This is a genomic window from Marinospirillum perlucidum (assembly GCF_003336805.1).
Classification (GTDB): domain Bacteria; phylum Pseudomonadota; class Gammaproteobacteria; order Pseudomonadales; family Halomonadaceae; genus Marinospirillum; species Marinospirillum perlucidum.
The window spans coordinates 57218-102913 of record NZ_QFWJ01000012.1 but is presented as its reverse complement, the minus strand read 5'-3'; the positions used below and the strand labels follow the sequence as shown (position 1 = coordinate 102913).

Sequence of the window (45696 nt, the reverse complement as noted above, 5' to 3'; positions counted from 1 at the left end):
TCCTGGGTGTAGTGGTGGCCTGTTTATGCAGTTTGATGTTCATGAATACGCTCCTGAATGATCTGCTGAAGGAGACCCTTTGCAGCAAGCAAAGGATAACTCCTCAATGAGATTTGATCATCCGGAACCTGACAGCTAGGTAGATTCGATGAGAATGGCAAATCACTTAGTTATAAATTGAGTTTGCCTTTGAAAAAAATATTGATAAGTGATCAAAAAGGTTGGTGAGATAATGAGTGATTTGGAACAAGAGATTTTAAGCGGTAGAAATAGTTTGTCAGCTGATCGACTTGACATGTCGTTTGGTGAACTAATGAATATGTATTCAAATGATGAATTGGTAATTGATCCTGAATTTCAAAGGTTATTTCGCTGGGATTTTGAACAAAGATCTAGATTTATTGAATCTATACTTCTAGGTATTCCGATACCGTCAATTTTTGTTGCTGAAGATACGGATGGTAGATGGGAAATAGTAGATGGCCTTCAACGACTATCCACAATCTTTTCATACTTCGGAATGCTGAAGCACACTCCTGAAAAAAATGGATGGGCACTTGTTGCCGGTGATGTGGTTGACTCTCTCGATGGGCTTGAAGTAACGGACCTTCCAATTAAATACCAGTTGAATATAAAGCGATCTGTATGTCGAATTGAGGTTGTTAAATGGGACAGCCATTACGATATGCGTTATGAGCTTTTTAATAGACTGAATACTGGCGGTTCTCCCTTGACTGACCAAGAGATAAGAAATTGTATATTTCGTGGTATTTCAGTTGACTTTACCAACCTTATAAAAGAGCTTTCATCAAGTGAGGATTTTGTCGATTTAATTCAGCCAACACAAAAACAAAAGGATGAGCTGTATCTGGATGAATTGGTTCTTCGGTTTTTTTCTCTTTTTCAGAATCATGAGAAAGTTAACAAAAATCTATCTGACCATATGACTGAATATATGAGAATGGCTACAAAAAAAGAAATTGACTATGAAAGTAAGGTGGATTCGTTTAATCGAGTTGTTAAAATAGTAAGGCCTATTGGTAGAAGTGCTCTGAGTGGTAGAAATGGTCAGATTTCAACAAGCCTCTATGATGGGGTTTTTAATGGGGTGGCAGGTAATATTGATTATTATGAAGAGGCGGGTGATCAAAAGATCAGAGAGAAAATAGAAGACCTTAAACAGGATGATGAATTCAAGAAGGTTTCCGGGGTGGCATCTAACTATAAGGAAAGAGTTAAAAAGAGGATTGAAAGAGCCTTAGAGGTTTTTGCGCCACATGAGTAACTTGCAATCACTTCTTTGTTTGGAGTTGGATGCTTTGCATAGTAAGATGTATAAGTGTAAAACGATACATCTTAGATATTCAATGCTCCCCGAGCATAAAGATTTCTTGATTCGCCAGTCAGTGTTAGGAGTATATGCGGAATGGGAGGGGTTTGTTAAGAAGTCGGTTTCTCTTTATCTGCAAGAAATAAATAGGGAGCGTGTCTCATTCTCTAATCTGCATGATTATTATATTTCTTATCAAACTGACAATGTGGCCAAGTTTAAATCACCAAAAACAAAACTTGAAACTATTGCGAAATTATCTAGAGAGTTATTTGAAATGTATAAGGGGCCTGTTGTTTTCAGTACTGCGGTTAATACAGAGTCAAATGCGAACTTGAAGGTAGTGAATTCAATACTAAAGAAATTGTGTCTGGAATGTCTTGCTACTAACTATGAATCTCAGCTTAATAAACTATTGAGGTTTAGGCATTCTATAGCTCATGGTGATGAGGGTATTCCGGTGAAGCAGAAGGACGTAGATAGCTTTACCTTGCTTGTTCAGGATTTGGCGACTGATCTTGCTTTATCAATTAATTATGGATTTCAAGATAAAGTGTATTTAGCTTGAACGCCAGGCGAGTTACTAAAGGAAGAGTTTCTTGAGCCTATGGGGATTTCCCAATACCGTTTGGCAAAAGAAATTGGAGTACCTGCCCAGAGAATGGGCCAAATTGTTGCAGGTAAGCGTTCAATTACTGCAGATACTGATCTGCGCTTGTGCCGTTTCTTTGGTTTATCCAAGGGTTATTGGCTGCGTGCTCAGGTTGCCTATGACCTAGAGGTTGCAGAAGCTGCACTTGCCGAGCAATTGAAAGCGATTCGTCCCTGCCCTGCTGCTACAGAAATTAGCACCTGAATCAGTTGCTGTTTACTCCGAATTAAACCACCAACCCTTCCGCCAGATGTTGCCATTGCACCGGCCATTCCTGGGTCGGGGGGCGTTTAAAGCCACTACGTACATACTGGACGATGCGTCCTTCCACGATGGCCAGCAGCATGCTGGCTGCGGCGGTGGTGGATAAGGCCACCTTTTTGCCTTCACGGATTTCCGTTTCTCTGAGCACCTGCTTGATCTGGCTTTCGATGCGGTCGAACAGGCGGGTAATGCGGTTACGCAGTTCTTCATCTTCACCCACCAGGGCATCGCCGGTCAGCAGGCGGCAGAGACCGGGGTTGTGCTCGGCAAAACCCAGCAACAGGGTCAGGAGTTGATCGCAGCGCATCAGTGTGGACTGATGCTGCTGCAGGATCATGTTGATGCGGGTAAAGAGGCTATCCTCAATAAACTCGATCAGGCCTTCATACATCTTGGCCTTGCCGGGAAAATGCCGGTAGAGGGCGGCTTCGGAGACGCCCACATTTTTGGCCAGGGAAGCCGTGGTAATTTTGACTTCCTGGTTTTCCAGCATCCTGGCCAGTGCCTGCAGAATTTCGTCCCGGCGCTGCGACTTCTTTTTGCGAGTTGTAGTTGAAGACTGGTTTGCCACTTTTAACCTACCTGTTAACTGGAAGCTTGATTGGTGATCAGTGTTCCCACCCCGGCATTGGTGAAGATTTCCAGCAGGGTAGCATGGGGAACGCGGCCATCAATGATATGGGCTGCCTGCACGCCATCCTTGACGGCATCCAGCGCACAGCGGATTTTCGGCAGCATGCCACCATAGATGGTGCCATCGGCAATGAGCTCATCCACCTGTTGCGTGGAAAGCCCAGTGAGGACCTGACCGTCCTTGTTTTGCAGACCGGCCACATTGGTGAGCAGAATCAGTTTTTCCGCTTGCAGGGCATCGGCCACCTTGCCCGCAACCAGATCGGCATTGATGTTGTAGGAAGCGCCTTTAGCATCCACACCGATGGGAGCGATTACCGGAATAAAATCTCGGCTGGCCAGCATTTCAATCAGCGAGGTATCGACGGATTCAACTTCGCCGACATGGCCGATATCGATGATTTCCGGGGCGGTCATCTCCGGTGTCTTGTGTTCAACCTTGAGTTTTTTGGCACGGATCAACTGGCCATCCTTGCCGGTGATGCCAATGGCCTTGCCGCCCGCCAGATTGATCTGGTTGACGATCTCCTTGTTGACCAGTCCGCCCAGAACCATCTGCACGACATCCATGGTTTCGCTGTCGGTGACCCGCATGCCATTGACGAAACGCGATTCAATTTTCAGGCGATCCAGGAGTTCACCGATCTGGGGGCCGCCGCCATGAACCACAACCGGGTTGATGCCGACTTCCTTGAGCAGGACGACATCACGACAGAAGGAGTCGATCAGGTCATCTTCGGTCATGGCATTGCCGCCGTACTTGATCACCAGCGTCTTGCCGGAGAACTTCTGGATGTAGGGCAGGGCTTCGGATAAAACTTTAACCGTGGTCTGGGGACTGTTTAATGATGCTGTCTGGGTCATGTTTGGCGCTCTAAATTAAAATTCCAGGTTCAGGGAAGAATCAATTTTCTGCAGGGACTCGCGGAAGCGCCCAGCAATGCGATCCAGGGCTTCCTGTGTCTGGCCTTCAAAGCGGAGCACCAGCATCGGCGTGGTGTTGGAGGCCCGGCAAAGTCCCCAGCCGTCTTCATAATCAACCCGGATACCATCCAGCGTGGTTTTCTGACCGTCACCAAATTCTCCTTCATTGGCCAGGCGTTCGACCAGAGCAAATTTGTTTTCATCGGTAACGGTAATGTTGATTTCCGGGGTGGAGATATTCTGTGGGTAGCGATCAAAAAACTGATCGGCATCCTGGTCCTGACGAGCCAGGATTTCCAGCAGGCGGGCGGCGGCATAAAGACCGTCATCAAAGCCCAGCCAGCGTTCCTGGAAGAAAATATGACCGCTCATTTCCCCGGCCAGCAGGGCACCGGATTCTTTCATACGTGCCTTGATCAGGGAATGACCGGTGCGGTACATCTCTGCTTTTCCGCCCGCCTGGGTGATGACATCGCCCAGCTTGCCGGTGCATTTGACGTCGTAGATGATGCGTGCTCCCGGGTGGCGCTCCAGCAGGTCTTCGGCAAAGGCCATCATCAGGTGGTCGGGGTAGATCAGGCGTCCTGAAGGGGTGATCACACCCACCCGGTCACCATCGCCATCAAAGCCCAGGCCCAGGTCGGCTTTTTGCTCCTTAACCTCGGCAATCAGATCCTGCAGGTTTTCCGGCTTGCCGGGGTCGGGGTGATGGTTGGGAAAGGTGCCGTCGATTTCAGTGAACAGAGGAATGACTTCACAGCCCAGCTCCTGCATCAGGCGCGGAGCCAGTTCGCCCGCTACGCCGTTGCCGGTATCCACGACCACTTTCAGTGGCCGCTGCAGTTGGACGCTTTCCAGAATGGCGGAGAGGTAGTCCTGGCGCATGTCCTTGGATTTTTCGAAGCCTTCACCACGTTTAAAGTCCTGCTCGGTGATGCGGCGGTAGAGATCGCTGATGGCTTCGCCGGACAGGGTTTCTCCGGCCAGAACACATTTAAAGCCGTTGTAGTCGGGTGGGTTGTGGCTGCCGGTGACCATGATCCCGGACTGGGTGCCAGCCAGGGTTTTAGCGGCGTAATAAAGCGTTGGTGTGGGCACCTGACCGATGTCGATGACATCACAGCCGGTTTCGATCAGGCCTTCTTTCAGGGCTGCGAGCATGTCCGGGCCGGAGATGCGACCATCGCGGGCCACTACCAGGGTGTGTTCGCCACGGGCGGCAGCTTCCGAGCCCAGGGCCAGACCAATTTGTTTAACGATTTCAGCGTTCAGCGTTTTTCCAACCTGGCCGCGGATATCATAGGCGCGGAAAATGGAAGCAGGCACAGCGGTCATTCAGATGTCCTCAGTCAATTTTGTTTTTGGATTCAACTTTTAGTGGCGGCCCGAGCTACCAAAGCCGCCTTCGCCCCGGGCGCTGGTATCAAAGTCATCCACAACGTTCAGTTCGGCCTGGATTACGGGAACAATCACGTACTGGGCCAGGCGTTCTCCCGGCTCCAGGGTGAAGCTCTTTTGTCCACGGTTCCAGACGGAGATCATCAGTTCGCCCTGGTAGTCGGAATCAATCAGACCCACCAGATTGCCCAGGACGATACCGTGTTTATGGCCCAGACCGGAGCGGGGCAGAATCATTCCCGCCAGTCCGGGATCGGCCAGATGGATGGCCAGGCCGGTTCTTACCAGTTGGGTGTCACCGGGTTCCAGAACCAGAGGTTCATCCAGCAGGGCACGCAGATCCATGCCTGCCGAGCCTTCGGTGGCGTAGCTGGGCAGGGGCAGATCTTTGCCGATTCGGGGGTCGAGAATTTTTACATCAAGTTGAGGTTGCTTCATTTTTACTTGGCATCCTGAGCGGAATAATAGAGGTTGCAGATTTCCTTTAACAGCTGTTGGCTGATAATTTTTTTGCTCGCCCTGTCCAGGGGCAGGCGCTCGATGGGGGCGTCTGTCAGGGGCTTTTCAATCGGGCGGTAAAGCAGGGTGACCTGGTTGTCATCGCTGCCAAAGCCGATGGCGCTATCACTGACATCATTGGCCACAATGGCATCCAGCTTTTTCCTGATCAGTTTCTGGCGTGCATATTCTTCGACCTCGCGGGTCTCGGCAGCAAAACCCACGCAAAAGGGGCGGGGTTCGCTGGCTGCTACCGTAGCGAGAATATCCGGGTTTTTGACCAGCTTGAGGGTCAGCTCATCATTGGCTGAGGTCTTCTTGATTTTGTGTTCGGACTGATCGGCTGCACGATAGTCGGCCACAGCGGCACAGGCGATAAAAATATCGGTTTCCTGCAGGCGCTTTTGGCACTCGTCCAGCAGTTCCTGGGCGCTGCTGATGTTGATTCTTTCCACACCCTCGGGAGTGGGCAGATCCACCGGCCCCGAGATCAGGATGACCCGGGCACCCAGTTGTGCCGCTGCCTCGGCCAGAGCAAAGCCCATTTTGCCGGAGCTGTGGTTGGACAGGTAGCGCACCGGGTCCAGGGGTTCGCGGGTCGGGCCTGCGGTCAACAGCAGGGTCAAGCCTCGGGCGGGTTGATCCTTGGCCGGTGTGGCCTTAGTGGTTAAAGCCTCTAGGTAAGCAAACAGGTCTTCAGGTTCGGGCAGACGGCCCTGACCTAGATCGCCACAGGCCTGCTCACCTTCACCCGGAGGAATCACCTGGTAGCCAAAACCCTGCAGGCGCAAGAGATTGCTTTGTGTGGCGGGGTGGCTCCACATACGTTGATTCATGGCCGGGGCTAGATGGATCGGGGCTTCTGTGGCCAGACAGAGGGTGGTTAACAGATCATCAGCCATGCCCGCAGCCAGGCGGGCGAGAAGATCAGCCGTTGCCGGGGCAATGATGACTTCATCCGCCCAACGGGCCAGTTCTATGTGGCCCATGCCGGCTTCGGCTTCTTCATCCAGCAGGGTGTCATGAACCGGATGGCCGGTGAGCGCCTGGAAGGTCAAAGGCTGAATAAAAGCCTTGGCTCCCTGGGTCATGACGACCCGGACCTCGGCACCCGCCTTGACCAGAAGACGTGCCAGATAAGCTGATTTATAGGCAGCGATGCCACCGCTGATACCCAGAAGTATCCGTTTGTTGGCCAGACCTGTCATGGATCAATTAACTCAGCAGAAAAAGGAGGCTAACCTTACCATGTTTCCGCATTTACTGAGAAATGGACAAGGAGGCCAGGATGGCGATCAGGCATTGGCCAGCAGAGGAACGCCCCAGGGAAAAACTCTTGTATCAGGGCGCGGAAGTCCTCTCTGATGCAGAACTTCTGGCCATCTTTCTGCGTACCGGGGTCAGCGGCAAGAGTGCGGTGGAGCTGGCCCGCCAGCTGCTGAATGAATTTGGTGGGCTGCGCCCCTTATTAAGAGCGGGGCAGAAGGAGTTCTGTCGCCATCTGGGGCTGGGGTCGGCCAAGTATGCTCAACTGCAAGCGGTTCTGGAGATGTCGCGCCGTCATCTGGAAGCCGAGTTAAAACGAGGTGAAGGTCTGACCAGCCCGCAAGCGGCCGGTCGCTACCTGAAAGCCCAGCTGCGTGATCTACCCCATGAAGTCTTTGCCCTGCTGTTGCTGGATAACCAGCATCGGGTGCTGCATTTTGAAGTTCTTTTTCGCGGCACCCTGGATGGTGCTTCAGTCTATCCGCGTGAAGTGGTGAAGCTGGTTCTGGCGCATAATGCGGCAGCAGTCATCCTGGCGCATAACCATCCCTCCGGGATTGCCGAGCCCAGCGGCGCTGATGAGCAGATTACCCGCCGCCTGAAAGAGGCGCTGGCGCTGGTTGAGGTCAGGGTTCTGGATCATTTGATTATCGGGGATGGAGAACCAGTGTCTTTTGCTGGCCGAGGTCTGCTATAATAGCGCGGCTTTTTCCTGAAACTCGTTTTTCTTGTTTAAAACCCAAGGTATTGCTTGTCTGCAAGCGGCCTTTTTGGTATAAAGCGCCCTTTCATTTTTTCATCACCTTGCGCCCTAAGATCGACTGGAGGCACACAATGTCCATGGTTTGCCAAGTTACCGGCAAGAAGCCGCTAACTGGGAACAATGTTTCCCACTCACAGCGTAAGACGCGTCGTCGTTTTATGCCTAACCTTCACGTTCACCGTTTTTGGGTTGAATCCCAGAAGCGCTTTGTCAAACTGCGCGTTTCCACCAAGGGTCTGCGTTTGATTGATAAACTGGGCATCGAGCAAGTACTGGCCGATATCCAAAAACGTGGCGAAAAAGTCTAATCCCCTGAGGAAGTGGAATTATGCGTGAGAAGATCAAGATGGTATCTAGTGCTGGCACTGGCCACTTTTATACCACTATGAAAAGCAAGCGTAACACCCCTGAAAAACTGGAGCGTAACAAGTATGATCCAGTGGTACGTAAGGTTGTTCCTTACAAAGAAGCAAAGATCAAGTAATTTGCTTGGGTGTGTTGCCTGAAAAACCCGGACTGGAGACAGCCCGGGTTTTTTTATGCCTGAAATTAGATACAGATGGAATAAACCCGGCCACTGCAAAAACAGGCCTCTAGGGTATACTGTGATGTTTTAGCGGATCGATCTGAGGTCTGGTTGATGCCGGAACTACCGGAAGTTGAAACAACGCGCCGGGGAATCGCACCCTGGCTGGAAGGGCGTCAAATCGCCTCCTTGGAGGTGCGTGAGCCACGTTTGCGCTGGCCGATCCCCGAGACTTTGCCCGAGCACTTGCGAGGGCTTTGGATCGGTCCTTTGCAACGCAGGGCCAAGTACCTGCTGATGCCGCTACAAGCGGGGCCGCAAGAGGAAAGCAGGGAGGGCCTGATCTGGCATCTGGGCATGTCCGGTAGCCTCAGGCTGGTCGAGGCAGACTCTGACTGGAAAAAGCACGATCATCTGGAGTTGACCCTGCAGCCGCAAGCGGATGCAAGTACACCACCGCTGCGATTGCGCTACCATGATCCCCGACGTTTTGGTTTTTTGCTCCAATATCAGGATGATCCTTTGCAGCATCCGCGTTTGCTGAAACTGGGTCCGGAACCCCTGAGCGAGGATTTTTCCGGCGAGCTTTTGTATCAGCGATCACGCGGGCGTAAGCAGGCGGTGAAAAGTTTTATTATGGATGCTGCCCAGGTAGTGGGTGTCGGCAATATCTATGCAACCGAGGCGCTCTTTCAGGCGGGAATTGATCCGCGCCGGGCAGCGGGACGAATTTCCCGTCAACGCTACCAGCGCTTGGCTGATAGAATTAAGGAGCTGCTGGCAGCGGCCATTGCTCAGGGAGGCACAACCCTTCGGGATTTCGTCAATGGACAGGGCGAGCCGGGATATTTTGCCCAACAGCTACTGGCTTATGGTCGTGCCGGGCAGGCTTGTCCGACTTGTTCGCAAACCCTGCAGGAAGTCAAAATCGGCCAAAGAGCCAGTGTTTACTGTCCTCAGTGCCAGAACTGAGGTGAAGAGATTGATAACCGGATTAAAGAGGTAAGCCCGATGGGATACATGGCCTTTAAACATGTGCATCTACTTTTTGTGGGGCTGACATTTTTGCTTTTTGTCGTCCGTAGTGGCGGACTGCTGCTGGGTTTTCACGGGGTTAACAAAGCCTGGGTGAAACGCAGTCATCATCTGATCGATCTTTTGGTGCTGCTGTCGGCCCTGATGCTTTGCTATACATTGAATCTCTGGCCTTTTTACAACAGCGACTGGGTGACCGCCAAGTTTGTCGGCCTGCTGGTTTATATGGGCCTGGCCGGGTTTGCATTGCGGCGGCGTAGCTATGCCGGTCTGCTCCTGGCCCTGTTGCTTCTGTTTTATATCGTCTGGGTTGCGATTAACAAGCAACCCTTCCCGCTGCCGATGCCAACACCGGCTACCAGCGGGGCGTGACGATGCAATTCGATTACTGCTGGAACGAACGCCAGTATTTGCGGGCCGGTTTTTATGATTACCTGCTGGGTGCCCAGCAGGGAAGGCGTCGCCTGCTTCTGGGTGTCGTTCTGATTTCCCTGGTTGCCCTGCTGGCATGGAAGTGGCTGGATCGGGGCTTCCAGCTGGTGGATTCTGTTTTGATTATCCTGGGGGGCGTCTGGTTGCTGGCTCGCACCCGGCTGCTCCTGTGGATGTTTCGGCGCTCTTTTCACCGCTCCGGACAAAAGGATCTGCAACTGCACCTGGAACTTACCGAAGCAGCACTCCGGGTTCAGGTTGATGATCATGAACCCCAGGATTATCCCTGGTCGGAGATGGAAAGAATCGTGCAAACCGAAAGGGGGTTTTTGATTTATCCTGGCCCCTTCTGGCTACCGCTTGATGGTTTGCAGGGTGAGGTTAAAGCTAGCGAAGTGGCTGCTTTTTTAAAGCGTCAGGTCGCTAATTATCAGGATAAAAGTCACTATCAACTCAAGACCTCTATTTAGGGGTGATCAGTCAGGAAAGGGCATGTCTCAAGAAAAGCGTTTTTGTTCGACTCATCAATGGGTAGAGTTTTCCGAAACAGGCCGGGTAAAGATCGGGATCAGTGATCATGCCCAGGATGCACTGGGCGATATCGTCTATGTGGAATTACCCGCTGCCGGTGCTGAATTCAAGGCAGGCGAGGCTATTGCCACGATCGAATCAGTCAAGACGGCTTCGGAGATTCAGTCACCGGTGAGTGGACGTCTGATTGCTGCTAATGAGCAGTTGGAAGATGATCCCGAACTTCTGAATGAAGCGCCCCTGGCTACCTGGGTCTTTGAGCTGGAGGTGGATTCCGGGGTTTTTGCCCGCGAATGGGCCGAGCTTCTGGATGAAGATGCCTATAACCAGTATCTGGCTGACCAGTAAAGCACCATGAGTTGGGATTTGCCGCAGCCTTTTATTCTGCCCCTGGTGATCGGTCCTGAGGCGATTGATCACTACGGGCATGTGAATAATGCCGAGTATCTGCGTTTTATTGAAAGAGTCAGTTGGGAGCATTCCCGTCATCTGGGCCTGACCCTGGAGGACTACCGGCGTCTGGACCGGGCCATGGTGGTGGTACGCCACGAGCTGGATTATCTGGCCCCGGCCTATGAAGGCGATGAGCTGGAAATTGCCACCTGGATCGTGGACAGTGACCAGCGCATGACCCTGACCCGCCGTTTTCAATTAGTGCGCCTGTCGGACCGCAAAACCCTGCTCAGAGGCAGAACCCGTTTTGCCTGTGTGTCCCTGACTCGTCATCGACCCAGACGCCTGCCGGAGGAATTCCTTCAAGTCTACCTGCCAGCCATGACGGATGAATCCCAGACCCGCTTATGAAAGTTTACCTGTACCTGACCCCGCGCCAACTGGATGTTCTGCGTCATGCCCGCCTGCATTTTATGGCGGTCACTGAACAGGCTGATCCCTGGCAGCAGAATGCCCGCATGATTTCCCGCAAGGGTATACGCATTACCGAAGCTGAATTCCAGAAGGAACTGGAACGCCAGTTCAAGGCCTTGCCCGATCAGCTCAAGGGGTTGATGACCTGGGAGGCTTTTCAGAAGGAAGCCGGTAAAAAACGCGCCAAGATCGAAGCCCAGATGAAGCAGAAGCGCCAGGGCAAGCCGCCGGTGATGCCCAATCCCCAGGCTTATGAAGATCTGGGGGTTTGTCGTTTTTTCACCCGGCCGGATAATCCCCTCTTGTGGGAGCGTTATGCGGATCAGCACCGGGGGATCGTTCTGGAGTTCAACACTGACTACCCCAAGTTCAACACCCAGAAACAGGTGCTGCGTCCGGTCATCTATGATCAACCCCGGCCGACAGCCGATCATCCCATGAAGCCTTTTCCGGCACTCTTTCATCGCCCCAAGGAGTATGCGGCAGAAGAGGAGGTGCGCTTGATTAGGCCCTTGAGCGAAGCTAAGGACAGCAAGCCTTTAAGCAATGGCCAGCAGGTGTATTTCTATCCCTTCCCGCCGCGTTCACTGGTCTCGGTCACCCTGGGAGTGAATCTGAGTGCCGACACCCGTGAGCAGGTTGAGCGAATTCTCAATTATGACCTCAAATACAAGCCGGGCCGTACGCTACGCGAAGCCCTGCTGGACCCGGATCAATTCAAACTCCATCTGAGAGGCACTCTGTAATTCTTTCAGGTGGCCGAGGCCTTGTCGGGATTCTGGTTGTTGCCTGGTAAGGGGAAACGCCAGGCCAGAGGCAGGGCAGTCAGTCCCACCACGAAAAGCAACCAGAGGGCATGAGCGGGATCGCCGGTTAAATCAGCGAGCAGACCACCCAGTAGCGGCAGGAAGAAAGACAGGCTATAGGCCAGGGTGAAGGCACCGGCAGCCAGGCGTCCGGCAGCCTTGCCCGGAGCCAACTGGGGTGGCAGGGCCACCAGTAGGATCAGCAGAACTCCGGCCCAGAAGCTGAGAATAAAGGCGAAAGCAATGCTCAGCCAGGCGGAGGTCAGCAGCAGCCCCAGCATCCCTACCAGACAGCCCAGCGAGCTGAGTAGCAGCGGACCCCGCCGACCGATCCAGGAGGTGGCCTTGACCAACATCAGCAGGGAGGCAAACACCTGGGCCAGGTTAAAACCGAAAAAAGCCGGTTTCAGTAGCGGCTCTTCCTCGCGGGCTTCGAGAAGGCTGCCCAAGTAGGCATTGGTGCCAAAAAACAGGGAGGCAGTTACTGCCAGCAGTAACCCGATTTGCCAGATATAGGGGTTCTTCCAGTCCGGCATCCATTGACTGCTGGCCTCCAGCGATTCCTCTTCGCTGCTGCCCGGTTTCTCTTTCAACAGATAAAGCGCTGCTGCGACCAAAAGCGCTGGTAATGACCAGATGGCCAGGGTGAGCTGCCAGGAGTTGTCCACCAGGGGCATGATGACTGGCAGAGTGACCCCTGCACCCAGAAATTCCCCCATCAGCAGGCCATTCATGTACACCGCGGTTCCCAGAGCCAGTTTTTTGGCCGGTAACCAGCGGGACAGGAGGGCAGGTAGGGCTGGTTGCATGATGGCGGCACCCAGGCCAACACCCAGGGAAAAAACCAGCAGCCAGACCAGCTCGTCGGTCAGACCCCGGGCAGTTGACGCCAGAGCCAGCAATACCAGGGCTGCAGCCAGGGTGTTGCGCGGCCCCAGGCGGGCAATGCTCAAGGAGCCGGCGACAGCACCCAGAGCCAACATAAAAATGGGCAGGGTCGTGAGGCTGCCCAGTAAGCTCTGCGAAAGCTGGAACTGGTCATTGATATAGGGAGCCAGCGGCGGGATGACCAGTATAGGTAGCCGCAGGTAGATCCCCATCAACCAGAGAAGCAGCAGGGCCGGCAGGAGCTTCTTGTCGGTCAGCCCTGCAAACATCAGAGGCGCATTTCGATACCCTGGTCAGCCATAAATTTCTTGGCTTCAGGGATAGAATAGGTTCCAAAGTGGAAAATACTGGCAGCCAGGACAGCATCGGCATGACCCTGCTGAATGCCATCAACCAGGTGTTGAAGCTCACCGACACCGCCTGAGGCGATGACCGGGACAGCAACAGCATCGGAAATGGCCCGGGTAACGCCCAGATCAAAACCGTTTTTGGTGCCATCGCGATCCATGCTGGTCAGCAGGAGTTCTCCGGCCCCCAGTTCAACCATCTTGATCGCCCATTCCACGGCATCCAGCCCGGTGGGCTTACGACCGCCATGGGTGAAGATTTCCCAGCGATCCGGTTCGCCTTCGCCGGAAACCTTCTTGGCATCGATAGCGACGACAATGCACTGGCTGCCAAAACGTTCGGCAGCTTCACGCACGAACTCGGGATTGGTGACAGCGGCCGTGTTGATGGAGACCTTGTCGGCACCGGCATTCAGCATGGTGCGGATGTTGTCGCAGTTGCGAATGCCGCCACCCACTGTCAGCGGAATAAAGACCTGGCCTGCAATCTCTTCGACCATTTCAACCGTGGTGCCGCGATCTTCATGGCTGGCCGTAATATCCAGAAAGGTAATCTCATCGGCACCCTGGTCGTTGTAGCGCTTGGCGACTTCCACCGGGTTACCGGCATCACGAATACCAACAAAATTGACGCCTTTGACAACACGGCCTTTATCGACATCAAGACAAGGAATAATACGTTTGGCCAGTCCCATTTTTTCTCCTGAAAATTCAATTTTATGGCAGCCTAAGGCGGACAAAAGGGGCAGAGGTTCGGTATGTCAGGCTGGCTGCAATTTCCTGTTTCAGACAGCCTGGCAAGCTCTACCCGTTCCTCCAGAGCGTTCGGCTCCAGCAGGACAAATTACTGATCCGCCAGTTTTTGCGCTTCGGCCAGATCCAGGCTGCCTTCATAGATGGCGCGACCGGTAATAGCGCCCAGGATGCCTTGATCAGCCACTTTCAACAGGCGCTCGACATCACCCAGATCGGTGACACCACCCGAGGCGATAACTGGCAGGCCGCCTTGCTGGGCCAGATCAACGGTGGCTTCCAGATTAACGCCCTGCATCATGCCGTCGCGGCTGATGTCGGTGTAAACGATGCTGGAGACGCCGTCATCGGCAAAACGCTTGGCCAGGTCGGTGGCCTTCTGGGTAGAAACCTCAGCCCAACCGTCAGTAGCTACCAGACCGTTTTTGGCATCCAGGCCGACAATAATATGACCGGGGAAGAGCTTGCACATTTCGGTGACAAATTCGGGTTCCTTGACCGCCTTGGTGCCCAGGATGACCCACTGAACACCCGCTTCCAGATACTGTTCGATGGTCTCGGGGGTGCGGATACCGCCACCGATCTGAATAGGCAGATCCGGGTACTGGCGGGCAATGGCTTTAACCGCTTCGCCATTGACCGGCTTGCCATCAAAGGCACCATTAAGATCGACCAGGTGTAGGCGACGACAACCCTGGCCAACCCAGCGGGCAGCCATTTCCACCGGGTCTTTGCCGTAGCTGGTGGAGTCTTCCATACGGCCTTGCTTAAGGCGTACACACTGGCCGTCTTTCAAATCAATTGCAGGAATAATCAGCATGGTCTGCTTCCAAAAGTAGTTTTTTGAATAAAGTATAAAAAGGGTGTGGGTAATCCGGGCCTAGGGCTTCCAGTTCAAGAAGTTCTCGAGCAGCTTGAGTCCGGCCTGGGCACTTTTTTCCGGGTGAAACTGCACGGCGGCAACATTGTCTTCTGCCAGAGCCGCATGCATGCGCACCGGACCATAGTCACAGGAGGCCAGCAGCTGGTCTTCTTTTTGACCTTCCACGTAATAGCTGTGAACAAAGTAAAAGCGCTCTCCGGCGGGCAGGTCTTTCCATACCGGGTGGTCGGTCATGACCGGGCTGACTTGGCTCCAACCCATGTGAGGGACCTTGAGTCTTTGGCCCTCTTGATCCTGAAGATTGTCACCGAAGAATTTGACCTGTCCGGGGAAGTGACCGAGGCAGTCAATCCCGCCGTTTTCTTCACTGCTTTGCATCAGTGCCTGGAAGCCTACGCAAATACCCAGAAAGGGTTTGTTGGCCAGGGATTCGCGAATAATGGGCACCAGGCCGGTGGCGTGCATTTCTGCCATGCAATCACGAATAGCGCCCACGCCGGGGAGGATGACTCTTTCGGCCTGGCGGATGACTTCTGGATCAGAGGAGATGCCGACGGTTTTCTGGCCAGCTGCAACCTTTTCTAGCGCTTTGTGGGCTGAATGCAGGTTGCCCATGCCATAATCGATAATGACCACATCCGGTCTGGCTGGACCCTTGTCCATTACAAAACTCCTTTGGTGGAAGGCATTTGTCCGGCCATGCGCTCATCGGGAGACAAGGCCATGCGCAGGGCGCGCCCGAAGGCTTTGAAGATGGTTTCTGCCTGGTGGTGGGCATTGAACCCCTTGAGGTTGTCGATATGCAGGGTTACCTGGGCATGGTTAACGAAGCCCTGGAAAAACTCCCAGAAAAGCTGGGTGTCGAGCCCACCCAGGCTGGCGCGGGTGAATTCCACGTCCATAAACAGTCCGGGGCGACCGGAGAAATCAATGACGACACGAGAGAGGGCTTCATCCAAAGGTACGTAGGCATGACCATAGCGCACCATGCCTTTTTTATCGCCCACGGCCTGGGCAAAAGCCTGGCCCAGGGTGATGCCCAGATCCTCAACACTATGGTGATCGTCGATATGGCGATCGCCGGTCATTTGGATATCCATGTCGATCAGGCCGTGGCGGGCGACCTGGTCCAGCATGTGATCCAGAAAACCGATGCCGGAATCACTATGGAAACGGCCGGTGCCGTCCAGATTGATCTCGACCTGAATTTTAGTTTCCAGGGTATTGCGGGTTACACTTGCTGTACGTGCCGTCATTGCTAACTTAGCCTTTCTAAACTTGCGGTTTCGGGATTATAACAGTTGCGCAATGGAAAGGCAGTCCGTAGCTTTTATACTCTAACCTGCAAGCCTACCTGTTGCAGGCTGACTGCTTCTTCTCAAAATTCACTATTGGGGTGCCACCATGCCTGTGCAAATGATTCGTGCTGATGCAGCAACCCTGGTCCAGGAGCCGGTCTGGCGAACGGATCTGGAAAAAATCTATTCCGAAGCCGAGCCTTCTCGAAGGTGTTTGCAGGGCCGTGAGCTGGATGCCGAGATTTTTATCAACACGGCCCTGGCTTCCGCGGACAACTGGTTTGCCGGGGCGCTCTTTAATGATCACCTGGTGGGTGCGGTGCTGATAACCGTCAAGGATCAGCAATGGCAGCTGCGTCACCTTTGTGTTCGCGAAGTGACCCGGCGTCGTGGTGTCGGGAGTCGATTGATGACGCTGGTGGCCGCCAAGGCTAAAGAAGAAGGAGTGCTGGCTTGTGTACCTGATGAAGGCTTGACCCTGGCTGACCAGGTGCTGGTTCGGCGTCTGGGATACACCCCGGCACCGGAAAAAGGCATGTTTGTTTTTGCACCCTCCTGCTAGTGGATAGGGTTAACGGGGTAAAAAAGCTGCCAAGAGCGGTTGGCTGTGTAAAAATAGCCTGGTTTTTTTCAAGGGTAATGGCATGAGTTCTTCACTAACGGATCCGGTTTCAGAAACCACTTCAGCTCGGGCGCTCCAGGATGTTCTCGCCGCGATTCCGGCCGGATTGGTGATGCTGGATCAACAGGGGCGGGTGGATCAGGCCAATCAGGCTGCTCACCAGCTGCTGGGTGCTCCCCTTCAGGGCGAAACCTGGTTGTCGGTGGTGCAGCGAGCCTTTGCTCCACGTAGTGATGATGGCCACGAGGTATCCCTGAAAACAGGCCGCCGGGTCAGCCTGTCGATCAGCTCTCTGTCCGATGGGCAGGGACAGTTGATTCTGCTTCAGGATTTGACTGAAACCCGCCAGCTACAGGAAGAATTGGCCCGTCACGAACGCTTGTCGTCGATGGGGCATATGGTGGCCTCCCTGGCGCATCAGCTGCGCACCCCCCTCTCCACGGCGCTTCTTTATGCCGGTCATTTACAAAAAGAGGGGCTGGAAGAACATCAGCAACAGAAATTTGCTGCCAAGTTGAAGGCGCGCCTTCAGCACATGGATCAACAGATTCGTGACATGCTGATTTTTGCCAAGGGAGAAACCCGCATGGCCCGGCGTTTGCCGGTGGAAGATTTTGCTGCTGCGCTGCGTGAGGCGGTGCAGCCGGTCGTGGATAAACACCAATTGAGCTTTACCTGGCAGGTGAATCTGGAAGCCAGTGATCTGGTAGTGAGCCTGGATTCTCTGGTCGGCGCGGTTTTGAATCTGGTGAACAATGCCGCCGAGGCCTGTGATCCGCCGCCACCTATTGCCTTGCATCTGGAAACTGTCGCGGATCTGCCCGGACATCAAGGCTTGCACTTATTACTGTGTGTGGCAGATGAGGGGCCGGGGATAGAAGAAGAAAAGGTACCCAAGGCACAGGAGCCTTTTTATACGACCAAATCCCAGGGTACGGGACTGGGGCTGGCGATTGTCCAGGCCGTTGTAGAGGCGCACAAGGGACGTTTTTGGCTGCAGTCCCGGCCGGGTGAAGGTACCCGTGCCTGGATGGCCTTGCCAATGGAAACAGAAGAAGCGGCTGATCCGACTGCATAAGAGGATGGGAGAGAGGTAGATGCAGCAAATACTGCTGGTTGAAGATGATGCTGATTTGAGAGAGGCGCTGGAAGATACACTGGAGCTGGAAGGTTGGCGCTATGTGTCTGCCAGCAATGGTGCTGAAGCCTTGAAGCTTCTTGAAAAGCACTCCATCGGTTTGGTGGTTTCTGATGTCAGTATGCCGGTTATGGATGGCTATCAGCTGCTCCAGGAGGTGACCCAGAAGCATCCGGGGTTACCGGTTGTGCTGATGACGGCCTATGGTTCGGTGAGCCAGGCGGTGGAAGCCATGCGCAAGGGTGCCGTAGATTACCTGGTGAAGCCTTTTGAACCGGATCTGCTGGTGACTCTGGTTCGCCCCCTGCTGGAATCCAGCCCTTTGGCGGGCCAGCAGGCTGAAGGGCCAGTGGTTGAAGATCCGGCCAGTCAGGAGTTGCTTAAACTGGCCAGTCGGGTGGCCAAAAGTGATGCCTCGGTAATGATCGGCGGTGAATCAGGCACGGGCAAGGAAGTCTTGGCACGCTATATCCACCAGGAGTCACCAAGATCCGGCAAGGCTTTTGTCGCCATCAATTGTGCAGCCATCCCCGAAAGCCTGTTGGAGGCCACTCTCTTCGGTTATGAAAAGGGAGCCTTCACCGGTGCCAATGCCAGTACGCCGGGTAAATTTGAGCAGGCCGATGGTGGCACGCTGCTGCTGGATGAAGTCTCGGAAATGCCCATGGAGCTTCAGGCCAAGCTGCTGAGGGTTTTACAGGAGCAGGAAGTGGAGCGTCTGGGGTCGCGTAAAACCCTGAAATTGAATGTGCGAGTGCTGGCTACCAGTAACCGGGATCTCAAGCAAACCATCATTGAAGGTGGTTTTCGCGAAGACCTCTATTATCGATTGAATGTATTTCCCCTGCGTTGGCCACCCTTGCGAGAGCGTAAAGCGGACATTATCCCGCTGGCTAAAAGTCTCATGGCCAAGCATGCGCAGCGTATGGGGGTGAGTCAGTTGCCCCGACTCAATGACAAGGCCAGCCAACTGCTTCATGCGCACGACTGGCCGGGCAATGTCCGCGAACTGGAGAATGTGGTGCAAAGGGCGCTGATTCTGGCGACGGGTCAGGAAGTGACTGCAGACTGTATTATTCTGGAAAATATCTCTACGTCACCGGTTGAGCCAGCGCCGGTTCGTGAGGCTGTATCCAGTGAAGCACTTAAAGACGATCTTAAGGAGCAGGAGTTTCGCATGATTCTGGAAACCCTGCAGCAGGAAGGTGGGCGCAAAAAAGAAACGGCAGAGCGTTTGGGAATCAGCCCTCGGACGCTAAGATACAAATTGGCTAAAATGCGCGAGGCAGGTTTTATTACGGAAAGCTGATGAGAATTTTCTGCATAAAAACAACTGCAAGAAACATTTGGTAGCAGCATTTTGAGCTAAATTATAGGATGATAGAGTAGTCATCCGGTCGCTGATTAGGTAGAGTAACCGAGCGACCTTGAAAAACTGGCTAACTTGTTGTTTTTTTGCGCTTAGCTGGTTCGTTTATGTAATAAATATTGGCTTTCTAATTGTTGCATATTGTTTGCATCAAACAAAGCAAAAAATTTAGGGTGTCCTGAAATGGTTGAACGCGCTGAAATTTCCAGTGTTCTGTCCCAAATAAGGGCCAGCCACCAAGGTGTGAACTCCAGCTTTGCTTCTACAGCTATGGCTCAGCAAAACCCCTTGGTTAGAGGGTTGCAGGAAGGTAACCCCGTGGCTGGAGTAGAGCCAACACAAGAGGTAAAAGAAGTGCCTTCTTTTACCACCCTGCTCAAGCAGGCCATTGATAATGTCAACGGTCATCAGCAGACAGCCAATGATCTGCGCACCCGCTATGAAATGGGTGATCCCAATGTGGATATTACCAATGTGATGATTGCTGCACAGAAGTCGAGTGTTTCCTTTGAGGCCATGACACAGGTCAGAAACCGGCTTGTCAGTGCTTACCAAGAAATTATGCGGATGCCTATCTGATCCCCTTGGGGGCAGAATGGATTAATTGGGGTTATTGAATGGAAAACGCGCCTGCCAATGTGGCTGCTGAGGACGGAGCTGATCAGAAGCTTCCTGATTCAGGCAAGTCAGAAGCAAGCAGTGCTACCACTGATCAAGCTAGCGAACAAGCTGATAAGAAGGGCAAACAGGGTAAGGGTTCCTTGCTGAAAAACGACAGCAAGGCCAGTGCGCTGCTGTCCAATTTTAATCAGCTTGATATTTTGCGTCAGATGGCGCTGTTGGTAGGTTTTGCTGCCAGTATTGCCCTAGGCTTTGCTGTGGTGCTCTGGTCCCAGTCAGATAGTTATCGTCCCCTGATGTCCAGTCTTAATGAATTGGACTCGGCAGCTATAGTCGACATCCTCGAGCAAAATAATATCGGCTACCGCATAGATGCTTCATCCGGTGCCCTTTTGGTACGTGAAGAGGATATCCACCAGGCCCGTATGCAAGTGGCTGGTGCAGATATCAGTCAACCCAATACCGTTGGTTACGAGCTTCTGGAACAGGATCAGGGGCTGGGTACCAGTCAATTCATGGAGAATGCCCGCTATCTTCGCAGTATTGAGGGTGAGCTGGCACGCACCATTTCCAGTCTCGATGCAGTGCGCCAGGCACGCGTGCACTTGGCTGTGCCGCGCCAGTCCGTTTTTATTCGTGATCAACGCAAGCCTTCGGCCTCCGTTTTTCTCAGCCTGACCCCGGGTCGGAGTCTGGATGCCGCCCAGGCCAAAGCCATGATGAACCTGGTGGCTTCCAGTGTGCCCCAGATGGAGACCGAAGATGTCACCATTGTTGATCAGCGTGGCAACCTTCTTTCGCGCCAGGACGAAACCGAAACCGATCGGGCCATGGCGCGCCAGTTGGAGCATACCCGTCTGGTTGAACAGCGTATCAATGATCGTATTCGTTCCATTCTGGAGCCGCTGGCTGGTCCAGGCCGCTTCCAGACAGCTGTCTCCGTGGATATGGATTTTACTCAGGTCGAGCAGAGCACCGAGCAGTTCAATCCGGATATGCCTGCGATTCGCAGCGAGCAGACAGTTGAAGAAGAAAGGGTTGGAGACTTTGGCCCGGCGGGAATTCCCGGTGCCCTGTCCAATCAGCCTCCTCAGGATGGTTTTGCTCCTGAAGAAGCTACCGGCAATGCTGAAGAAGAAACGACACCGGTTAACCGCCGCTCCCAGGCAACGCGTAATTTTGAATTGGATCGGAGCATGACCTACTCGCGCAACGAAGCGGGGCGCATAGATCGCATGACTGTTGCGGTGGTAATTGATGATTTGATCCAGCGAAATCCGGAGACCGGGGAAGCCGAGCGTCAACCCTGGAGTGAAAATGAAATTGAACGCATTACGACACTGGTTCGTGATGCAGTGGGCTATAGTGCGGCCCGGGGCGATAGTGTCAGTGTGATTAATTCGCCCTTCGTGGAAAGCGAAATGGATGAGCTGCCGGAGCTACCCATCTGGGAACAGCCCTGGTTCTGGGATCTGGCCAAACAGGTGCTGGCTGGCCTCTTTATCCTGATCATGATTTTTGGTGTACTCAGACCCATATTGCGCAATCTGGCTACCAAATCCGAGAAGGAAGACGAGGATGCCGATATGGACGATCTGGCTCCACTGGATGGTGGCTTGCCCGATGATCAGGTAACTCTCAGTGCCTCGGATGATCCCTTGCTGGCTCCGCCCAGTGATCTTTACGAACGTCAGCTCAATGCCATACGTGCACTTATTGCTGAGAATCCCGGCCGTGTGGCCCAGGTTGTACGCCATTGGGTGGTAAACGATGAGTGATGAAGATCTATATGCTGAAAGCCTGACTTCTCTGGAGCGCGCAGCTATTCTGCTGATGTCTCTGGGGGAGACAGATGCTGCCCAGGTGCTCAAGCACATGGGGCCCAAGGAAGTACAGAAAATCGGCCTGGCCATGTCACAAATGCAGAATGTCAGCCGCGCCCAGGTTGAAGAAGTTCTGGGTGACTTCCTGGAAGATGTCGGTGAGCAGACGGGTCTGGGTGTCGGTGCGGACAGCTATATCCGCCGCATGCTCAGTGAAGCTCTGGGCGAAGACAAGGCCAATGGTCTGATCGACCGTATTCTGCTGGGGGGTAATACCACAGGTCTGGATACCCTTAAGTGGATGGAGCCGCGGGCAGTTGCCGATATTATTCGATTTGAGCACCCTCAGATACAGGCCATAGTTCTTTCCTATCTGGATCCGGATCAGGGTGCAGAAATACTGCGTTTCTTTGATCCCAAGGTGCGCCTGGATGTGACTCTGCGTGTGGCGGCACTGGAATCCGTACAACCTCAGGCTTTGCAAGAATTGAACGATATTCTCGAGAAGCAGTTCTCTGGTTCTGGCGGCACACAAACCACCAGTATGGGTGGTGTTAAGGTGGTTGCCAACATTATGAACAACCTCGACAGCTCGGTTGAGGGTGATCTGATGGATGCCATCAAGGAAATTGATGAAGCCCTGGGTGAAGAAATTGAAGACCTCATGTTCGTCTTTGATAACCTGGCTGATCTGGATGACCGTGATCTGCAGACACTGCTGCGCGAAGTCAAACCGGAGACTCTGACACTGGCCCTGAAGGGTGCAGAAACCAGGGTTCAGGAAAAAATCTTCAAGAATATGTCCAAGCGTGCAGCCGAGTTGCTGCGTGATGATCTGGAAGCACAAGGGCCGGTTCGTGTCAGTGAAGTGGAAACGTCCCAGAAGGAAATCCTTGGCGTGGCGCGTCGCCTTGCCGAAGATGGCACCATCAACCTGGCATCCAGCAACGACGAAATGTTATAAGACAGGCTGAGCTTTTATCCCCGTGTGGAAAACGGCCTGTCATTTGATTTTGAGGATGTCCTGTGCCACACAGAAAACGTATTCCTGCCAATGAAAAGGTCCCCTACGAACGCTGGGAGATGCCGGACTTAACTGGTGTCCGTAAGCGCATTGCCCAGCGTTTGGATGAACTGGAAGAAGAGCAGAAATCAGCCGAAGAGGCCGAGCCCCCGGAACCTCAACCCCCGACACCGGAAGAACTGGAAGCCTTGCGGGAAGAAGCCCGTCAGGAAGGTTATCAAGCCGGTTTCGATGAAGGTCGTCAACAGGGTTATGAGGAAGGTCGTGCACTAGGCTATCAGGAAGGTGAGGGCCAGGGGCAGGAAGCTGGTTTTCAGGCCGGATACCAGCAGGGGCTGGATCAAAGCCAGCAGGAAGTGGACCAGCAACTGGGTCGCTTGCAGGGACTGATCGAACAATTCCAGGGGCCTCTTGAACACCTGGACCAGGAAGTCGAAGCGGGTCTGCTGTCCTTGGTGGACCTGATTTCGCGCGCACTGTTAAGACGTGAGGTTAGCCTCGACCGGAGTTTCCTCAGCGAGGTCATCCAAGAGGCGGTGGCAGCTCTTCCTCAAGGCCATCAGCGCCTGCGTATCTATATTAATCCTGAAGACCAACAGCTAGCTGAAGCAGCCACCCAAAACCTGCTTGAAGACTATCGCTTGTTGACGGATCCGGCGATTACACCCGGTGGCGTCAAGGTAGAGACCCTGCAAAGCCTGGTCGATTCCACTCTGGAAAATCGCTACAAAAAGGTGATCGATTCACTCCTTGATGCCGGTTATAAAGAGGTGGATGAAGATTTGGCTCCTCTATCCCGAGATGTGCTGGCCGAACCACCTGCGGCACCGCCTAAGGCGGAAGCTGAGGAGCCGGTCGCTTCCCGTCATCCAGAAGAGCCATCCCAGGAAAACAGTCCTGAGACCGCGCCGGAGGAAGAGGCTTCCACGGCTATCAATCCTGATGATTATCGTCATCAGGGGCAGGGTAATTTTGCTTCTGCAGCTAACCCGGACAGTCTTCAAGAATCACAGCCAGCTCAGGAAGAGGCACCGGCTTCAGAAGGGGTTGCTCGCGTTAGTTTGCAGCGCAATGCAGCGCCTGAACACTTGCCACCTCTTAATGAGCAGCAAGCAGCACCTGCACCTGATTCAACAGAGGTGCCTGAAGCTTCGCTCCAGAATTCCGAGCAGCCGGAGGACATCTATAGCGAGCAAGCCTTGCCAGAGCAATCTGAAGCAGAGGAGGAGCCTTTATCTGACCAGGAAGACGAGCAGGCAGCCTTTGCATCCGATCCCCTGGCTGAGTTGACGGATACTACGAGCTCCTCGGAGCCGCAGCCCCAGATGCAGGAACCTCAGGCTGCTACCCAACCTGAAGAAACTGTATCTGCATCGACGCCTTCGCAGGTGCCTGATCCCGACGAGTCTGCTGAGACAGCAGCCGCGCCACAAACAGAGGCAGAAACGTCGCCTCCTCTAACTGATGAGGAGGAAGATGATTTCTTTGACCAGGCATTGGGTGGTCTGGAAGCTGAAGTGCCTGAGTCTGCATCAACCGAGCCTGCCCAGGATGATTTGGAAGATGAAACGACTTCTGTTGCCGAGCCTGGCGAAGCAAGTGAGGTTGAAAAGGAAAAAGTTTGGGCTCCTGAATCCGTGCATGAAGTTCGCTATCTAGAAGACCCGGAAGCTGTTATGGAGTCCACCTGGATGGATGATCTGAATGAAGATGTGAGCGATGATCAGGAAAGCGGTACGCTTGCAGATTCATCTGATTCCACGACTGACGATGATCTGCTTGATGAATTGCTGAATCTGGATGAAGACGCAGCAGATAACAGCGAGCAGCCGGATTCACCGGCACCGGACGCAAATGCCGCCGAGGATGACCAACATGGCTAGCATTAGCCTTGCCGATAAACTCAAATCCTATCAGCAACAGCTGCGGCCTGATGAGCCGCTGGTCGAAGGGCGTCTGGTCAGAATGGTCGGCCTGACGCTGGAAGCGGTGGGCTGTAATCTGCCCGTGGGTTCTTATTGTTATATTGAAAGTGCTGCCGGCGATCCTGTTGAAGCCGAGGTGGTGGGTTTTGCCGGTGAGCGCATCTATTTAATGCCCATGAAAACCGCTGAAGGCTTACGCCCGGGCGCACGAGTGACGCCGAACAAAAAAGCGCTTCAGGTCCCCGTAGGTTTCGGGCTCCTGGGCCGGGTGCTGGATGGTTATGGCCGCCCTTTGGATGGCCAGGGTCCCCTGGCTAGTGAGGGTGAAGCCAACCTCAATGGGCGAGCGATCAATCCCTTGGAAAGACATCCAATCGATACGCCGCTGGATGTCGGTGTGGGTGCTATCAATGCCATGTTGACGGTAGGGCAGGGGCAGCGTCTGGGTCTTTTTGCCGGTAGTGGTGTGGGTAAGTCCGTACTGCTGGGCATGATGACGCGGTTTACCAAGGCGGATATCACTGTTGTGGGTCTGGTCGGTGAGCGGGGTCGTGAGGTCAAGGAGTTTATCGAAGAGATTCTGGGGCCTGAAGGCATGTCACGTTCCGTGGTGGTGGCTTCTCCTGCTGATGATGCGCCGCTGATGCGCTTGCGGGCGGCCCAGATTACCCACAGTATTGCCGAGTATTATCGTGACAAGGGCAAAAAAGTCCTTCTGCTGATGGATTCACTCACCCGTTATGCCCAGGCACAGCGGGAAATCTCCCTGGCTGTGGGAGAGCCGCCTGCAACCAAAGGTTATCCTCCTTCTGTTTTTGCTCGGATCCCCCAATTGGTGGAGCGTACCGGTAATGCTTCTAAAGGCGGTGGCTCGATTACGGCTTTTTATACTGTCCTGACCGAGGGCGATGATCAGCAGGACCCGATTGCCGATGCTGCCAGAGCTATTCTGGATGGTCATATTGTGCTTTCCCGGCGGCTTGCCGAAGAAGGCCACTACCCGGCGATTGATATCGAGGCCTCTATCAGTCGTGCCATGCCGCAGATAGTCACACCGGAGCACCTGGCCCGCGTTTATCGTTTCAAGCAGCTGATGTCCCGCTACGAGCAGAACAAGGACCTGATCAACGTAGGTGCCTATACTAAAGGCAGTGATCCGGAAATTGATCTGGCGATTGCCCTGCGGCCTGCGATGATGGATTTTCTCCAGCAGCCACTGAATGAGCAACAGGATTTCCTGACCAGTAGTCAGCGCCTGGAACTGCTCGCCAAATCGATGAATAGCAATCGGCAGTAGCCTGAACAGGTGGAATCATGAGCCGAGAAAAGCGTTTGCAACCCGTTCTTAAATTGGCCGAAGGCAAGGTTGATGAAGCCAGTCGGGCTCTGGGCTATTTGAACCAGAAGATCGAACAGGAAGAAGCCACCAAGCAACAGCTGAAGGTTTATGAAAAGGAATACCTGCAAATGATGCGTTGCGGAGATGAGCCCGGACGACGCATGGATATTCAGGCCGTTCTGCGTTATCAGTCCTTTGTGCAGCGTTTGGAATTAGCCCAAGTGCAGCAGGACGAGCAGCTGGAGTTGCTGCAAAGGCAAAAGCAGCAGGTAACCGAACACTGGATAAAGACCCGGGCCCGTGCCAAGGGCCTGGAAAGCCTTATAGAAGCGGCACGAGAAGAAGAAGAACGCTTGGCCGGTCGACGCGAACAGAAACTCGCAGACGAGTACACCAATCTACGCTTTGCGCATAAATCCCAGTAGTGGCATGTATCCTGCATGACAGTTGGCTAACCAGCAACCGTTGTTGTTTTTGCCAAGTGCAAAGACAGGAACTGATGAGAGTCTAGCCCATGAATTCATCCGCTAATTTGCAAGTATTTTTAAATACTCCCTCGCCTACCCAGAGATCTGGTTTGCGAGCACCTCAGGCTGCTTCTGCCGAAAATAAACAAGCTTTTCACCAGCAATTGCAAAGCCGGGTTCAGCAGTCCGCCGCTGATGAAACTTCCGCTAGTCGCGTGACCAGTCGACAGGAAGGACAGGCAGCAGGCCCGCAGGGCGATGAAGTCGTTTTAGAGCGCTCTACAAGCCGCTCCCTGGAACGCAAAACGACAGATCAGAATCCAGATTCAGCAGCGGAAACGACTAGAGCGGTAGCTGCCGGTGGTAAGGATGTGCCGGTGGGTGGCGAGAAATTGCCGCTTCCTGAAGAAACTGCACGCGTGCTCGATTCGCTGGATCCAGAAAAAGCCAACGAGTTACTCGCAGAAGTCAGGCAATGGCTGCAGGGAATGAGCGATGAAGAAATGCAAGAATTGCAAACGGCTCTGGCCGAAGGGGATCTGGACAGCCTGAAAAATCTGCTGCCGGAAAACCTGCAGCAGATGCTGGGTGAATTGGCTGCCAGCCTGGATATGGATTTACAGGAAATGCAGCAGGGAGTCCAGCAGCTACTGGCTCGATTGCAGGCTGCGGATCTGGATTTACGTCAGTTGGCTGGACTTCGATATGACAGTCAGGTGGGTGAACTGCGAGTCAGAACCCAGCCACCCGGACAGGAGGTGGCTGCTCAGAGGACAGAGCTGGCTGGCGTTGCTGAAAAGCCTGGGCAGCAGTTATCCCGCGATGCTACCGAAACTTCCAAAAACTTTCAGGATGGTCAGCAGGAAAATAAGGGCAACGACAAGCTGGAGCACCTGGTGGCGAGACTGGGCCGGGGCGATACCAGTGTAATTAACAACAAGGCTACCGGCGAATCCATGCAACAGCTGATTCAGGCGGCGGGTATGGGACTGGGCAATACGCCATCAGCCCAGCCTGCAGTAGCTCGAATGGCTGCCAGTATGCCGGGTATGCCGATGACGCCGGGCATGGCCCAGGCGGCTGCTCAAGCCAATGCTGAAGCCTTGGCTAACCGGATTCAAATGATGCAAACCCGTGGGATGCAGATAGCTGAAATGCGACTGGACCCACCGGATTTGGGCAAGATGAAAATCCAGTTACGTGTCCAGGGAGATCAGGCTTCGGTGGTCTTTCAGTCACCTAATGCCCAGGCTCGGGATCTCATGGAAAACGCCTTGCCACGTTTACGGGAAATGATGGAAGAACAGGGGTTGTCACTGACAGACGCTTCGGTTTCTGAAGAATCCTATTCCGGTGACGGTGAGCAGCAGGAAGGAGAGGCTGGCAGCGGTTCATCCCAGGGACTGGCTGGCGATACCGGGGCCGGTGAGTCTTCGGAACAGGCAGGGGTAGTCAGTTACTTTGATGAGCCGTTGGGTCTGGTAGACTATTACGCTTAAGCTTTTGGAGAAGACATTGTATGGCTGATGAAAATGGTGGCAAGAAAAAACTGCTGATTATTGGCGGGCTGGTCGTAGGTATAGCCATCATCCTAGCTCTGGCCGTCGGGGGGACCCTTTTCTTTCTGGATAAGGATTCGGGAGAGCCTGAGTCTGAAGCCGTTACTCAGGAAGAGGAGGGTGGTATCGAGTTGAATACAGCTGCCTATTATTCCTTTGAACAGGCTTTTGTAACCCCACTGATTTCTTCGGATCGCAAGCAGCGCTTTATGCAGCTGTCCCTTTCGATCAAGGGAGCAGACCATGAAGTGGTTGCTGCAGTGGAAATGCACATGCCGCGAATCAAGAATGATCTCAATCGCTTGTTTACCGAGCAGGATTACCAGACCCTGCAGACGCCAGAAGGAAAACGCCAACTTCAGGCCAGTGCGGCTGAAGTGGTCCAGGCAGTCGTTGGGCGTGAAGGCGCTCAGATCGATGAAGTCCTGATTACTGACTTTGTTTTACAATAAGCGGCTTTCAGGCTTAACTCCAAGATAATAACTGACAGTTTAAGGTGGCAATTTATGGCAGTTCAGGATCTGCTATCTCAGGACGAAATTGATCTTCTCCTTCATGGCGTGGACGACGATGAGCTGCCGGATCCCGGTGAGGATGATGAGAACTCCGGTGATGTCCAGAATTATGATATTACCAGCCAGGATCGTATCGTTCGTGGTCGCATGCCGACCTTGGAGATGATCAACGAGCGTTTTGCCCGCTATACCCGTATCAGCCTCTTCAATCTTTTACGTCGTAGTGCCCACGTGGCTTCCGGCGGTGTACAGATTATGAAGTTTGGTGAATATGTTCATACGCTGTACGTTCCCACGAGTTTGAACCTGGTTAAGATTCGCCCGCTGCGCGGCACCTCCTTGTTCGTCATGGATGCCAAGTTGGTTTTCAAGCTGGTGGACAACTTTTTTGGCGGGGATGGACGGCATGCCAAGATTGAAGGCCGTGAATTTACTCCGACAGAAATTCGTATTGTCCAGAAGGTTCTGGAACAGGTTTTTATTGACTTGAAAGAAGCCTGGGCCACGGTTTTGCCTTTGAACTTTGAATACATCGGGTTTGAAGTCAACCCAGCCATGGCTAACATCGTTAGTCCCAGTGAAGTAGTGGTAGTCAGTACCTTCCATATCGAACTGGACGGCGGTGGTGGCGATCTCCACATCACCATTCCCTACTCCATGATCGAACCGGTTCGGGAAGAGCTGGATTCCGGTGTGCAATCGGATGTGGATGATATTGATGAACGCTGGGTGCGTGCGCTCCGAGCCGACATTATGGAGGCCAAGATACCTCTGAACGTTAAAGTGGTGGATAAGGATTTGACCCTGGGTGATATCGTTAATCTGGAAGCGGGTGATATTATACCGGTTGACTTGCCGGACCATGTCACTCTCCAGGCCAATGGAGTCCCTGTTTATAAATGTAAAATGGGTCGTTCTGGTGATAATCTGGCACTGAAAATCCAGGAGCAGGTGCGCTTGGTTCGCTAACTGCTATGCCTGCTAATGAAAGGCCTGATATTGAACATTGATGGGAAATTATTATGAGTGACGAAGAAAACAACGAAAACACCAATGATACGGAAGACTGGGCCGCAGCACTGGATGAATCTGCAGACGGTGGCGGTGCTGAAGATGATTGGGCGGCAGCCATGGAAGAGCAGGGTGTCAGTGAAGATGGTGGCGACGATGATGACTGGGGGGCGGCTTTACAGGAACAGGCTGCCGCTGCGGAAAACGTCAGTGACGAGGATATTAGTGAAGACGATATCGAGTCGGCTCCACTGGAATATCTGGAAGACGACTCCACCAGCTTTGAAGGTGATAACCCCAATCTTGAAGTGATCATGGATATTCCGGTGACCATCGCCATGGAAGTCGGTAATACCGAGATCGCCATCCGTAACCTGCTCCAGCTAAACCAGGGTTCGGTAATCGAACTGGATCGCCTGGCCGGTGAACCACTGGATGTGAAGGTCAACGGGACCTTGATTGCTCACGGCGAGGTGGTCATGGTCAATGAGAAATTCGGGATTCGCCTGACCGATGTTGTCAGTCCATCCGAACGTATCAAACGCCTGCGTTGATAGCGGTTTATTACTTCAGCCGGGGGGAGAGCAGTAATGCGGCAACTGCTTTTGGCGCTGACTAGCCTGGGTGTCGCTGATGCTCTTCGGGCCGAAACCCAGGAAATGGGTAGTACAGCCTCAACGGCTTCGGCCATGATGCAGGTGACCCTGGGTCTGGTCGCCGTCATTGCCTTGATGTTGGTATTGGCCTGGGTGGCTAAAAGAATGCGCCTGGTTCCCGGCTATAATCCTCATCGGGCGCTCAAGGTCATTGCTGTGCTGCCTCTCAGTAATCGCGAGCGCTTGACACTGGTCCAGGTGGGCGATCAGCAATTGCTGCTGGGTGTGACGGCCAACCAGATTAACTGTCTGCATGAATTGGAAAAGCCCATTGATCTTGCCGGCAGTAGCAGTGGCAAGGCGGGTTTTTCCCAATTGCTGCAACAGTGGAAACAGAAAAACAGCGCGTCGACCAGCGACGCATCTCATGAAAAGGATTCCAAGCATGAAGGCTAAGCCTTTGCTCCTTGTCTTGCTTGGCCTGCTGATCTTCTCGCTCGATGCCGGGGCCGGTCAGTTGCCGGGCATTGAAGCTCTCAGGGTTCAGCCTGATGGTGAGGGTGGTGAAAGCTACTCGGTGACCATTCAGGTTTTGGCCATCATGACAGCGCTGACGTTCCTGCCAGCGATGCTGATCATGATGACCAGTTTTACTCGGACCATTGTGGTTTTGGCTATTTTGCGCCAGGCGCTAGGTCTGCAGCAAACACCTTCCAACCAGATAATCCTGGGCATCGCCCTGTTTCTGACTTTTTTCATCATGACGCCCGTTTGGGAGAGGGTGAATGCTGAAGCCCTGCAGCCCTATCTGGCTGAAGAGGTTGCCCCCCTGGAGGCGGTAGAGTTGGCCAAGGCACCCTTGATGGAATTCATGCTGGCGCAAACCCGTGAAACTGACCTGGACATGTTTGCCCGCATCGGTGGTTATGAGGTCTTCGAATCGGAAGCTGATGTGCCCTTTGTGGTGCTGGTGCCTGCCTTTATGACCAGTGAGCTGAAAACGGCCTTTCAGATCGGCTTCATGTTATTTATCCCCTTTTTGATCATTGATATGGTGGTGGCCAGTATCCTGATGGCCATGGGCATGATGATGCTCTCGCCCATTATTATCTCTCTACCGTTCAAGATCATGCTTTTTGTGCTGGTTGATGGCTGGACACTGATCATGGGGACACTGGCGGCCAGTTATGGCTATTAGCGACCTGCTGCTTGCTGAGGGGAGAGAGGTATGACACCTGAGACTGCTGTCGATCTTATGCGTCAGGCGCTGTTTTTGGTTATTACGATCGTATCCATTGCCGTTGTACCCAGCTTGCTGGCTGGTTTGGTTATTGCGGTATTTCAGGCCGCGACCCAGATCAATGAACAAACCCTGAGCTTTCTGCCACGTCTGATGGCGACCCTAATCGCTCTGATTGTGGCTGGCCCCATGATCCTGCGGATGCTGATCGAATTTTTTGAGCGTCTGGCGAATAATATTCCCTACATGATAGGTTAGCGCCATGCCTTTGACTGGTGCTGAGCTAACCGCCTGGATAGGGACGTTTCTCTGGCCTTTTTTCAGGATCAGTGCGTTTTTTTTGGCGGCTCCGATCTTCAGTGCCAATTTCGTGCCTGGGCCCATTCGTATCTATCTGGCCATCCTGGTCACTTTGCTGCTCATGCCTCTGCTGCCACCCGTTCCCGTGATGGATGGCCTTTCCCCGCAAACCTGGTTGCTGGTGGCCCAGCAGATTCTTATTGGTGCCTCCCTGGGGTTTCTGGTGCAGTTGCTTTTCCAGGTTTTTGTTATTTTCGGTCAGATCGTTGCCATGCAGATCGGTATGGGGATGGCACAGATGGCCGATCCTTCCAGTGGTATCAACGTAACGGTTCTGAGTTCCTATGCCCTGATTATGACCAACCTGGTCTTTTTGGCTGTTGGTGGTCACCTGGTGATTATTGATACTCTGGCAGAAAGTTTTACTATCCTGCCAATCAGCACTGAAGGTTTTGTGCGTGAGCATGCCTGGCAGATAGCGGTTCAGGGGGGCTGGCTGTTTGCCGGTGCGCTTTTGATGGCTATGCCGATTATTATTGCCAAGCTGGTGGTCAACGTGGCGCTGGGTGTGGTGACCCGGGCCGCTCCCCAGCTAAACATCTTTGTTATCGGTTTTCCGACGATGATGATTCTGGGGCTTTTGGAGCTCTGGTTCTGGTCGACCGAGTATCTTTTCCATTTTGATCGCATGTCCCGCGATGTCTTTCAACTGATGCAAACTTGGCTGGAGCTGGGTTAATGGCACAGGAAAATCAGGACGGACAGGAAAAAACAGAAGAACCCACGTCGAAACGCAAAGAAGAGGCGAAAAAAGACGGGGAGGTGGCCCGCTCAAAAGAATTGAGTACGGCCCTCTTGCTGCTGGCGGCAGGTGGCGCTCTTTTGGTGTTTGGTGCCTGGATGGGTAACAAGGCGATGGAGTTGTTTGCTTATAACTTCAAGCTGTCACGTGAAGATGTCATGACCCAGGAGGCCATGTTCAAGCACATTAATGAATCCGTCTGGCAGGCTATTCAATCAATCCTGCCTTTTCTTATCGTGCTCTTCCTGATTGGTGCTATCTCCCAGATTATGGTGGGGGGGTGGAATATGACGGCCAAGGCGCTGGCCCCTAAGTTCAGTAAACTGGAACCCATCGCCGGTATTAAACGGATCTTTTCCAAGAACTCTCTGATGGAGTTTGTGAAGTCGGTAGCCAAGGTGGCACTGGTGGCGGCAACTTCCTATGTCATCATCTACGGGCTGAGTGAAGAGTTTGCTGTTCTGGGTGCCATGGCCTTAAAGCCAGCGATCGCCAAGGGCAGTTATCTGGTGATCTGGGCTTTTCTGGCGATTAGTTTGTCGTTGATAGTTGTGGTGTTGATTGATGTGCCCTGGCAGATCTACCAGCACAACGAAAAACTGAAGATGACACTTCAGGAGGTCAAGGACGAGCAGAAAAACACTGAGGGTAAGCCGGAAGTTAAAAGTCGTATTCGCCGCATGCAAATGGAGATGGCGCAGAGGCGTATGATGTCCGATGTACCTGATGCCGACGTGGTAATCACCAACCCCACCCATTATGCCGTTGCTCTGAAATATGACGATGATGGCAATTCCGCGCCCCTGCTCCTGGCCAAAGGGCAGGAACAGGTAGCGGCTAAAATTCGGGAAATTGCCGATTATTATGAAATTCCCGTGGTGCAGTTGCCTCCTCTGGCCCGGGCGGTCTATTTCTCCACGGAAATTGGTGATGAAATTCCCCAGCAATTGTATATGGCTGTTGCTCAAGTGCTGGCCTGGGTCTATCAAATGAAACAGTACAAGGCGGGCAAGGCCAAGAAACCGGGTGATATAGGTCAGGTGGATGTGCCTGCAGAACTGGATCCGGGTGAGGACTGATTACAATTATCCACAGGAAGTCAAACGCCTGGAGTTTATTTCACAGGGATAACTTGGCATACTTCTGCGTCGGTGCCTTTGCAGGCAGCCCCGCGTTTATTTCAACCAGGTGACCAATGGATCGAAGCCAGTTTCAAGGTGCTTTTCAAAGCATCATGCAAAGCCAGATAGCGATACCGCTATTTCTGCTCTCACTGCTGGGCATGATGACACTGCCCATGCCAGTGTTTTTGCTGGACGTATTTTTTACCTTCAACATCGCTTTTGCCATTGTCATCCTGCTGGTTGCTGTCTACTCCCTGCGTCCCCTGGACTTTGCTGTTTTTCCTACCATTCTGCTGGTGGCCACGCTGTTAAGACTGGCCTTGAATGTGGCTTCAACACGTATCGTTCTGCTTGAAGGCCATGAAGGTGGTGATGCGGCGGGGAAGGTTATTGAATCCTTTGGTGCGGTCTTGATCGGCGGTAACTATGTGGTGGGTTTAATCGTCTTCCTGATCCTGATGATCATCAACTTTGTCGTAATCACCAAGGGTGCCGGGCGAATTTCCGAGGTAAGTGCACGCTTTACTCTGGATGCCATGCCGGGCAAACAGATGGCGATTGATGCCGATTTGAATGCGGGCCTGATCGACCAGGAAGAAGCCAAGAATCGCCGTGAAGAAATTGCTTCGGAAGCTGATTTCTACGGTTCCATGGATGGTGCCAGTAAGTTCGTACGTGGTGATGCCGTGGCAGGCATCATGATCCTGGTCATCAATATGGTGGGTGGTCTGCTGATTGGTATGCTGCAGCATGATCTGGAGTTTTCCGTCGCCACCGAGCGCTACGTACTCTTGACCATTGGTGATGGTCTGGTGGCCCAGATTCCTTCGCTGATGCTTTCTGTCGCAGCGGCGATCATGGTAACCCGGGTCAACTCCTCGCAGAATATTTCCACCCAGGTCTCCCGGCAGATGTTTGGTACCCCCAAGGCCCTGGCTGTTGCCGCCACCTTGATGGTGATCATGGGGCTGGTACCCGGCATGCCGCACCTGGCCTTTTTGAGTCTGGCTGCCATTGCCGGTGGTGGTGCCTACTTGATTTATCGCTTGCAACAAAAGCAGCTGGCAGAAGAGTTGGCCACTCAACAGGCGGCCAGTCAACTGCCCATGACACCTGATCCTGATGAAGTGGATCAGAAGGAGCTCAATTGGCAGGATGTGGCGCCGGTTGATCTTTTGGGGCTGGAAGTGGGCTACCGTTTGATTCCCCTGGTGGACAAGACCCAGGGTGGTCAGCTGTTGGGCCGTATCAAGGGGATACGTAAAAAGCTATCGCAGGATCTGGGCTTTTTGATGCCTTCGGTACACATTCGCGACAACCTGGATCTTAGCCCCAACAGCTACCGGATTATCCTCAAGGGGGTGACTATTGGTGAGGCCGATGTTCATCCTGAGCGCGAAATGGCAATCAACCCCGGCCAGGTTTACGGGCCGATTAATGGTATCAAGGGGCGGGATCCGGCCTTTGGTCTGGAAGCCGTTTGGATCAATCCTTCCCAACGCGAAGAAGCTCAGACCCTAGGCTATACTGTTGTTGATGCCAGTACCGTGATCGCGACGCAGCTTAACCAGATCATGCATGATTATGCTCATGAGTTGATTGGCCATGATGATGTTCAGAAGATGCTGGATATGCTGGCCCAATCCGCTCCCAAGCTGTCCGAACAGCTGGTACCGGATAGCGTGACCCTGTCAGTGCTGCTGAAGGTGCTTCAGAATCTGTTAACCGAGCAGGTTCCCGTTAAAGATTTTCGCTCCATCGCCCAGGCACTGGTGGAAGCGGCACATACAACCCGTGACCCTATCCAGTTAACTACGGCGGTCAGGGTTGCACTCTCCCGCTCGATTGTTCAGGCTATTACCGGACCCAGTGAGCACCTGGCCGTTATTACTTTGGAGCCTGAATTGGAGCAACTGCTACTGAAGAGTGTGCAGCAGGCTGCCCAGCAGGGGGGTGAAAGTGATCAGCTGATTCTGGAGCCAGCCATGGCCGAGAAGCTGCAGCAATCGCTGAGTGAAGTAGCTCAACAGCAGGAAATGCAGGGTAATCCAGCAGTGCTGGTAACGGCCGCGCCTGTACGGCCGGTTATGGCCAGATTTGTGCGCTATGGTATTCAGAATGTGCACGTGCTTTCTTATCAGGAAATTCCAGACAATAAACAAATCACCATAGTGGCAACCATAGGGCAATAGCGGCATGCAGATTAAGGGGTTCTATTCATGCGGGTGAAGCGGTTTTTCGGGGCAGATTCCCGTCAGGCCATGCGTCAGGTTCGTGAGGAGCTGGGTGCTGATGCTGTCATCATGTCCAATAAGAAGGTGGATAACGGTGTCGAGATTGTCTGTGCGCTGGATTATGAAGGCGGAGAAACGCCTCAGGAATTCTCGTCAGCTCTCAAGCAGGCGGACCAGGGGGTTGCTCTGCAGCAGGAGCTGGACGAAGCCAGACAAAGAATCCTGTCCGGAGCCCGTTTTGACAGCGGCATGACTGAAAATGCTTTTCAAAAGAAGGCACGCCTTCGCCAATGGGGACTGAATGAATTTGGCGAAAGTGAAGATGATCATGCCACTTCCTATGAACCTGGCGATAACTGGAGCAGCCAACCAGCTCCAAGCCGTAGCGGTTCTACTGAAGAGCTGGCCATCAAGGCCATGCAGTCGGAAATTCAGGGCTTGCGCGATCTCCTCAAGGAGCAGCTTCGGGAAAATGAAGGAGCCAAGAATCCTACTGAAGCCTTGATGCGTAACCGCCTGGTGAATGCCGGTTTTAGTCACAACTACATCACCAAGCTGCTCAAGCTGGTTCCGCTGGATAGCGATCTGGATAGCCAGTCGGCCTGGAAACTGCTGCTCAAGCGCCTGGAAAATGAATTACAAACCCTCGATGAAGAATTGATCGACAAGGGAGGGGTGGCTGCTTTGGTGGGGCCGACCGGCGTGGGTAAAACCACAACTCTGGGTAAGCTGGCCGCGCGCTATGTCTTGAAACACGGAGCTGAAGGCCTGGCTCTGGTGACCACCGATTGCTATCGAATTGCGGCCTACGAACAGTTGCGCACCTTTGGGCGCATCCTGGGGGTGACCGTCCGGGTCGTGGACGAAAACAACTCGCTGGATTTGACGCTCAAATCCCTGCGTAACAAAAGTCTGGTTTTGATCGATACAGCTGGCCTTAATGTTCGTGATCCCAATCTTCAGAGTCAGCTGACACTCCTGACGTCTGCGCAGGCCCGAATCCGCCGTTTTATTGTGCTGCCAGCCATCAGTCAGTCCCGGGTACTTTTGGATACCTACGAAGCCTACCGGGATGCAGGCCTCAATGGCTGCGTACTGACCAAGCTGGACGAAGCCGTCAATATCGGCGAAGTTCTGGGTCTGGTGTTGGAAAAACGTCTTCCCATTAGCTATGTAACTAATGGGCAAAAAATTCCGGATGACGTCAAGCTAGCCAGTCCCTCAGCATTGGTGGCGCGTTTTGCCAAGGATGTTGAGCGGAGTGAAGAAAATAATGGATAGACAGGCTGAATGAATGAGTGCTGCCAAGGGTCTTGATCTTTATTCGCGTAATCAACAGCTTGCAGATGCCAAGCTGCTAGAGCGCTACTCATCTCTGGTGCGTCGGATTGCTTATCATCTCTTGGGTCGTCTGCCAGCGACCGTCCAGGTTGATGACCTTCTGCAATCGGGCAGCATGGGCTTGATCGAGGCATCACGCAATTTTGATGCGGACAAGGGCGCCAGTTTTGAAACCTTTGCTTCGATCAGGATTCGCGGTGCCATGCTAGATGAGGTTCGCCGTCACGACTGGGCGCCTCGCTCGGTACACCGCAATAGTCGCCGGGTCAGTGAAGCTATTAAAGCGGTGGAGGCACGCACTGGCCGAGATGCCAAAGATCAGGAGATCGCCGAGGAAATGGGGGTTTCCCTGCAGGAATACCAGAGTTTCCTTGCAGATACTGCAGGTTCCAGGCTGTTCAGTTTTGATGAGTTGACCAGTCAGGAGGATTCGGCATTTGAATTGCCGGATACCAAGGGTTCGAGCCCGCTCAGTGAAGTTCAGGAAGAGCAGTTCCAAGATTCCTTGGCAAATGCAATTTCAGCTTTGCCTGAGCGTGAACAAATGGTACTTTCACTGTACTATAACGAAGAGCTGAATCTAAAAGAGATAGGTGCCGTGCTCTCTGTCAGTGAATCCCGGGTGAGTCAGATTTTGAGTCAAGCGGCTGCCAGACTCAGGGGAAAGCTGACTGATTGGAAAAATGTATAGTGTACCCCTCTTCTTTCAGGGTTGTATTATAATCATTACTGCTTTTGGCAAGGTTTAACGGAGGTTGCCTTGAATAAAGATATGAAAATTCTCATTGTGGACGATTTTGCCACTATGAGAAGGATAGTGAAAAACTTGCTTCGTGATCTGGGGTTTAACAACACCCATGAGGCAGATGATGGTTTGACAGCAATTCCGATGTTGAATACTGGCAACTTCGATTTTGTTGTAACCGACTGGAATATGCCCGGCATGACAGGTTTTGACCTGCTCAAGCATATTCGTGCCGACCCAGAATTAAAGGATCTGCCTGTTTTGATGGTTACCGCCGAGTCCAAACGTGAACAAATTGTGGCGGCTGCCCAGGCAGGTGTGAACGGCTATATCGTCAAACCCTTTACGGCAGCAGTGCTGAAAGAAAAAATCGAAAAGATTTTTGAACGCTTGGAAAAATAGTGGCGTAGAGCAGCTGCTGCGCCCCAGGTTCAGGTGAGTGAATGACTGATCAGTCCGGCCAGCCCGAAAGCTTTGAGCAACTGTTGCGCAGCACAACAGGCGAATTGATTGAAAAAATCGAGCAGGATCAACTGGTTGATGCGGTCAATCTCCTGCAGCAGATTAATGATGCCAGAAACAAAAATCTATACTTGGAAGTTGGCAGACTGACCCGCGCGCTGCATGATGCCATCAAAGATTTTCATCTGGATACCTCGGCAGTTGTTGGGGGAAAAGAAGAGTTTTCGGATATCTCGGATGCTGCTGATCGTCTGAATTATGTGATCAATCTGACCCATGATGCAGCCAACACCACCATGGATAAGGTGGATGCAAGTCTGCCCTTGGTTAATCACATGGGCGATGAAGCAAGAGTGCTGCGTGAAGAGTGGGCCAGGCTGAAAAGACGTGAGATGGATGCTGATGAATTTCGCGACCTCTACCAGCGGATGGATGCTTTTCTGGCAGCCACTGAAGAGCAGGCAACAACTCTGAACAGTAATTTCAGTGAAATCACCCTGGCCCAGGGTTATCAGGATTTAACCGGTCAGGTGGTGGAAAAAGTTATTGTACTGGTTCATGAAGTAGAAGATAGCCTGGTTAACCTGGTCCGTATGGCCAGTCAGGTAGACAAGATTACTGGTATTCGCCATGAGAATACCCAACAAGAAACCGAGGTCGTTGATGATTCGCCAGCACCCGAAGGCCCGGCAATCAATGCCGATAAGCGAGGCATTGATGTGGTGTCGGGTCAGGATGAGGTTGACGACCTTCTCTCCAGTCTCGGGTTTTAAAGGAGCCGATGGATGAGTCTCGATGCAGATCAGGATATTCTGCAGGATTTCCTAGTAGAAGCAGGTGAAATCCTGGAACAGCTCTCTGAACAGTTGGTCGATCTGGAGCAGTCGCCAGATGACCCTGAGCTGCTTAATGCTATCTTTCGCGGATTTCACACTGTAAAAGGTGGTGCTGGTTTTTTACAAATCAATCCGCTGGTTGACTGCTGTCACAGTGCAGAAAATGTTTTTGACACCCTGAGAAAACATCAGCGTGAAGTCACGCCTGAGCTCATGGATACGGTGCTGAGTGCACTGGATAGCGTCAATGAAATGTTTGAAACGGTTCGTGGTAATGAGATGCCCGAACCGGCTGATCCCTCCCTGATCGAAGCCCTGGTTTATTACGCCAAGCCTGAAGATGAAGCCGGTGCGCCCCCTGCGGCTGTTGAAGAACAGACCGAGCAGGCCACAGGTGGAGCAGTGGATGAACCTGAATCAGCGCCCAGTGGATCAGGCAGCGATGGTGATATCACGGATGAAGAATATGAAGCGCTACTGAATGCGCTCAGCCCTGAAGACAAGGCAGCCATGCAAAAGGCTGCAGAAGAGAAGGCCGCTCCTAAAGCGGCAGCGGCAGATGATGAAATCACCGAAGATGAATTTGATCAGCTGCTGGACGAACTTCACGGCAAGGGCAAGGGGCCGGGTTCCGGTGCGCCTGCCGAAGCTGAAAAGCCAGCAGCACCTTCGCCTGCGTCCGGCGGTGGCGATGACCTGATTACTGAAGATGAGTTTGACCAGTTGCTGGATGAACTCCATGGCAAGGGCAAGGGGCCTGGTTCGGGAGCACCTGCTGCCAGCGACAAGAAACCGGAAAAACCTCAAGCCAGCTCCCAGCCTCCCGCTCCCACACCCAAGAAAGAAGCTGCCCCTCAGGCAGGGGAAGCGAAACCGCCTGCACCCAAGGCCAAGCCGCCTGCGAAGAAAGAGGCGGCAGCCGATAGCACGGTTCGGGTGGATACTTCCCGTCTTGATGAAATCATGAACATGGTGGGTGAGCTGGTCCTGGTGCGCAATCGCCTGGTTCGTCTGGGGTCGGATAGCACTGACAGTGAACTGGCCAAGGCTGTGGCCAACTTGGATGTGGTGACAGCGGATCTGCAGACCTCGGTCATGAAGACCCGTATGCAGCCGGTCAAGAAAGTCTTTGGGCGTTTCCCACGAATTATTCGTGATCTGTCACGCAAGATGAACAAGGAAATCAGGTTGGAGATGATTGGTGAAGACACCGATCTGGATAAAAACCTGGTTGAAGCCCTGGCCGACCCCATGGTTCACCTGGTGCGCAACTCGGCAGACCATGGTATCGAGCAGCCCGAAGATCGTGAAAAGAAAGGCAAGCCGCGTGAAGGTAAGGTTATTCTGGCAGCCGAACAGGAAGGCGATCATATCCTCCTCACCATTTCTGATGATGGTGCTGGTATGGATCCGGAAGTCCTCAAGCGCAAGGCCGTTGAGAAAGGGCAGCTGGATCAGGATGCCGCCGATCGTTTGACTGACCAGGAAGCTTTCAATCTGATTTTTGCTGCGGGTCTGTCCACCAAGGAACAAATCTCCGATGTCTCCGGTCGGGGTGTGGGCATGGATGTGGTGAAAACCAAAATCTCGCAGCTTAACGGGACGATCAATGTCTGGTCGGAGTTGGGCAAGGGCAGCAAGATTATCATCAAGGTACCGCTGACCCTGGCGATCATGCCGACTCTGATGATCAAGCTACAAGATCAGACCTTTGCACTGCCTTTGGTCAACGTGAACGAAATCTTCCAGTTGGATATTTCCCGTGCCAACAAAATCGATGGCCAGGAAGTGATCATTATTCGTGAGCGCACCCTGCCTCTCTTCCACCTGCGCCGCTGGTTGGTTCGTGATCCTGCCAAGCGGGAGGTTTCCCAGGAAGAATTGAAAGAAGCCCATGTGGTTGTGGTTTCTATCGGTAACCAGCAGGTAGGCTTTGTTGTCGATGATCTGATCGGTCAGGAAGAGGTGGTGATCAAGCCGCTGGGTCAGATGCTGCATGGTACACCGGGCTTGGCTGGTGCCACGATTACCGGTGATGGGCGCATTGCCTTGATCCTGGATATTCCCGGTCTGCTCAAGCACTACACCGGACGGCGTTAAACGTAATTGATTGATGGCCAACAGCAGGCTGTAAGTCTGCTGCTGGCTGTAGCCTAGAGTTGGTGGGAGAAGAAGATGCCAATCACCGTATTGGTGGTTGATGATTCAGGTTTTTTTCGTCGCAGGGTTTGCGAACTTCTGGAAACGGACCCGCGTCTTAAAGCCATAGGGACAGCGTCAAATGGCCGAGAAGCGGTAGAAAAAACGCTGGAGCTGAAACCTGACGTTATCACCATGGACTATGAAATGCCCGTCATGGACGGGATTTCTGCTGTGCGTGAAATTATGGCCAAACAGCCGACTCCGGTACTCATGTTTTCGTCACTGACACATGAGGGGGCCCGGGTGACTCTGGATGCGCTGGAAGCCGGTGCTGTCGATTACCTGCCCAAGAATTTTGAAGATATTTCCCGCAATACCGAAAAAATGGCCAAGGTCCTTTGTGATCGTGTCCTGACGGTAGCGCGTAGCCAATCCTCTCAGGCTGCTGCCCCTCCGCGAGCTAGTTTTTCCCGTGCTGCAGCTCGGGATAGCCAGCCAGCGGGACGAACTGGTTCACCTGCTTATGAGCGTTCTTCCCTACAGGATCGTATTTCTGCCCGACGAGAAGAAGCAAGAAAACGCAATGAGCAGCATCAGGCGGAAAGAGCCGAAGCCAAAGCCAGCTTGGTGCCTGCGGGCAAACCTAAACCCAAGCCTCGCCATTTTTCTCTGGTTATGATTGGCACCTCCACGGGTGGTCCCATGGCTCTGCAGACAGTACTGACACGTTTGCCGGCCAATTTTCCCGCGCCGCTGGTTCTGGTGCAGCATATGCCCTCAACTTTTACCGGTGCTTTTGCTGAGCGCCTCAATTCTTTGTGTAAAATTCAGGTAAAAGAGGCCGAAGATGGTGACCAGTTGCGCCCTGGTCTGGCATTATTGGCTCCTGGCGGCAAACAAATGATGATTGATAAACGTCATGGGGGCAGTGTGCGTATTCTCCCCGGTGATGAAAGACTGAATTACAAGCCTTGTGTTGATGTAACCTTTGGCTCGGCGGCCAAGGTTTTTCCAGGCAAGGTGCTTGCTGTCATTCTTACAGGGATGGGCGCAGATGGACGTGAAGGTTCCCGGATGTTAAAGGATACGGGTTCTGTCGTTTGGGCGCAGGATGAAGCCAGTTCAGTAATTTATGGTATGCCGATGGCTGTAGCTAAAGCTAATCTTGCCGAAGAAATAATTAATCTTGCGGATATTGCCGACAAGTTAACCAGTGATGTCACCTGATGCAGGTGGTCGACAGGAGTTGAAACGGGTATGCATGTCTGGGCGGTTGCTAATCAAAAAGGCGGTGTAGGTAAAACCACGACTGCCGTGACCCTCGGGGGTATTCTTGCTGACCGTGGTCATCAGGTGCTTCTGCTGGATCTTGACCCCCACGGGTCTCTGACCAGTTATTTTAAATATGATCCCGACAGTGTGGAAAAAAGCGTCTATGACCTTTTTCAACACAAGCAGGTGCCTGAATCCCTGCCCGCTAGTCTCTTGTTGGATACGGGGCATGATCGCCTGAAAATCATGGCTGCCTCAACCGCTCTGGCCACTCTGGAACGCCAGATGAGTGGCAAGGGGGGCATGGGTCTGGTCGTTGCCAAATCCCTGGCTCAACTCTGGAACCGTTTTGACTATGTTTTGATCGATAGTCCGCCTGTTCTGGGGCTGCTGATGATCAACGCCCTGGCAGCCTGTGAGCAACTGATCATTCCGGTGCAAACGGAATTTTTGGCAATCAAGGGGCTGGAAAGAATGATGCGGACCCTGAAAATGATCAACAAGGCACGTAAGCACGCGCTGCCCTACACGGTGGTGCCCACGCTCTATGACCGCCGTACACAAGCCTCAATCCAGAGTTTAAGGCTGCTACGCAATACCTATGGTGATGCAATCTGGCACTCCATGGTGCCTGTGGATACCAAATTCCGGGATGCCAGTGTTGCCGGTATGCCCGCCTCCATGCTGGATCCCAACAGCCGGGGTGTTCATGCCTACAGTGTACTGCTCAAGTTCCTGCAGGAACGCCAGCCAGAAGCCAGACGCCAGGCAGCTCCTGACAAGGAGGCTGGACAATGAGTTGGCATGAGACCCCTCAGCAGGCTATCGAGGGTTATCTGGAAGCCCTTCTCAGCGACGATGGTCAGGATATCGATCTGGAGGAGCTGTATTCTCAGCCCTCTGAATCCCCGCGGCCTCGCGAGGAGTCTTTTCAGGGGCGGCATCTGAGTGAATCCCTGGAGCGTGCCCGTCAGGCGGCGGCAGAAGAAGAAAAGGCAGCACCGCCAGCTGTTGAAGAAGCTGATCCGGCGCAACCCCAGGTACTGATGCCGGAATTGCAGGTAGCACCCCAGCCTGAGCCCCAAGTGGAAACCCCTGAGCCGCCTCCTGCTGAGCCGGAGCCTGCTCCTCTTCCTGAGGAACCTCTTGCTGCTCCCGAGCCTGAACCCCAGCCGAGCGAGCCCCTGGTTGAGCCCGAACCTGAAGTAGCACCACCGGAAGTCCGTGAAGACAAGAAAGAAGATCAGCCACCAGCCCCTCCCGGTTGGAAGAATGGTCGTCCTGTCTGGGCTCAAGAACGCTTTGAATGTTTGCTGTTCAAGGTCAAAGGCTTAACCCTGGCTGTCCCTCTGGTGGAACTGGGGGGCATTATCAAGATAGATCGTGAACCCACCCCCCTGTTTGGCCAGCCCGATTGGTTCCTGGGCATGCTGAGAGCCAATGACCTGAATGTGTGTATGGTGGATACGGCTCAATGGGTGCTGCCGCCTGCTCTTATTAATCAGCAGCAGGATCCCTATAAGTTGATTATCCGTATTCACGATAGCGTCTGGGGTCTGGCCTGTAACCTGGTTGATCGTTCCATATCGCTAAACCCCGATCAGGTACGCTGGAGAACCTCTTTAGGCAAGCGTCCCTGGCTGGCCGGTACAGTGATTGAGCATATGTGTGCTTTGATTGATGTGGCTGCTTTTGATCGTCTTCTCAAGGAAGGCCACGGGCAGATGGAACCGGCCAATTTGAGTGCGCTCAAGGAACTGGACTCTGAATAAACTTGCTCTTTGCCTACTGTTTTTCTGGGCAAAGGTGTATTAGCATAAAAACTCATGGGTGTTTCCCCCCATCTGAAATGAAGGATTGAACCATGTCGAGCCCACAAAAGATTCAGGCTGAAAGCGCCTCTGATCCAGTACTCCAATATGTGACCTTCCGTCTGGCTGAAGAGACCTACGGTATCAATGTCATGATGGTGCAGGAAGTGCTGCGCTATACCGAAATTGCACCGGTTCCTGGTGCGCCTGATTATGTGCTGGGTATTATCAACCTGCGTGGTAATGTGGTAACTGTTATAGATACCCGCCAGCGCTTTGGTCTAATGCCGGGAGAAGTCACGGATGCAACCCGCATCATGATCATTGAGGCGGACCAGCAGGTCGTCGGCATCATGGTCGACTCAGTAGCTGAAGTGGTTTATCTGAAGCAATCGGAAATCGAAACGGCCCCCAACGTCGGCAATGAAGAAAGTGCCAAGTTTATCCAGGGTGTGTGCAACAAGAATGGCGAGCTGCTTATTCTGGTTGAGCTTAACAAGCTGATGTCCGATGAAGAGTGGGCTGAACTGGCAGCACTTTAATGACTATGCCTTCAGTTGTTGAACTTCTTGCTCTGGCTGCTGCTGCCCTTGCTCTGTTCCTGGGTGGTCTGGCCTTGTCGCATATCCGCAAACTGCAGCAAAAACTGCAGGAAGCGCGCAATGAAACTCATCTGCTGGTCAAGGCGCTGAGAAATGAAAATCATGCCATGGGCAGTGGTGCCATCGGTATGGGTCAGCGCCTGGTCGAGGTAGAAAAGCGCCTCAATAACACCGTTGAGCGCCAGATGGAAATTGAACAGCGCGATCCCGGCAGTCTGCCTTATGCCTATGCAGTGCGCCTGGTTGAGATGGGGGCCAGCGTTGATGATCTGGTACAAAACTGTGGATTGGCTCGTGTGGAAGCCGAGCTGATCACTCTGGTGCATTCTGAACTCAAGGCGCAGCGTGAAGCGCCGGATCGTGAAGAGCACTACTCGATTAATTGATTCCTGCTAACTCTGGCCGCTTTTGCTTTTCAGCGTATCCAGGTCGTAGACAAAAGCCAGAACCTCGGCAATGGCCATATACAGGAGTTCAGGAATCTCCTCGCCCAGTTCCAGATGTGCCAGGGCAGCCGCCAAGCTGGCATCCTCATACAGAGGCACATCATTTTCTTCTGCCACCTGCATGATCTTTTCCGCAATTTCTGCACAGCCCTTGGCGGTCAGTCGGGGAGCACCGAGTCCGTCATACTGCAGGGCTACTGCTCTGCGAGGTGAACTCCCGCGCGAATTGAAACGCA

General features: G+C 53.1%; 51 protein-coding genes and 1 pseudogene (1 of these 52 running past the window's edge). 41 read left to right on the top strand and 11 right to left on the bottom strand.

The features are described from left to right. The first annotated feature begins 232 nt into the window (after window positions 1-232). From DFK18_RS13390 to DFK18_RS13380, 3 genes and pseudogenes are all read left to right on the top strand, one after another. Window positions 233-1285 carry a DUF262 domain-containing protein gene (locus DFK18_RS13390; protein WP_114418784.1) on the top strand — a complete coding sequence of 351 codons (1053 nt, stop codon included), beginning with the start codon at window positions 233-235 and terminating at the stop codon, window positions 1283-1285. Continuing rightward, window positions 1278-1898 carry an MAE_28990/MAE_18760 family HEPN-like nuclease gene (locus DFK18_RS13385; RefSeq protein ID WP_114418783.1) on the top strand — a complete coding sequence of 207 codons (621 nt, stop codon included), beginning with the start codon at window positions 1278-1280 and terminating at the stop codon, window positions 1896-1898. Before DFK18_RS13390 ends, DFK18_RS13385 begins: the two co-directional genes overlap by 8 nt. 12 nt (window positions 1899-1910) lie before the next feature. Then, a pseudogene (locus DFK18_RS13380) lies at window positions 1911-2186 on the top strand (HigA family addiction module antitoxin); the annotation flags it as partial. 22 nt (window positions 2187-2208) lie between these two features. On the opposite strand, the gene slmA reads toward DFK18_RS13380, so the two are convergent. The 5 genes from slmA to coaBC are packed head-to-tail and all read right to left on the bottom strand — an operon-like array spanning window position 2209 to window position 6907. Next, window positions 2209-2817, bottom strand: coding sequence for a nucleoid occlusion factor SlmA (gene slmA, locus DFK18_RS13375; RefSeq protein ID WP_114418781.1), 609 nt, complete (start codon window positions 2815-2817; stop codon window positions 2209-2211). A 14-nt stretch (window positions 2818-2831) separates the two neighbouring features. After that, on the bottom strand, window positions 2832-3743 hold the full coding sequence (gene argB / locus DFK18_RS13370) for an acetylglutamate kinase (RefSeq protein WP_114418780.1): 912 nt from the start codon (window positions 3741-3743) through the stop codon (window positions 2832-2834). 15 nt (window positions 3744-3758) lie between these two features. Further along, entirely contained in the window at window positions 3759-5138 is a 1380-nt protein-coding gene (locus DFK18_RS13365) for a phosphomannomutase/phosphoglucomutase (RefSeq protein ID WP_114418779.1), read from the bottom strand. 39 nt (window positions 5139-5177) lie between these two features. Continuing rightward, complete coding sequence (gene dut, locus DFK18_RS13360; RefSeq protein WP_114418778.1) at window positions 5178-5639, bottom strand: dUTP diphosphatase; 462 nt, start codon at window positions 5637-5639, stop codon at window positions 5178-5180. A gap of 2 nt (window positions 5640-5641) precedes the next feature. Beyond that, on the bottom strand, window positions 5642-6907 hold the full coding sequence (gene coaBC, locus DFK18_RS13355; RefSeq protein WP_114418777.1) for a bifunctional phosphopantothenoylcysteine decarboxylase/phosphopantothenate--cysteine ligase CoaBC: 1266 nt from the start codon (window positions 6905-6907) through the stop codon (window positions 5642-5644). 80 nt (window positions 6908-6987) lie between these two features. Here coaBC and radC point away from each other — a divergent pair, with 80 nt between their 5' ends. The 9 genes from radC to DFK18_RS13310 all read left to right on the top strand — a co-directional run bounded on the left by radC (window position 6988) and on the right by DFK18_RS13310 (window position 11865). Next, window positions 6988-7662: a RadC family protein gene (radC, locus tag DFK18_RS13350; protein WP_114418776.1), complete on the top strand. Its 675-nt coding sequence runs from the start codon at window positions 6988-6990 to the stop codon at window positions 7660-7662. A gap of 137 nt (window positions 7663-7799) precedes the next feature. Then, window positions 7800-8036 (top strand): 50S ribosomal protein L28, encoded by a 237-nt coding sequence (gene rpmB / locus DFK18_RS13345; protein WP_114418775.1) that lies wholly within the window; start codon window positions 7800-7802, stop codon window positions 8034-8036. 20 nt (window positions 8037-8056) lie between these two features. After that, the gene (gene rpmG, locus DFK18_RS13340; protein ID WP_091962166.1) at window positions 8057-8212 is read left to right on the top strand and encodes a 50S ribosomal protein L33; all 156 of its coding nucleotides are present in this window, start codon (window positions 8057-8059) and stop codon (window positions 8210-8212) included. Between the two features lie 156 nt (window positions 8213-8368). Next, window positions 8369-9226 (top strand): bifunctional DNA-formamidopyrimidine glycosylase/DNA-(apurinic or apyrimidinic site) lyase, encoded by an 858-nt coding sequence (mutM, locus tag DFK18_RS13335; protein ID WP_114418774.1) that lies wholly within the window; start codon window positions 8369-8371, stop codon window positions 9224-9226. 48 nt (window positions 9227-9274) lie between these two features. Continuing rightward, window positions 9275-9661 (top strand): SirB2 family protein, encoded by a 387-nt coding sequence (locus tag DFK18_RS13330; RefSeq protein WP_162299786.1) that lies wholly within the window; start codon window positions 9275-9277, stop codon window positions 9659-9661. Between the two features lie 2 nt (window positions 9662-9663). Continuing rightward, a complete protein-coding gene (locus DFK18_RS13325) occupies window positions 9664-10191 on the top strand; it encodes a YcxB family protein (protein ID WP_114418772.1) in 528 nt (175 codons plus the stop codon). Between the two features lie 22 nt (window positions 10192-10213). After that, window positions 10214-10600 (top strand): glycine cleavage system protein GcvH, encoded by a 387-nt coding sequence (gcvH, locus tag DFK18_RS13320; protein WP_114418771.1) that lies wholly within the window; start codon window positions 10214-10216, stop codon window positions 10598-10600. A gap of 6 nt (window positions 10601-10606) precedes the next feature. After that, on the top strand, window positions 10607-11056 hold the full coding sequence (locus DFK18_RS13315) for an acyl-CoA thioesterase (protein ID WP_114418770.1): 450 nt from the start codon (window positions 10607-10609) through the stop codon (window positions 11054-11056). Continuing rightward, complete coding sequence (locus tag DFK18_RS13310; RefSeq protein ID WP_114418769.1) at window positions 11053-11865, top strand: DUF2971 domain-containing protein; 813 nt, start codon at window positions 11053-11055, stop codon at window positions 11863-11865. The genes DFK18_RS13315 and DFK18_RS13310 overlap by 4 nt, the downstream gene beginning before the upstream one ends. Window positions 11866-11870: 5 nt before the next feature. Here the strand turns inward: DFK18_RS13310 and DFK18_RS13305 are convergent, their stop codons facing one another. The 5 genes from DFK18_RS13305 to hisB all read right to left on the bottom strand — a co-directional run bounded on the left by DFK18_RS13305 (window position 11871) and on the right by hisB (window position 16052). Beyond that, window positions 11871-13082, bottom strand: coding sequence for an MFS transporter (locus DFK18_RS13305; protein ID WP_114418768.1), 1212 nt, complete (start codon window positions 13080-13082; stop codon window positions 11871-11873). Next, entirely contained in the window at window positions 13082-13855 is a 774-nt protein-coding gene (hisF, locus tag DFK18_RS13300) for an imidazole glycerol phosphate synthase subunit HisF (RefSeq protein ID WP_114418767.1), read from the bottom strand. Before hisF ends, DFK18_RS13305 begins: the two co-directional genes overlap by 1 nt. A 149-nt stretch (window positions 13856-14004) precedes the next feature. Next, on the bottom strand, window positions 14005-14733 hold the full coding sequence (gene hisA, locus DFK18_RS13295) for a 1-(5-phosphoribosyl)-5-[(5-phosphoribosylamino)methylideneamino]imidazole-4-carboxamide isomerase (RefSeq protein ID WP_114418766.1): 729 nt from the start codon (window positions 14731-14733) through the stop codon (window positions 14005-14007). A gap of 60 nt (window positions 14734-14793) precedes the next feature. Further along, window positions 14794-15459, bottom strand: a complete 666-nt coding sequence (gene hisH, locus DFK18_RS13290) for an imidazole glycerol phosphate synthase subunit HisH (protein WP_114418765.1) — start codon at window positions 15457-15459, stop codon at window positions 14794-14796. Next, entirely contained in the window at window positions 15459-16052 is a 594-nt protein-coding gene (gene hisB / locus DFK18_RS13285; protein WP_114418764.1) for an imidazoleglycerol-phosphate dehydratase HisB, read from the bottom strand. Before hisB ends, hisH begins: the two co-directional genes overlap by 1 nt. Before the next feature lie 148 nt (window positions 16053-16200). Between hisB and DFK18_RS13280 the strand changes: the two genes are divergently transcribed. The 29 genes from DFK18_RS13280 to DFK18_RS13140 all read left to right on the top strand — a co-directional run bounded on the left by DFK18_RS13280 (window position 16201) and on the right by DFK18_RS13140 (window position 45400). Next, window positions 16201-16656: an acetyl-CoA sensor PanZ family protein gene (locus tag DFK18_RS13280; RefSeq protein ID WP_114418763.1), complete on the top strand. Its 456-nt coding sequence runs from the start codon at window positions 16201-16203 to the stop codon at window positions 16654-16656. Window positions 16657-16738: 82 nt separating this feature from the next. Further along, window positions 16739-17794: a sensor histidine kinase gene (locus tag DFK18_RS13275; protein ID WP_114418762.1), complete on the top strand. Its 1056-nt coding sequence runs from the start codon at window positions 16739-16741 to the stop codon at window positions 17792-17794. Between the two features lie 19 nt (window positions 17795-17813). After that, window positions 17814-19163, top strand: a complete 1350-nt coding sequence (locus DFK18_RS13270) for a sigma-54-dependent transcriptional regulator (protein ID WP_114418761.1) — start codon at window positions 17814-17816, stop codon at window positions 19161-19163. Window positions 19164-19406: 243 nt separating this feature from the next. Next, window positions 19407-19802 (top strand): flagellar hook-basal body complex protein FliE, encoded by a 396-nt coding sequence (gene fliE, locus DFK18_RS13265; RefSeq protein ID WP_114418760.1) that lies wholly within the window; start codon window positions 19407-19409, stop codon window positions 19800-19802. Between the two features lie 38 nt (window positions 19803-19840). Continuing rightward, window positions 19841-21622: a flagellar basal-body MS-ring/collar protein FliF gene (gene fliF, locus DFK18_RS13260; protein WP_114418759.1), complete on the top strand. Its 1782-nt coding sequence runs from the start codon at window positions 19841-19843 to the stop codon at window positions 21620-21622. Continuing rightward, window positions 21615-22631: a flagellar motor switch protein FliG gene (gene fliG / locus DFK18_RS13255; protein ID WP_114418758.1), complete on the top strand. Its 1017-nt coding sequence runs from the start codon at window positions 21615-21617 to the stop codon at window positions 22629-22631. Before fliF ends, fliG begins: the two co-directional genes overlap by 8 nt. Window positions 22632-22693: 62 nt before the next feature. After that, window positions 22694-24574, top strand: coding sequence for a flagellar assembly protein FliH (locus DFK18_RS13250; protein ID WP_114418757.1), 1881 nt, complete (start codon window positions 22694-22696; stop codon window positions 24572-24574). Then, window positions 24567-25913, top strand: coding sequence for a flagellar protein export ATPase FliI (fliI, locus tag DFK18_RS13245; RefSeq protein ID WP_218563964.1), 1347 nt, complete (start codon window positions 24567-24569; stop codon window positions 25911-25913). Before DFK18_RS13250 ends, fliI begins: the two co-directional genes overlap by 8 nt. A 17-nt stretch (window positions 25914-25930) precedes the next feature. Beyond that, complete coding sequence (gene fliJ / locus DFK18_RS13240; RefSeq protein WP_114418755.1) at window positions 25931-26380, top strand: flagellar export protein FliJ; 450 nt, start codon at window positions 25931-25933, stop codon at window positions 26378-26380. 152 nt (window positions 26381-26532) lie between these two features. Further along, entirely contained in the window at window positions 26533-27921 is a 1389-nt protein-coding gene (locus tag DFK18_RS13235; protein ID WP_162299785.1) for a flagellar hook-length control protein FliK, read from the top strand. Between the two features lie 20 nt (window positions 27922-27941). After that, window positions 27942-28433, top strand: a complete 492-nt coding sequence (locus DFK18_RS13230) for a flagellar basal body-associated FliL family protein (RefSeq protein WP_114418753.1) — start codon at window positions 27942-27944, stop codon at window positions 28431-28433. A gap of 54 nt (window positions 28434-28487) precedes the next feature. Further along, on the top strand, window positions 28488-29465 hold the full coding sequence (gene fliM / locus DFK18_RS13225) for a flagellar motor switch protein FliM (protein WP_114418752.1): 978 nt from the start codon (window positions 28488-28490) through the stop codon (window positions 29463-29465). A gap of 53 nt (window positions 29466-29518) precedes the next feature. Beyond that, window positions 29519-30061 (top strand): flagellar motor switch protein FliN, encoded by a 543-nt coding sequence (gene fliN, locus DFK18_RS13220; RefSeq protein WP_114418751.1) that lies wholly within the window; start codon window positions 29519-29521, stop codon window positions 30059-30061. 36 nt (window positions 30062-30097) lie between these two features. After that, complete coding sequence (fliO, locus tag DFK18_RS13215; protein ID WP_114418750.1) at window positions 30098-30559, top strand: flagellar biosynthetic protein FliO; 462 nt, start codon at window positions 30098-30100, stop codon at window positions 30557-30559. Beyond that, window positions 30549-31301, top strand: coding sequence for a flagellar type III secretion system pore protein FliP (fliP, locus tag DFK18_RS13210; RefSeq protein WP_178006191.1), 753 nt, complete (start codon window positions 30549-30551; stop codon window positions 31299-31301). Before fliO ends, fliP begins: the two co-directional genes overlap by 11 nt. A gap of 30 nt (window positions 31302-31331) precedes the next feature. Next, complete coding sequence (gene fliQ, locus DFK18_RS13205; RefSeq protein ID WP_114418748.1) at window positions 31332-31601, top strand: flagellar biosynthesis protein FliQ; 270 nt, start codon at window positions 31332-31334, stop codon at window positions 31599-31601. 4 nt (window positions 31602-31605) lie between these two features. Continuing rightward, complete coding sequence (fliR, locus tag DFK18_RS13200; protein WP_114418747.1) at window positions 31606-32382, top strand: flagellar biosynthetic protein FliR; 777 nt, start codon at window positions 31606-31608, stop codon at window positions 32380-32382. Continuing rightward, window positions 32382-33524, top strand: a complete 1143-nt coding sequence (gene flhB, locus DFK18_RS13195) for a flagellar biosynthesis protein FlhB (RefSeq protein WP_114418746.1) — start codon at window positions 32382-32384, stop codon at window positions 33522-33524. The genes fliR and flhB overlap by 1 nt, the downstream gene beginning before the upstream one ends. A gap of 116 nt (window positions 33525-33640) precedes the next feature. Beyond that, a complete protein-coding gene (gene flhA / locus DFK18_RS13190; protein WP_114418745.1) occupies window positions 33641-35761 on the top strand; it encodes a flagellar biosynthesis protein FlhA in 2121 nt (706 codons plus the stop codon). A 27-nt stretch (window positions 35762-35788) separates the two neighbouring features. Beyond that, entirely contained in the window at window positions 35789-37084 is a 1296-nt protein-coding gene (gene flhF, locus DFK18_RS13185; protein WP_114418744.1) for a flagellar biosynthesis GTPase FlhF, read from the top strand. 13 nt (window positions 37085-37097) lie between these two features. Next, entirely contained in the window at window positions 37098-37835 is a 738-nt protein-coding gene (locus DFK18_RS13180; protein ID WP_114418743.1) for an RNA polymerase sigma factor FliA, read from the top strand. 81 nt (window positions 37836-37916) lie between these two features. After that, window positions 37917-38291, top strand: coding sequence for a chemotaxis response regulator CheY (cheY, locus tag DFK18_RS13175; RefSeq protein WP_425451598.1), 375 nt, complete (start codon window positions 37917-37919; stop codon window positions 38289-38291). Between the two features lie 41 nt (window positions 38292-38332). After that, entirely contained in the window at window positions 38333-39124 is a 792-nt protein-coding gene (locus tag DFK18_RS13170; RefSeq protein ID WP_114418741.1) for a protein phosphatase CheZ, read from the top strand. A 12-nt stretch (window positions 39125-39136) separates the two neighbouring features. After that, the gene (locus DFK18_RS13165) at window positions 39137-41287 is read left to right on the top strand and encodes a chemotaxis protein CheA (RefSeq protein ID WP_114418740.1); all 2151 of its coding nucleotides are present in this window, start codon (window positions 39137-39139) and stop codon (window positions 41285-41287) included. A 75-nt stretch (window positions 41288-41362) separates the two neighbouring features. Further along, complete coding sequence (locus DFK18_RS13160; RefSeq protein ID WP_114418739.1) at window positions 41363-42556, top strand: protein-glutamate methylesterase/protein-glutamine glutaminase; 1194 nt, start codon at window positions 41363-41365, stop codon at window positions 42554-42556. Between the two features lie 30 nt (window positions 42557-42586). Then, window positions 42587-43399 carry a ParA family protein gene (locus tag DFK18_RS13155; protein WP_114418738.1) on the top strand — a complete coding sequence of 271 codons (813 nt, stop codon included), beginning with the start codon at window positions 42587-42589 and terminating at the stop codon, window positions 43397-43399. After that, window positions 43396-44373 (top strand): chemotaxis protein CheW, encoded by a 978-nt coding sequence (locus tag DFK18_RS13150; protein WP_114418737.1) that lies wholly within the window; start codon window positions 43396-43398, stop codon window positions 44371-44373. Before DFK18_RS13155 ends, DFK18_RS13150 begins: the two co-directional genes overlap by 4 nt. A 92-nt stretch (window positions 44374-44465) precedes the next feature. Continuing rightward, entirely contained in the window at window positions 44466-44954 is a 489-nt protein-coding gene (locus tag DFK18_RS13145; RefSeq protein WP_114418736.1) for a chemotaxis protein CheW, read from the top strand. Continuing rightward, window positions 44954-45400 (top strand): DUF2802 domain-containing protein, encoded by a 447-nt coding sequence (locus DFK18_RS13140; RefSeq protein WP_114418735.1) that lies wholly within the window; start codon window positions 44954-44956, stop codon window positions 45398-45400. The genes DFK18_RS13145 and DFK18_RS13140 overlap by 1 nt, the downstream gene beginning before the upstream one ends. Window positions 45401-45406: 6 nt before the next feature. Here DFK18_RS13140 and DFK18_RS13135 read toward each other — a convergent pair whose 3' ends face one another. Continuing rightward, a protein-coding gene (locus DFK18_RS13135; RefSeq protein WP_114418734.1) for an EscU/YscU/HrcU family type III secretion system export apparatus switch protein crosses the window boundary here: on the bottom strand, window positions 45407-45696 show its 3' portion. Its footprint extends 1 nt past the window's final position; only the last 290 of its 291 coding nucleotides appear in the window; only part of the start codon is in view: it crosses the right edge, with 2 bases visible at window positions 45695-45696; its stop codon occupies window positions 45407-45409.

Coding starts and splice junctions, on each gene's coding strand:
- DFK18_RS13275 (WP_114418762.1), top strand. CDS start 16,739: ATGAGTTCTTCACTAACGGATCCGGTTTCAGAAACCACTTCAGCTCGG.
- DFK18_RS13155 (WP_114418738.1), top strand. CDS start 42,587: ATGCATGTCTGGGCGGTTGCTAATCAAAAAGGCGGTGTAGGTAAAACC.
- fliG (WP_114418758.1), top strand. CDS start 21,615: ATGAGTGATGAAGATCTATATGCTGAAAGCCTGACTTCTCTGGAGCGC.
- hisA (WP_114418766.1), bottom strand. CDS start 14,733: ATGCTGATTATTCCTGCAATTGATTTGAAAGACGGCCAGTGTGTACGC.
- rpmB (WP_114418775.1), top strand. CDS start 7,800: ATGTCCATGGTTTGCCAAGTTACCGGCAAGAAGCCGCTAACTGGGAAC.
- DFK18_RS13165 (WP_114418740.1), top strand. CDS start 39,137: ATGAGTCTCGATGCAGATCAGGATATTCTGCAGGATTTCCTAGTAGAA.
- DFK18_RS13280 (WP_114418763.1), top strand. CDS start 16,201: ATGCCTGTGCAAATGATTCGTGCTGATGCAGCAACCCTGGTCCAGGAG.
- flhA (WP_114418745.1), top strand. CDS start 33,641: ATGGATCGAAGCCAGTTTCAAGGTGCTTTTCAAAGCATCATGCAAAGC.
- radC (WP_114418776.1), top strand. CDS start 6,988: ATGGCGATCAGGCATTGGCCAGCAGAGGAACGCCCCAGGGAAAAACTC.
- flhF (WP_114418744.1), top strand. CDS start 35,789: ATGCGGGTGAAGCGGTTTTTCGGGGCAGATTCCCGTCAGGCCATGCGT.
- DFK18_RS13145 (WP_114418736.1), top strand. CDS start 44,466: ATGTCGAGCCCACAAAAGATTCAGGCTGAAAGCGCCTCTGATCCAGTA.
- cheY (WP_425451598.1), top strand. CDS start 37,917: ATGAAAATTCTCATTGTGGACGATTTTGCCACTATGAGAAGGATAGTG.
- argB (WP_114418780.1), bottom strand. CDS start 3,743: ATGACCCAGACAGCATCATTAAACAGTCCCCAGACCACGGTTAAAGTT.
- DFK18_RS13315 (WP_114418770.1), top strand. CDS start 10,607: ATGAGTTGGGATTTGCCGCAGCCTTTTATTCTGCCCCTGGTGATCGGT.
- fliP (WP_178006191.1), top strand. CDS start 30,549: ATGAAGGCTAAGCCTTTGCTCCTTGTCTTGCTTGGCCTGCTGATCTTC.
- DFK18_RS13390 (WP_114418784.1), top strand. CDS start 233: ATGAGTGATTTGGAACAAGAGATTTTAAGCGGTAGAAATAGTTTGTCA.
- mutM (WP_114418774.1), top strand. CDS start 8,369: ATGCCGGAACTACCGGAAGTTGAAACAACGCGCCGGGGAATCGCACCC.
- DFK18_RS13305 (WP_114418768.1), bottom strand. CDS start 13,082: ATGTTTGCAGGGCTGACCGACAAGAAGCTCCTGCCGGCCCTGCTGCTT.
- fliM (WP_114418752.1), top strand. CDS start 28,488: ATGGCAGTTCAGGATCTGCTATCTCAGGACGAAATTGATCTTCTCCTT.
- DFK18_RS13160 (WP_114418739.1), top strand. CDS start 41,363: ATGCCAATCACCGTATTGGTGGTTGATGATTCAGGTTTTTTTCGTCGC.
- flhB (WP_114418746.1), top strand. CDS start 32,382: ATGGCACAGGAAAATCAGGACGGACAGGAAAAAACAGAAGAACCCACG.
- rpmG (WP_091962166.1), top strand. CDS start 8,057: ATGCGTGAGAAGATCAAGATGGTATCTAGTGCTGGCACTGGCCACTTT.
- fliJ (WP_114418755.1), top strand. CDS start 25,931: ATGAGCCGAGAAAAGCGTTTGCAACCCGTTCTTAAATTGGCCGAAGGC.
- fliI (WP_218563964.1), top strand. CDS start 24,567: ATGGCTAGCATTAGCCTTGCCGATAAACTCAAATCCTATCAGCAACAG.
- gcvH (WP_114418771.1), top strand. CDS start 10,214: ATGTCTCAAGAAAAGCGTTTTTGTTCGACTCATCAATGGGTAGAGTTT.
- fliE (WP_114418760.1), top strand. CDS start 19,407: ATGGTTGAACGCGCTGAAATTTCCAGTGTTCTGTCCCAAATAAGGGCC.
- DFK18_RS13230 (WP_114418753.1), top strand. CDS start 27,942: ATGGCTGATGAAAATGGTGGCAAGAAAAAACTGCTGATTATTGGCGGG.
- DFK18_RS13330 (WP_162299786.1), top strand. CDS start 9,275: ATGGCCTTTAAACATGTGCATCTACTTTTTGTGGGGCTGACATTTTTG.
- dut (WP_114418778.1), bottom strand. CDS start 5,639: ATGAAGCAACCTCAACTTGATGTAAAAATTCTCGACCCCCGAATCGGC.
- DFK18_RS13150 (WP_114418737.1), top strand. CDS start 43,396: ATGAGTTGGCATGAGACCCCTCAGCAGGCTATCGAGGGTTATCTGGAA.
- DFK18_RS13180 (WP_114418743.1), top strand. CDS start 37,098: ATGAGTGCTGCCAAGGGTCTTGATCTTTATTCGCGTAATCAACAGCTT.
- fliO (WP_114418750.1), top strand. CDS start 30,098: ATGCGGCAACTGCTTTTGGCGCTGACTAGCCTGGGTGTCGCTGATGCT.
- hisB (WP_114418764.1), bottom strand. CDS start 16,052: ATGACGGCACGTACAGCAAGTGTAACCCGCAATACCCTGGAAACTAAA.
- DFK18_RS13385 (WP_114418783.1), top strand. CDS start 1,278: ATGAGTAACTTGCAATCACTTCTTTGTTTGGAGTTGGATGCTTTGCAT.
- DFK18_RS13170 (WP_114418741.1), top strand. CDS start 38,333: ATGACTGATCAGTCCGGCCAGCCCGAAAGCTTTGAGCAACTGTTGCGC.
- DFK18_RS13270 (WP_114418761.1), top strand. CDS start 17,814: ATGCAGCAAATACTGCTGGTTGAAGATGATGCTGATTTGAGAGAGGCG.
- fliR (WP_114418747.1), top strand. CDS start 31,606: ATGCCTTTGACTGGTGCTGAGCTAACCGCCTGGATAGGGACGTTTCTC.
- DFK18_RS13310 (WP_114418769.1), top strand. CDS start 11,053: ATGAAAGTTTACCTGTACCTGACCCCGCGCCAACTGGATGTTCTGCGT.
- hisF (WP_114418767.1), bottom strand. CDS start 13,855: ATGGGACTGGCCAAACGTATTATTCCTTGTCTTGATGTCGATAAAGGC.
- DFK18_RS13140 (WP_114418735.1), top strand. CDS start 44,954: ATGACTATGCCTTCAGTTGTTGAACTTCTTGCTCTGGCTGCTGCTGCC.
- DFK18_RS13365 (WP_114418779.1), bottom strand. CDS start 5,138: ATGACCGCTGTGCCTGCTTCCATTTTCCGCGCCTATGATATCCGCGGC.
- fliN (WP_114418751.1), top strand. CDS start 29,519: ATGAGTGACGAAGAAAACAACGAAAACACCAATGATACGGAAGACTGG.
- fliF (WP_114418759.1), top strand. CDS start 19,841: ATGGAAAACGCGCCTGCCAATGTGGCTGCTGAGGACGGAGCTGATCAG.
- fliQ (WP_114418748.1), top strand. CDS start 31,332: ATGACACCTGAGACTGCTGTCGATCTTATGCGTCAGGCGCTGTTTTTG.
- hisH (WP_114418765.1), bottom strand. CDS start 15,459: ATGGACAAGGGTCCAGCCAGACCGGATGTGGTCATTATCGATTATGGC.
- coaBC (WP_114418777.1), bottom strand. CDS start 6,907: ATGACAGGTCTGGCCAACAAACGGATACTTCTGGGTATCAGCGGTGGC.
- DFK18_RS13325 (WP_114418772.1), top strand. CDS start 9,664: ATGCAATTCGATTACTGCTGGAACGAACGCCAGTATTTGCGGGCCGGT.